Raw genomic sequence first — 57,671 nt, forward strand, 5'->3', positions numbered from 1 at the left:
CAACGACCTCAAGGTATTCGAGTATGTGATGACCTGCCTTGATGAACTCAGTCGGCCCGACGCCGATATCGAGCAACTACTACCATGGCAATTTGCTAAGCGCTAGGTGAGATTGCCGGACGGATACAGCGGACGTGTACATAAGCAGTTTATAAAGACAGTGACGAGCAATGAACGGAATTATACGACTTGTTGTGATAGGGTTTATTTACTAACAAAAACTAAGGGCTTCTACTAATAAATACTAATGAGAAAGAGCTGAAGCTTGAATTGCGCGAGATAAGCCAAAGTGGGCGAATGAAGCTATTAAAGATAGTGCTACTTAACATATCCTTGTGGACGGCAACGTTTGTCGGTTATGGCTATTTACCTGAGCTTTTTTCTCTTGATTCGAGAGCTTCCTCAAAAATTATCGCTCTTATTTGTATGATGCCTGTTTTTGCTTTGGTGTATTCAATATTTATAGGCGTAAAAGAGCAACGAATTCTTTACGCTGATAGTGATGGAATAAGGTATGGAAGTCATATATCAGGCTTTGTTTACAAGCCATGGAAAGATGTTATCCAGCTCCAATTAGGTAAAAGTCCGAAGTTGATCGCGAGAGGTGACGTAGGTAGTAAAAATGAGGTTGAAATACCTCTCCATGGGTTTGGAATGACAAAGGCTGACCGCGATTTATTGATGTTGATAGCTGAAACTCATTTATCTGTAAATTTGCCCGAAGCTTTTCAATCCCGATAAGCAGTTTTCTTTATTCTTCAGCTATTCAATTGCTTAGAATTAAAATTAGTTACTGAGTCGCTAGTAGCGATTATCAGATAGCCTGCCTTGGATGTTCCGTGTCTGACTAAGGTTAGCAGTAGGAAATCACATCAACGAGCGTCCGCTCCTTGTCTAAGTGCGCCAATCAACCTGACTGCCATACTTATGTTTCCTATTAAACAGGAGACAACTCATGGCAATTCAAATCCATACACCTTGGAACAAAGATCGCATTATCGGGCAGAAAAAGCCTCTCCAGATATCACATATATGGGGTATCCGAATTCGTTTAGAGCTTGAAGGGCGGACGCGTGATCTCGCACTATTCAATCTTGGTCTTGATAGCAAGCTGCGAGGTTGTGACCTCGTTAAACTCAAAGTCTCAGATGTCGTTTGCGGACGTTCAGTGCTAAGGCGCACGCATGTCGTTCAGCAAAAAACAGGTAGTCCTGTCCAATTTGAGATAACACCGAACACCGGAGAGACGATTTTGCTTGGGTAAAGAAAGCAGGATTAAAAGCATCTGACTATCTTTTTAAGTCTCGTATACATGGTGCTGAGCACATATCAACCAGACAATATAATCGCATTTTTCACGGATGGATCGAAAAACTTGGACTAGATACATCGCTCTACAGTACCCACTCAATGCGCAGAACTAAACCCTATCTGATTTATAAGAAGACTAAAAACCTTCGGGTAGTGCAACTCTTGCTTGGCCACAAGAAGTTAGAAAGCACTGTCCGTTACTTGGGCATCGAGGTAGACGACGCTCTAGAAATATCGGAATCTATTGAGGTTTAGGCTTTACGGGGCTGCATGTGCAGCCCCTCTGTACGTAAAGAGGGCACCAAACAAAAATCGTAATCTAAACATACGTACTCATTTTAAATAAAGAGTGTGATATCTTAATCTCATCCCTGTGACATTTAGGGAAGAATTCAAAATGTTTTTTTAGGAGTTATTATGGAAGATAACGCTGATTTACAAGTGTTGTTCAAAGGCTACTTTCGAGCCAACGCAGACGCAGTTGAAGCTATATGGCGAGACGGCAAGATTATTCCAGACGCAAATGTTTTGCTCAACCTTTATCGATATTCCGACGAGGCTCGTGATGCACTTCTTAATCTACTAGAAAATCATCGTTCACGAGTCTGGTTACCCCACCAAGCTGCTCAGGAATATTTTCAGAACCGACCCGCTGTAATTAACGAACAATCTAAAAACTATGATCTGACATTAAACGATATTAGCGATCTATATAACTCATTTAACCAGAAAAACCGTCACCCTTTCTTACCCTCAGGGTTATTGGCTGAGGTTGAAGAGTTGTTTCAAAAGCTGAACACGCACCTAGAAAATACCAAAGAATCACACTTAAAACGACTGAACGATGACGAGATACAAAGGAAAATAACTGAGATTATTGAACAAAGAGTCGGTCAACCCTTTCCTAGTGATGAATTGAATAAGCTTTTTGACGAGGGTAAGAATCGGTATCAAAGCAAAATTCCCCCCGGCTATGAAGATGCTCAAAAGAATGACAATGAGAAGGACTTGGTTGGTCAGCAACGTCGTTATGGCGATCTAATCATGTGGAAACAAATCATTGATTATGCGAAAGAAAATGAAACCCCTGTTATTCTTGTAACTGAAGATACTAAAGAGGATTGGTGGTTGAAATCAGCAGGAAGAATTTTATCTGCACGACCCGAATTGTTCAAAGAATTTTTTGAGGAAACGGGACAAGAAATACAGATTTATCGTATGGAAAGCTTTCTTCATAACGCGTCTAATTATTTATCTGAAAGTGTGAGTGAGGAAGTCATTGAAGAAATCAAGCTCATACAAAGCGAGCCAGCCTTTTATGAAGCGATTCAGCGCTCGCCTTCTTTTTATGATTTAGCAGAATATATTTCCACAAACTTTAAGAAAGGTGATCATCTACCGGGTGAAAGAATAATAGCTGATGCTATTAATTGGAACCGCTCTGGTGTCAGAGAAAACCTCGTGAGGCTAGACACGATGCGCTATGTGGAAATAGTGCACGGTAAGAAAACGAAATTAATTGAAAATTTGCCACCCGTATCACTAGATATGCGTGCCAAGCACAAAAAAAATGAGTAGGTTATACCCTACTTCACAAACTTTAAGACCCTATGGCGAAGGTCCGCTCTTTGTCTTCAGCAGACCTCCGCCTGCGCGGTGGTGACAATTTGGTAATCGCTCAAAAATGTCTGACGGCTTACATTTGCTAATGTCAGCTTGAGGTCGGCTGTCAACATTTAAAAAAAAGACAAAAAGTCCGACGAAGCAGATATTCGAACAAAAATAGATACAAATATTTGTCCTACATTTTACGTAGCATTGTGTAATCAATTAGGTTGTTGAACTTTTACATTACCTGAGCCAATTGAAAGCGTTCGTGGTCATAGCGATTCAGGGGCAAGAAGCCTAAAAGTTTTAGCAAATTAGGATAATGTCCCTGCAACTGATGTAAGGCACTTTTTAGTTGGTAGGGCACTTTAAAGCAAGTCGTTATTGCCGTCCCCATTCCTTTCCACCCATTTCTACCAACCGAGACGCGGCTCGTCGAAAGGAAAAGGCGAGATCATTGGCGGCCGATAATTGTGCCAGTGACACACCAATTAGACCCGTTGCCGACCACTCCACATGCTCCCCCTCTTTGTTGCGGATCATGGTCGTCGCAAAGGAACTCGAGTTTCCCCCCTTCTCACTGACAAACAGTTCTTCATCTCCATCTCTGCTTTCGACTTGCGCTTCAAAATCGACAAACAACTCATCGAGCGGGACTTGTGCCTCCAGCACCAAGCGAGTGCGAGATTCATAACACGCGTCAATGAGGGTCACGAACCGTCGCGCTTCGTTGAGGTGACTGGCGGTAAGTTGCGGTACGCAGTCCATGATGATGACCACAAATCGGTTACAGAGGGAAATATAATCGGCCGCGCCGAGCGGTTGGTAGCACAACTCGGAAAAGTTAAACCAGGCGCACCGATCATTTAATCGGGCGACCTGAACGGTGCGACCGAAGAGGACCTGAATGTCCTCGCCCTCCGTTGAGGATGCAGTGCCACCAAATATTTCTTCCAACTGCGCCTGCATGTTGTTTTTACTACTATTATCGCCATGAATATCCTTGTTTGACCAAAAATAAGATTGACCATCCGCTCGATTTTCGAGTCGATAATCCTTCTGGGAATCCTCCATGGAAATAATGTCGAATGTGTGTTTTAACATGTCTATAAATGGCAAAAAGAGGGATCGGTTAATGCCTCCCTCATACAGGGCATCGGGAGAGCGATTCGAGGTGGCCACCACCACGACATTGTAATCCAATAAGAATAAAAACAGTCGTTTCAAAATCATGGCATCAGCAACGTCTGTCACTTGAAATTCATCGAAACAGAGGAGTTGGGCTTCTTGTGCCAATTGTTGCGCGATGATGGGGATCGCATCACTCCTTGGATGCTTCTCTTTGTAGACAAAGATTCGATGATGGACGTCTAACATGAATTCATGGAAGTGGACGCGGCGTTTGGTAATTATTGCCTGTTTGTGGGTGTAGCTGTGGCTGTGGCTGTCATTATTACAGCAAGCATCATCAGAAACATTAACCGACGCGTAAAAGAGATCCATTAAAAAGCTTTTGCCAACCCCGACCGGTCCATGAATGTAAATGCCTCGCGGTGGTGGACCAAAAGACCACAAATGGAACTTCTTTTGAAGAAAGGACTGGGCGGATGCCAAGGGTCGCGCCAGTAACAATGGACCACTGCCTGCATAACTGCTCTCTGTCGAATAGTTGGTGCGCACGGGTACTGGTGGCAGCGAGGCAAGAGACTCATGCAGGGCATCCAATTTTGCCGCCAGAGCAACTTGCGCGTCATCTCGTTGCACCTCCCCCGCATCCACCTTGAGTTCATACGCCGCTGTCACGGGTCCTGTCGAGAAGCACCGCCGAGCGACGCGTTGTTGCGCTATAATGGTCTTCATCATCGTCTTCGTTTTCATCATGGAGCTGATGAGTTTATTAACATGATGAATGGTACGTTAGATCTCTGCAAAGGTATCAAGTAATTTGCTCACACACGCCGACCATCAAGTCGACAACCTGTTCAATACAAGGTTGTAAAAAAAGTGCGTTACCAACTGCTTTACTTTCACAAAATTCAAGTCACAAAATTCAAACCATAAAATGCAAAAAGCCAACTTATCAAAGCTGGCTTTAGGGGCGTACATTACAGTGTATGCTACGGTTTGCGCTAAGTTTGTGCTAAGACATCTGCAGAAGATAATTAACAGACTTAATAATCCTACTGCAGAGCCTTCACATAACTCTCTTTAAATTGGTGAGCCAGGTGGTAATGGCATCACGTCAAACGCCGCAGGCCATGTTCCACTGGCAAAGTAAGCATCAAAATATCCGTTTAATATTTCGTACTTATCGTCATCAGCTTCATCCTCTAACCACTCGTTAAACTCTAACAACGCTTCATCGGCCGCAAGTTTTACTTCAGGTGCCAATTTGTCGTTAGTCACAGCCTCCATGATGGCGTTAAGCGCGACTAACTGAAGGCGTTTTGCGATGGCACTGGTATCTTTATTCTTATACCAATGAACATTTAGAATTTGTTTTATTAGAAGATTAACGTCAACTTTTTTACGTCTGTCTTTAGAGCTTGTTACTTGCCACTGAAGGCGATTTAGGCGCTCGGGGTGTAACAATAGCGACAGTGAGAAGTTTGCCGCAGAGGCCGCAGCCGAGGCTGGGTCGAGCATTAATCCCATTTTACCCTTGAATTGTTCCCGAGTAATATCATCGCCGTAAGCTGTGGGAGGAATTAACGACAGCACACTTTCAGGCATGCTTAGGTAATCTGCCGTCGACGCTTTAATCAACTGCTGCATTGCACGCTGCTGCACCGCAGGTGCCACAAACTGTTGGCCTTGTGGGGTAACATAATCGCCCTTACGCTCGTATTCATAGTGCAAACCACCTACCTGTTTTACTACAGCTTCAAGCTGATAGCGATGAAGCAAGAAAATGGGTACTAAGCTGTCTTCTAGTGACGAAAGGCTGGCATTGGGCGCCAGCGTATTCATACCAAGATTGTTAAGCGCCACATCGCGTACTTTCGAAATTTCATCAAAGGCGTCGAGTGGATCTGAACCATTCTCCCACATATGTCCGTTTGCAGAGCCGTGTCTGGAACTTCTCGTATCTGAATCCGATTTAAAGGCAAGGCCGGCATTTCTTGCTTTAGTGATGACTTTCGCAAGAGCTTCCTTCTCTTCGTCTTCACTGGCAAATGTAGCGTAGCCATAGGTTACAGCGTGTTTGTCCCAGTCTCCTATTCCTTTGTCATACGCATTTTCTAAGCTTATCACCCCGTCTTTTAATGTAATTTGAGGGTGCGGATAATCCATCACCGAAGCACGATTGTTTTCACTGGCCGCAAAGTTGTGCGCAATGCCCAGCGTATGACCAACTTCATGGGCAGAAAGTTGCTTTATTCTGTCTAGCGCCATTTCTTGCTGCGCGCTAGTATCGGCTGTATTGCTGACACTGCCATCCGAAAATGGGCTGGTGAGGCCAAGGGCGATTAAATAGTCTTGGCGCACGCGTAATGAACCCAGCGTTACGTGACCTTTTATTATCTCTCCCGTTCTTGGGTCTACAACAGAAGAGCCGTAAGACCACCCTCTCGTTGCTCTGTGAACCCAGTTGATAACGTTGTAACGCACGTCCATAGGATCTGCGCCCTCGGGCAACACTTTCACTTGGAATGCGTCTTTAAACCCTGCCGCTTCAAACGCTTGGTTCCACCAGCTAGCGCCTTCTTTAAGCGACGACATTACTGGCTCAGGTATACCTGGGTCTAAATAATAAATAATAGGCTCTACCGCTTCGCTCATTGCAGCGTGAGGCGTCTTTTTCTCTAGCCGATGACGAGTAATAAAGCGCTGCTCTGTCGACTCAGTAATCGCCGTAGAATAGTCGTAATAATTGAATTTCCAGTAGCCTGAGTACGGATGATATACACGGGGTGTATAGCCCGCCTCTGGCAGCGCAACAAAGGAATGATGCAAGTGCACGCTTAAGCTTTCAGCGTCAGGCGTGACTTGCTGTACATAGCCACCTGGTTTGCTACCGCTAAACGTTACCAAGGCTTCAAGCTCAGTGTTTTTCTCAAATCCTTTGGTACGCGGAAGGTAAACACCACTTCGCATTTTGTCTACTTTATAGCTGCCTTGCTTACTGCGAGACATACGATTGCCAATGCCATGAACATCGCTTAATAGGTAATCGGTGTAGTCAACTAGGTTCGCACTGTCACTTTTTGCCACAATAGCAAAGCCTGCAATAACCGAGTCGGCAAAGGCTTCATCAATACTTTGCTTTTCTGCAACAGAGCCATGGCCGGCTCTAAACTTAGTATTGTGCTGTGTTAGCAATAGCTTATTGCCGAAACGCTCGAAAGAAATTAATCGAGTTCTACCAAGCTGCCCTCTATCCAGGCCAATATCGTTTGAGCCCACGCCGTATGGAAGGCTACTTTGAAACAGATACTGCTCATCAGATGCGGGTACTGCCAAAAACACCTTGTCGGCAGAGTCATCATAATACATGGGGATCAGGCCGTTTTTCTTCTTCATGCCATCAGTAAACTCACTGATGCTTGGCACTGCGGCTAAGGCAAGAGAAGATGACGTGATAAATAGCGCAAACAAAACGGTTATGAAAAGGCTGGTAGCACGTAGGTACTGTGTGTACCTACCAATCAAGGTAGAACGCTGCATTCGTTAATTCCTTCTGCGTACATGCGAAACAGTAAAGTATGAATTGTTTCAGTTAGCCTACCCCAAGTGACTGTATTTGCCTATGATTGCGTCGGTAAAAAATACATCAACAGAAAAAACTTGAATAGTTATCGTGAGTATTTCCTAATGTGTACTCGCTTACATTGTTTTCTATCTATCAATATTGAGGTTGGCTATTTTGAAGTTTTCGTCTCGCGCTACTGGTATCTCTGAGTTCTTGGCCATGGCCTATGGTGAAAAAGCATCGGCGCTTGTTAAAAGCGGCTTTGATGTTATTCGCCTGAATCTAGGAGAGCCTGACTTTGGTGCCCCAGACGCCGTAATAACAGCGATGAAAGACTCGTTAGACTCACCTGATTACCCTTACACATCAGCGCTGGGCACACCTGAACTTCGCGAGGCCATAGCAGGCTTTTACAAGCAAAAACACGATGTAAAAATTCCCTCATCACGCATTGTGGTTACCGCCGGAGCAAGTGCGGCGCTTTTGTTAGCCAGTGCTGCACTGGTAGAGCCTGGCGACAATGTGATTTTAGGCGACCCTTCATACCCGTGTAATCGCCGCTTTTTAAATGCCTTTGGTGCGGATGTCACTCTGGTTCCCACCTCTAGTGAGCATAACTTTCAGCTTACTGCTGACGAGGTTGAAAAGCACTGGAAGCCCAATACAAGAGGCGTACTCATTGCAACCCCAGCGAACCCAACGGGCACATGTATTGATACCGCTGAACTGTTGGCTATTGGTAAAATCTGTAAACAGCATGATGGCTTTTTAATTGTCGATGAAATTTATTTAGATTTGCTGTTAGACGCTTCTGTACAAAAAGATGCTGCGGCAAAAGATGAAACTGGGTCTGCGGCAACAACCGTTCTCGCGAATACGCTTTTACACGATAATATTATTGTGATTAATAGCTTTTCCAAATACTTCGGTATGACCGGCTGGCGTTTAGGCTGGTGCGTGGTGCCCGAGGAAATGGCAAGTGTTGTTGAGCGTTTAGCACAAAACCTCTTTATATGCCCTTCTACCCTTTCTCAAAAAGCAGCGCTTGCTTGCTTTACCCAGCAAGCTTTTAGCCAATGTGAAGAAAATAGGCAATTACTTATTAAACGGGCCACACTAGTATTTTCTGCATTGGAAAAAATGGGGCTACCTGTTGATGCAAAGCCCAACGGCGCTTTTTATGCGTATATCAATATTCAAAAAACCGGGCTTTCAGCCATTGAGTTTTGCGACACGTTATTGGATAAATACTATGTTGCCCTTACTCCAGGCAACGACTTTGGTGAACATAATGCTGACAATTACGTTCGTTTGTCATTTGCCACTAGTGAGAATGATTTACTAAAAGGACTGGAAAGACTATCTCAATTTGTGAATGAATTAGTAGGCTAACTGTTTCATGAATACACCAATATTATGCAAAAAAATAATAGCGAGCCCGCGAGATAGGTATATTTAGCTAATACAAGATTAGCTATCACTTGATTCGCTAACACAAAAAAAGCATATAAACGTAAATCAAAAACAGGATGCAAGTATGAGTATTGAACGAGATTTGGATGTGGTGATTTTCGGTGCCACTGGCTTCACAGGAAAATTAGTTGCAGAATACTTTCAATCGCAGTACGGCAACGACAGCAGCGTTAAATGGGCAATAGCAGGCCGTAACGAGCAAAAGCTTAACGATGTAAAACAAGAGCTAGGTATCAGTGACGCTGTTGAAATGATTGTTGCTGATGGCGATGACGACAGCGCGCTAGATACACTGACAAAACGAACTCATGTTGTACTGACTACCGTAGGGCCTTATCAAATTTACGGTGAAAAACTGCTTTCAGCTTGTGTTGACAACGGCACGGGGTATACCGATTTATGTGGTGAACCTGCGTGGATGCACCAGATGATCAATAAGTACAATGATAAAGCCAAAGAGACTGGTGCCAATATCGTCTTTTCGTGCGGCTTCGATTCTGTGCCTTTCGACTTAGGGGTGCACTATCTGCAACAACACGCAAAGAAACAAACCGGCGATGCCATTGAATATGTTAAAGGTCGCGTGCGTAAAATGCAGGGGACGTTTTCTGGCGGTACCGCAGCAAGCCTAAAAGCCACAATGGTAGCGGCGAAGAAAGACAAGTCGATAATGGCGGCATTAATTAATCCGTTTTCACTGGCGGATACAAACGTAGCGACAGAACAGCCAGATGGCAACAAACCCTATTTTGATGAGCAATTAGGAACATGGGTTGCCCCTTTCATTATGGCTGCCATTAATACTAAAAACGTGCATCGTGCTAATTACCTAAGTAACTATGCCTACGGTAAAGCATTCAAATATGATGAAATGCTGATGACCGGCCCTGGTGAAAAAGGTGAAGCCATGGCAAAACATGTGGCTAATGATAAGTCGTTAGCCAGTGATGATGGCCCTAAGCCCGGCGAAGGACCAAGTAAAGAAGAGCGCGAAAATGGGTTTTATGATGTCATGTTTGTTGGCAATGCGACAAATGGCGATATGCTGGCAGTATCAGTAAAAGGTGACAAAGACCCGGGCTACGGCTCTACCAGTAAAATGATTGCAGAATCTGCGCTGTGTCTTTGCAAAGACGTCAGTTTATCTGGCGGTTTTTACACGCCTGCATCTGCGCTAGGCGATAGATTAATTAGCAGATTAGAGGCCAATGCTGGCCTGACGTTTACCATAGAAAAATAAGCTTGAGAAAATAGGCTTGAGAAATTAAGCGTAAGAAAGTAAACCTGCAAATTTGGCGAACTGATTTTGTTATCCCAGAGCACACGCTGCTTTGAGAACCAGTTTTGACATTTAGGTGAATAATAACGAACCCGTGAAAAGGCACTTTCCTTTTCACGGGTTTATTTTTTGTCAATGCTGGGGGCAGTTATAACGTGGAGCTGTAACGTCGAGCTATAACGGTGCTTTTATAGCGAAGAATTCATACCGGAGAATTCCTACTAACTTCACCGAGCACCTGTCGCCTTAGCGTTGCCTTTGGTAATGACAATGCGCGGGGCATCCCATAAAGACGGTAATAAAATTAAGGACACGGGCACAGCACTCACCACAATAAATGCTTGCAGTTTATCTATACCGCCAGAGCCAATCATAATGAGAATGGCGGCCATAAGCCCCATTGCAATACCCCAAAACACTCTCACAAACGTTGCCGGTTGGTCGGAGTCTGACATAGACACTGATAACACGTACGTCATGGAGTCGCCTGTTGTGGCTACAAACGTCATGGTAAGCAATAGAAACAAGAATGAAACAATGGCGCCCATGGGCAGAGCCTGAGTGACCGCAAGCAGGGCCGCTGGTAAATTAAAGCCTTCAAACGCAGCTGAAATAGTCCCTGGGGCGCCAAGCTCTAGTGACAGCCCAGTTCCACCTACAATAGTAAACCAAAACATGGTGATTAGCGGCGCAATAATAGACAGCATAATGACAATTGCGCGAATAGAGCGGCCTTTGCTGATACGAGCTATAAAAATTGCCATCATAGGCCCGTAGCCAATAAACCATCCCCAAAAGAATACTGTCCACCAGCCTAACCAACCCGCCTCGCCAAACATACCCGCATTTCCCCGGTATAACGCCATTTGGAAAAAGTGCGTAATGTGTGTGCCCAACGCCTCAAAGAAATGGCTAATGACAAACATTGCACTGGTGGTCACCATTAAAAACGCCAGCAAGCAAACTGCGAGGATCATATTCAATCGGCTAAGCAGCTGAATACCTTTGGTCACCCCGGTGATGGCCGAGGCAACATATACAATGGTGAGTACGCTAATAACTGCCGTTTGAGTTGTGGCATTGTCGGCGATACCCAACAACGTATTGAGCCCGTAACTTACCTGTAAACCCAGAAATCCTATAGGCCCCACCGTGCCTGCAACAACTGCAATAATACATACCGCGTCGGTAATAGTACCAATAGGGCCTTGTATAGCGCGGCGCTTAAAAATAGGGTAAAGCAACGTTCGAGGCGCTAATGGCAAGCCCTTCTCGTAGTGATAATACATAAGCATTATCACCGTCAGGCTACCTAAAATAGCCCAGGCCAAAAAACCCCAGTGAAGATAAGATTGTGCGAGGGCGTACACCGTCGCCTCGCCAGTACCTGCTTCAACGTCACCAAATACCGGCGGCACACTTAAAAAATGTGCCATGGGCTCGCCAGCTGCCCAAAATACGCCACCGCCAGCGAGAAGCGTACACATGATCATTGAGCCCCATTGGAAGTTAGAGAACTCTGGTTTGTCTATATTCCCCATCACTGCCCTAGCGCCTGGCAAACATGCCATACCCAGGCTAATTAAAAATGTCGCCAATAACAGTACTTGCCAATACAAACCAAAATACCTTACCGACCAGGCGAAGCTGGTGTCTACCCAAGCAGCAAGCGCGTTCACATCAATTAACGCCATCAAGCAAAATACACTGATAAACCCAGCGGTAATGGCAAATAGCGGGGTGTTTATCTTACGTTCTGGGTTTGTGTCTTTTGTTGATATCATTTTGAAAGCAAAGGTTCCTTAAGGCATGTAGAGTCATCGACGTGATTAAATGTAAGCAAATGACTAATGTTGATGACTAATATAGATTGGTAAGTCGAAATAACCGTAACGTTATATTTAGATTATCATATGGAGTACATTATCTGATTAGCGGGTTGATTGCTATTTCCAGCCTTGGCGCCACATTGTCGTGTCTTTTAAATCTCGCCAGTTTATCGGGTATTCTGTTTTTGACATCACCGACTCAAGAACACAAGAGACAACAACACCCTCTTCGTCGAATGTCACGTCAGTCACTAAAAAATGCTTTTCTTTGTTTTTAGGCGACGTGGATGTCCACTTACTGCGCAGAAGTTTTTTTGGGTTTATCTGATGTTTAGACATAAACAAGGCTCTTTAACTATCTTTTTATAATGACTAATGAAGGCGACTACACTACTCAATCGCAACCGTAATTTTGCAATCAATATACTTGAGCATTTTATTCACTGCGTAGGGAATGGAAATTTCTGTAAGCGGCGCATTTGTAGATTTGGCTTTTACCAATAGATCGCACGCATCATAATTGATCTGCTGGCGTATGACATAATCGTTAAGCTCGTCAAAAAAGCGCTCCTCTAGAGGCACGAGCCCAATAAAAAAATCAGTACTGTCGTCTTTATAAAACCACGCCCCTGTAATCTCTTTTTTCAGTGTGTATGCCTGCATGATATCTAAACGCGAAAACCGAAAATAGGCTTCTGTACTTTCAGCACGCTCATTCATTTGGCTTTTAGTGGGTTCGCTCACAGAGTTCCTATTGATTTTTTATGATAGTTAACGTCGCGGTGAAGTTTATCTATTTTTACGTTTGGTCTATTACGTTTGGTCTACTACGTTTGGTCTACTACATACGGCCGATTAGTCTACGCTAAAGCAAGGCGTAGCGTTGATCCACATCAACGCATCTTTTCTGGTGATAAGCCACACTTCAATCATCTACACCTTTTCGTGTTAATGAGAATGCATACGTTAGAAAACACCACCGCTTTTCAAACCACCATTATCCCTATGGTGCATGGACTATACAAGCTCACATTGAAGCCAACGGTAAACCTGGCCATACAGACAAAACCTGTTTTTGGCGCAAACGTTACCTTTCATAGCGATATTATCGAGCATCCTAGCTTTGTTGCTAGCCCTCGGTGTGTTATCGGTTGGCTTGATGTTGGTGGGTTATCTTATTTGAGTATTGAAGAAGGCATACAGGTGGCTGCGGATACTAGTGCCGCACCACCCTTTTTGCCTTCTCAATTTCTGCATTGTGATAGGGGTATTTTAAGAGTGAATATGACCACCCGCTTTTACCCCATTGCTAAAAACGCACCAGACGCTCACGAACACGGCGCGTTTTTCTTTACGCCAGTGTGAGGAGAGTCTCTCAACGGGAGCTCTACTTGATCGTTTATACTAACACCACTATTTAAGTGGCTATTGAGAATCGCAATCGAGCCTACCGGGCACATCATCTAACGCGTAATCCCATGATTGTGTTATCAGCACCGGCTGTAAAGTTTTGTTTGTTTCTGAAGGAACCCAACGATGCCCGCTAATCGCTTTTTTAGTTTCAGCAACGAAGGTATTATCGGGTAAAAAGTTGATGGTTTTTAGGTCTTCAGGCTCTCCTTCGCTGTTAATAATAAATTGAATTTTTGCACACCCGTTCATTTTCCTTTTAGCTGCAGCTATTGGGTATGAAGGGTAAGATTTTTCACTTAAAACCCAGTATTCTTTAACTGATTCATCGCTTTTTGTTAAGTCGATGGGGTCGAGTTTTACGATATTAGTCTCTGTAGAATTAGGCTCTGTAGATGAACAGCCCAGCAGTAGTGTTGTAATTGTAAATAACAGTGTTTTTTTCATATTCTTCCTTAAACGTTATATCAAAAGCTTTATTATTGGTTCGATGATTGCGACCAATATTTTTATATCTATCATTCATTACCGTTCATCAATGGCGGCGTCGCGAATGGCGTTTGCCAAGCCGGAATATCGCTTGTCTACTCTCGATACCATGTCACTAAAGGTAGGACTATTGGCGATTATCAAACATCCCTTTTTAGCTCGTGTAAGCCCGGTGTATACCAGGCCACGGTGAAACAACCCTGCAGCCTTTTCTGTTTCAGGCTTTGGAAGCAGCAGCACCACGTGAGAAAACTCAGAACCTTGCGACTTATGAATGGTCATTGCGTAAACGGTTTCAAACTGGGGCACGCGAGATAAGGAAATATGCCTTAGCTCATCATTCTCAGCTTCAAACCACGCCAGTAACTTTCCACTACTGTCTGGCCAAATAATACCGACCTCACCATTAGATAGGCGCTGAGGATGATTATTTTTAACTATCATGATGGGCTGGCCTTGATAGAAGTTGCCTTCTCGCCGTGTAATTTTGTGTTTAATTGCATCAAAAACCAATGAATTTAAACGCTCAACTCCCATGTTGCCTTTGCGAACCGGCGTTAACCACCTGACTTGGTTTAGTCGACGCAGCGCATCGCATGCATTGGTGGCATCAAAAATAGACATAAAACTTTGAACGGCCATTTTGCGCAGCTTTTTGTCGCTTACCCAATCTTCTGGCCATAAATGAACACCATCGTTCAGTACTGGTCTATCAGCCATTGATTCTGCGTTATTTGCATTATTTACCGCGTTATTTAGCGCGCTCAAGGCACCCTGCGTTTCGCCTTTTTGAATGGCGGTTGCCACTGCCGCCACTTGCCCTTTAAATCGTTGTGGTGCTCGCAGCGTATGTACCCACGTTTTCGCATCTTCATCTACGGGTAATAAAGGTAAATGAGGGCATAGGGTAGCGATATGCTGACGCAGCGCAGTGGGCACTGCCCCAAGCATTTTGTCGTCTAAATTAACTAAGTCGTCATTCGTTTCTACCAATTGCTCTAACACGTTCCCTAGCTCTACAGCGGGCAACTGCTCAGCATCGCCAATAAAATACAGGCGGGCATGCTCAGGTAGCGCTCTCATTATTCGCGTCATTAGGGCAAGGTCTACCATACTGGCCTCATCCACAATTAATACATCAAGTGAAAGCTGATTTTGCCTGTTGTATTTTGTTGATACCGTGTGTTCTCGCAGCCCTAACAACCGGTGAATAGTTACTGCTTGTGTGGGAACGCGGTCTAACACACCGTCATCTATTTTTCCCCTCAAGCCAGCAATACTGTCGCTAATTGATTCCGTCATACGCTGCTGCGCTTTTCCTGTAGGCGCCGCCAACACTATGTTGATGTTGTCCTCGCAGGCTTGAAGGGCTAGCAACAAACGCAGTACGGTGTAGGTTTTTCCTGTTCCTGGGCCACCGTTAATTACGCTAAACTTTTGTACAATACTTTTTGCAACAGCTACCTGCTGCCAGTCTTGCTCGCTGCTAAGCGCTAGCTCTTGGCTAGGCTCTTGTGAAGCCGCACTTGATGGCGCTTTGACAAACATGGCGGGCCACAAGGCTTTTACCTTTGAATATGCCTCATCAGATAAGGGAGTAAAGGCAGTTCTAGCAACCACGCCCTGCGCTACTTCTTGTTCAAACTCATAATATCTGCGGCTGTAAAACATACCGTTGTTATAAACAAACAGCTGACCAATGCGTTCGTCACTTAACGCTTTTTTCACCACACCGATAAGTGGTGTAAGTTCATCAAACGTGTACCCTCTCTTTTGCGTATCGGTTTGGCCATTGTCACGTAATGGTGAATTATGAGTGCTATTACTCACACTTGTATTTTCACTCGCATCTTCACTAAACAAGGTTTTGCCCGCTACATCGCTAAGCATCACACAGCTGTGACCATGGCGCTGCATAAACGACAACAAAACCAAAAGATGCAGCCACGTTGTATTTTCTTGCTCACTAAGCACCGACGTGGGTGTAAATTCAGAAGCAATAAATTTATCGATGGCCTCAATACCAAATAGCTGTTCAAACAATGCATTTTTATTCATTTTCATTGCTGCTATGTCGTCTGTATCAGCACTGTCTTTTTGGTCTATGTTATCTGTGCTTATTGTGGCTGAGCTTAGTATGGTTGATTGGGCCTCATCACCACTACCCGTATTTTTTTCACTCATGGTTTGCGTCGCTCTTTTTAATAGGCACCTTCATCAATCAAACCCAAAACTTTGCTGATGACCTGCTTCGCCGTTCTCTGGGTTTTCTTTCAGTGTTTTTTTCGGCTTATGCTCCGGCGAATGCTCCGGCTTGTGCTCAACAGTATGCTCCGGTGTATGTTCTGGCTTGCTTCCAGTAACGGGCTCACTGCTATTATCTGTTTGAACCATAACCGCATCGTCGCCGTCAAATATGCTGTCTAGAGAATGCAGCACCTCTTGAGTGATAGACGTAAAGAACACCCCTTCCCCTTCTTGGTTCTCTGGGTGCATACCACGCAGATACAAGTAATATACTCCCCCAAAATGGCGTTCTGGTTGGTAATCTGCAAGTGTATTGTTTAAATACCGATGTAGCGCAAGGCAATAAATAAGATACTGCAGATCATAAAGATGATGCTGATTATTTTCAAACAATGCACTGGGGCTGTAGCTTGCGATGTCATCGCCTAACCACGTAGATTTATAGTCGGCCACGTAGTATTTGCCTTCATGTTCAAACAATAAATCGATAAAGCCGTGCATCATTCCCGCAAGGTTGGCTGTCATGAGGTGAGGCACTGTCAACGCCTGAGCGTTGTATTCAATGGCCACCTTTGCCCTGTGAGCACGTAAAACCTCGCTTAGCTCCGCCCATTTACTGTCTTTCATGGGGAAATAAAATTCAGCCTCTCTTAGAGTTTGGTTTAGCGTTAAGTCGCTTAATGTAAGGCTTTTGTTGGGATAAAGCGGTGTTTGCAATACTTCCTCTAGCCAGTCGTACAGTGAACTTACCTTGTCCTCCTCTAGCCCAAAACGACTGACCAACTCAGGCCCATGTTCATCCCACGTAGGCGCACTAAAGTCATTAAGCTCTAACAAATCATGTAAAAGATTACCGGCGCTTGCGCCTTTAGTTAGCGTAAAGCGCAAGCGGTGCGCCTCTTCAATATTCGTGGTAGTAGGTTTATCCGCCGCTTCATTAGTAAATCTGTCGCCAAAGCTAGATAGCCCATCTATTGAGAACTCTTCGTCACGAACAGTTTGTAGTACAGGTACCGTGTGCTCTTTTTGATTGGCAACCGGTATGTTTCCTTGCGTTGTCAGCCTACTTAGGGCTGAAAATGAATATAATCGCCAATCTTCACTGTGGGTGCCTGTAAATTGAAGTGCATAGAGTGTTTGGCTGGTTTCATCAAGGGTGAAACTGGTGTATTTAAGGTCAAATTCATCGGCGCTGATGTGGCACGTATACGCATCAAATTCCCCGCTCACATTATCGAGCACGCCTTGCCAATCACTGACGCTATCGGCGTTATCGGCGTTATCGGCGTTATCGGCGTTATCGGCGTTATCGGTACTGACTCCTAGCGCTCGCGCAAGTGCACTTTTTTCATTACCATCAAGGGGAATAACTCCCATATAACAGCGATGAGCGGCGCGAGTAACCGCTACGTAGGCCAGTCGCATATCTTCTGCGGCTCCTTCAGCACGCACTCTTGCGATAGCTTGCTTTGTTTGCCCTAACTGCAGCTGTAACCCTTGTTTATCTTCATCATAGTAAGTCAGTATTTGCGACATCGACTTGCCGTTTTTTGCTGGATCCTTGTAGCCCGTGGCAAATGGAATAAACACAATCGGATACTCTAGCCCCTTAGAGCCATGCTGCGTCACTAAACGGATAAGCTGATTGTCACTCTCCAAACGCAGTGTCATCTCTTCATCTGACTCACTCTGGTGTATTTGTTTATGCAGCCAGTCGAGCAGTTGCTCGGGCCTTTGGTTGGTTGTGCTTGCCTTTTCAAGGACTTCAGCAAGGTGTTGATAATTGGTTAGCGCTCGCTCTACTTCCCCGCCGTATGGCGTGTAGCTTTCTTGCATTAAGTATAGCAATACACTCATACAGCCTTTTTGCAGCCACAATTCACGCAGTAACAGTACCCGCTCGAAGGCAGTGTCCCACAGCGCATCATCTTCGTGATACAGCAAATCAACCAGTACCTCAGGGCTATAGCCCCACAAGGGCGATGCTAAACTTGCCGCTACTTTGCTGCTGTCGCTGGCATGCCAAATGCCATTTAACAAGCGCAAAATGTCTTTGGCTTCTGGCGTGAGGAATAAATTACTTCGATCGCTTAAGTAAACACAGGCCAAACCTTGCTGTTGCAGCACATACTTTATTGCATTGGCTTCAGTTCTGTCTTTTACCAAAATGGCAATGTCGGCGGGTGTGACAGGGGCGGCCGGTGTGACATGGGCGACGGGGTTACTGTCGTTGGTGCCGGACGAGTTCGCATCGTCAGCACTTTTGTCATTACCGCTTTTATCATTAACGCTTTCTGGCTTTGAATTTTCAAAACCGGCTTCATTTAGAAGACGATAGATTTCTTGTGCAATCCACAGCGCCATTTTACGGCGCATTGTGTTGGTATCTTGCTTATCGTCTAAGCACATACTCACGTAATTCATTGCACTGCGCTGTTCACATGGATCGCTTAACGGATGCTTCGCTGCAGCGGCCTTTTTGGTAAACTCTACCTGCGTGTAATCAATATTAAAACCGAAAACATTACCAGAATGAGCTGCCGACAGCGGCGCACCATAAAACACGCGATTGTACGCACTGACCATGCCTTTAACAGAACGCCAGTTCGTGTTCATAACCCACCGGAAATCTGCTTGTTTACCTGCTTTTAAATAGGTGAATATATCCCCGCCTCTAAAGCGATAAATAGCCTGTTTGGGATCGCCAATCATCAAGAGCGCGCTTGTTTTGGTGCTAGCCTCTGTGGTGCTAGTCTCTGTGGTGCTAGTCTCCGTGGTGTTGGTATCTGTGGTGTTGGTATCTGTGGTGTTAGTATCTGTGGTGCTAGTGCTTAAAGCGTTAGCATCAGGTTCGCGAGGATACACTGCGTCTAAAATAGCGTATTGTTTGGCATCGGTATCTTGGAATTCATCGATTAATGCTACAGGGAATTTTTTGCGAAGCTCTGCGGCTAGCGTATTGTCAGGTTTTGCCACCTCATCAGCCAGCATATTAATGAGGTCGTCGAAATCAATGATCCCACGCTGCTTTTTCTGTTTTATCACTCGCTGTTTTATAAAGGAAATGGCGTCATTGACTAACGCAAAAACAGGCAGCTGAGCCAACGTGTTATCTCTTTCCTCAATCTCGACTTCTATCGCTTTGGTAAAGTCTTTAATGGGACTTAGCAGTTCTTTGACGCCAGAGGTATTGCGAGAGTAACGCCTTTTATCTAGAAATGCTTTGGCCTCGCTAGGCGCATCGGTGTACTGCCCCTGCCTCAACCACGATTTCAATGCCTCAAGCTCGCCAGGGCGTACCTTTTGGTGGGCAGCGCTCTTAATAAGCTGTTCGTGTAGCAGCGATTCATTGGCTTCTATGCCACTTAAGAAGGCCGCAAATTGAGTCTGTTGGGTATCAGGGTTACTCTCTAAATTATATTTAAATGACTCCTCTACCGCATGTTCATCAAGCACATTAGGGGTTAACGTACTGCGGATGCTTGCATTAAATTCACCTAGCAAACGCTCAGGCACATGCCACCCTTTTGATGCCAACAGCAAGAAATCGTCTTCGGTAAAACCGTCATGACCACCACTGACTTTTCTTATCCAGTCTTCACTGGCCTGCAAGTATAGGTCGCTGGTATCTTTACTTAAATTCAGTGACATCGCAAAGCCACTATTAAAGGCAAGTTGCCCTATTACATGCTGGCAGAACCCATGTATTGTAAAAACCGATGCCTCATCAAGCTCTAGCTGCGCGGCTCTGAGTAAGCTCAAGCTTTCTTCAAGATTGCAGTGAGTCAGTAAATGACTAAAGACCGGATCTATGTCTTCTGGAACAGCGCCTTCATTGTCTATTGCCTGTTGCCAAAAACTAGCAGCTTCACGCAGCGTAGCCGCTACACGACCTTTAATTTCCTCAGTGGCGGCCTTGGTAAATGTCATTACCAAAATCTCTTTTACCGTTAGCTTCTTTTCAAGCAGTAGGCGCAGATACAACCGCGTAATATTGTACGTTTTCCCCGTTCCTGCACTTGCCTCAATAAGATGCCTGCCGTTGAGGGGCATGCTAGGCACATCGAGCAATCGAGATGCCACAGTACTGTTTGAAAGAGTACTGTTTGAAAGAGTACTGTTTGAAAGAGTGCTACTTGAAACATCACTCATAGCTGTTCCTCCGCCGCACAATTCGCCACCATGGAAAACAAAATAAAGCCTTCGACATGAGGAAAGCTCTGCCATGAAATTCCATCGGGAAAAAGCCATTTCAGATACGGGTTATTGGCCATGTCTGCACTAAATTGCCCCGAGGACTGCAGCCAGTTTTTAAGTACACGTTCGGCCTCTATGCTATTGAACAGATCGCTACTGCGCTCGACGATTTGTTGTGCCTTTTCTGATACGACATTAGGCGCAGTTTCGCTGTCTTTTGTATCATCCGAGCTATTATAATCCGAGCTTTTATCATAAGAGCCCTGTTCTTCAAAGCGATATGCAAAAGCAGTAGAGCTTGATTGCTGTAACGTAGCCATAATATCGTCATAATGTTCAGGCTTTATCTCACCCACTATCGCCTTACTGTCAGAATTTCGCTTACCTGGGACTAGGTCTGAGTATAAGCTGCGGTAAAGAGGCGTTGGCGCGGTGAGTATTGCCATGTATAGCTGTTCAATAAATAACAATATGTTTTCAGCAGTGGCAGCGTCGAAAGACGCGAAGCGACGTTTCATCAACTTTGTTTCGCCTTTTTCCCAATCGCAATAATAAATATCCAGCGGATAGCCATGATGAGAGCTGGTTTCACTGTCGGCGCAAAAAACGAGTTGAGACATAAAGTACGACAGTGCTCTTATGTCGTTAATTTTTCCGGCGCTTCGTAGCACTAAACTATCAGCAGCTTCAAAAGCGCTGGCAGTGAAGGTGATGTGCTTACCAACGAAACTGACGTTTTTTGCCGCAGCATCATGAGGGCCCATTGCCTGGGTTAATGCTAGCGCTCCGTCTTTCCACATTTGTAGCTCTTCTTTTGCCACAGGGTTATTCGGAATATCACCTCGCAAAGAAGCAAATTCAACCACCTGCTCTGAAGATAGTTCATGATGCGAGCTTTCCTGTTGCCCTGATGGCACTGAGAAAATAGCGCCTAGAACTTGATAGCGCACAAGCGCATTGGTTTCAAACGGCTCGCTGTTATCTAGCAAGGTGAAAGACTGGGATAGGTTTACCCCTAAGCGCTGCAGCGAAAAGTATTCCAAAGGATCTTTAAATGCCCTTGCCACCTGCATGGTTGAAAGCCGTGTTTCATCTGCACTTTTACTGTTTTCGTTAGCGCTATGCCTATCGCCGGTCTGGGCATTCGCTTTTGTTTCTAAAGAAGCGCTTTGAACTGAATCTAATTGTTGAGCCTCAGCCTGTGACTGTGAAGATTTAGTTGCCTGTGTCTGTGAAGCATTGGTTTTTTGCAATGCGTCTGCTAAGCGAAGCCAACCCGTCTCATAGCTTGGAAGCTGACCGGTAAATGCCGCCTCGCTAAAGGGATGCAGTGGCGCGTGCTTCACAAAGTGCGACGTATCAAGCTGATAGCCTGTTGCTAGCATATCGAGAAATTCTGCTAGCACCAAACTTGGCTGACGTTCACTGTTATTTTTTACATCGTTACCTTGGTAACTTAAATACAGGCTCTCTCGGGTAGAAATGATTGCCTCTAAAAAAAGATACCTGTCTTCTAGTCTTCGTGACCTATCGCCTGTTCGTCTTTTCGGTCCCGCCATAAGGTCAAGACCAAGCGGCGTTGCTTTTCTTGGAAACTCGCTATCGTTTAACCCTAAAATACATACCTTCTTAAACGGAATGCTGCGCATGGGTAACATAGAACATACGGTTACTTGTCCCGTCATGAAGTGGTTTCCGGCATCAGGAGAGGAGAAGCGGCTTAACAATAGCTCCCGAATTTGACATAAGCTTAGCTCATGTTCGTAGTCTGCTTCATTGCATCGCGCATATAAGTCAGCGGCAACTTTAGCGATTAAGTCCCAGCTTTGTTCCTGATCTTTGGTAGACACAAAGCACGCATCACGCAGCTGTAACAAATCGTGCGCCCAAGCTTTCGGCGAGCGCGGTGTAGTGAGTTCGTTTGCAAACCGTCCCAGTAAATCAATAACCTGTACCAGCTTGCCTAAAATAAGCGCGCTTTGCCCTTCTACGTCGGGTATGGTCAGCGACCCATCAACAATCATTTCGCTATCTGATGCTAGCATGCCCATTAATAAGCGACGAATTCCCCACCACCAGCTGTAGGTGTTTTCCTTTGTTACGCCCTCTGAGACAGACGCCTTATGCTGGGCATTTAGCCCCCAATGAATATGAGCTTGCTCAAGCCATACCATCATCTGATCGATATCAGCCTGCGTAACATTAAAGCGCTTTTGCACAGAATCGAGCTGTAGATAATCCATTATATCTGCTACGCCAAAGCGGCTATCTGGCAATTCTAGCAGCGCCATAAAAGCGGCAATCAATGGCTCGGTATCCATTGGGCTTCTGTCGGCGATTGAACATGGCAAACGGGTGGTGCCATTGGTGTACTGGTTTTTAGTGCCTACTCGGTGAAAAACGGCGTCGACGAAAGGAGCATAATTTTCAATAGCAGGGCACATCACCAGAATATCTGAAGGGGTGCGGGTGGTATCTTGTGACAACCAATGTAATAGATGATCATGCAGCACCTGCACCTCACGCAGCGCAGAGTGAGTGCACATAATAGTGACACTGTCGTCTTGCTCTGCTTCTTGAGGGTCGTTTACATGAATAGGGCTTGCAGGCAGGGCCTGTAATATATCGCTATGAATACGCTTTAGTAAATTGCGCTGTGCAAGTCCCCTACCTAAGCTTTTCGTGCTTTGGGGCTTTTCTGCTAAGCTAGTGCCTTCAAGAATCGTCTCTTCAAAGTTTGTTTCTTCACTGCTTATTTCTTCGCTGCTTGTTTCTTCACTGTTTGTGAATTGAGCAAGGGCGTCGTCAAGAGCGTCAATCACAGGAGCATCAATCTCGGGGGCATCAAAAGCACTAATTTCAAAGGTGTCTAACTCGGTCAGTAAGTTAAACAACTCTCTCCCTTGTTTTCCCAAGTTCCCTAACAACGAATTACTCTGCTCGTTCTCCATCCACTTATTGACGCCTTCCATGCGCAGCTGTTTTGCAAGTTCGCTGTCGCTTTTAGCATCTCCCCAATAATTAACACTGGGATTTAAATGAAAAATATGAATATCGATGTGTTCGGCCAGCGCATCAAAAAATGCAATGAGTTGGGGCGCCATGGTATTAATAGCAAAAACCACTATGCGAGAGGGAAGATTCGTTGGCAACTGGCCTTTACTCAGTGCTTCTATAGTCATCTTGTGAAGCCGAGCAGGATGCAAAGGCTGCTCTTTTGTCAGAATACGCCAAATTTCGCTCTGCCACGACTCCATATCATCAAACACTACCTTCTCATTATTTTCCCAGGCAAAGAGCCAGTCTGGTCGATAAAGTAAGTACTGCTCATACACATCGGCAAGGGCCGTAGCCAGCTGTAAACGCTGAACGCCCTGCTCTTGCTCACTGCCCGCACTTAACCAATAGCGGCGCACTTGTTCAAACGCACTAGTGTTCATCAGGGCATCGTCTTGCAGAATATTATCTATACGCCACGTAAGTACCTCTCGTCGATAAGGAGACTGGCGAGGTACCTTTTCACTGCCTAACACCACCCGGGCTGTATTCCACATAAACCTTACAGGCAAAGGGAAATCAAGATTCATTGCAATTCCCTGCTCTCGAGCCAGCTGCATGCTTACCCAATGCTGCATACCAGGACTTTCAACAAGGATAGTTTCAGGGGAGAATACTGAGGAGGGTTGTTGCTCAAGTAACGAGGTAAGCAGAAAACTAAGATGCTCTAATTTGTTTGATGGATATAGCGCAAGCAATCTAAAAATCCTTTATTTGACTGGCAGTTAGCCTATCTTATACATACAAGGGCATGTTGACCTTTAATAGAGAAATAGTGTATCGCAATTAACTGCAGTGTTAAGTGTTTTATTTCTTATTGTGAGGGCGGCGTTAAAGGGGAAAAACAGGAAAAAAGAGAAAAAAACCCATACAGACCTCAGGACACGAAAATTCTGTATGGGTAAGGTTTACGGGCTGCGCAATTGCCGCTCAAATGCGTGTTGCCTGGCACTCATTTAAACGATGTGCTATTGCACAACTCAGTTAACGTTATTAGCAAAGCAGGTAAGATGCCAATTTTAAAAATCAATATAATCAATAGGTTAAATTAAAACCTATTCCATCAACCTTAGACTTTAGATTAATTTTGGTGCAGCCGCACCAATGTGTGACACGCTTCAATACTCTTAAACTGCGCAAATTCCAAGCAGCAGCATCATGCTTCATTCAAATAATTATTTATCCACACGCTGGCTTCCAGTACACTTTGCGCCATCGTATACAGATTAAAATTAGGTTATCAGGAGCCACAATGTTAAATGCACAGCAGCTAGCAACAATGCTTTCGCTTCAAGACAAGATGAATGCAAAAGTGAACCCAGACTGGCTAAATGCGGGTTACGGTTACCTGCGCGCCGCCATGGTTGAGTCGGTTGAAGCCATAGAGCATCACGGCTGGAAATGGTGGAAAGCACAACACAAAGACTTACCACAGCTGCAGATGGAACTTGTAGACATTTGGCACTTCGCATTAAGTGCGTGCATTATCGATGCTAATGGTGACGTTGACGCTTCTGCAAAAAGTATTGCAGCAGAACTTGCGAGTGGTCAAACAGTAGTAGTCTTTGACAATCAAAACTACGATGCAACCCAACAGTCTTTGCTTGATAACTTAGAACTAATGACGGGTTTGTGTGCAGCGAAGCGCTTTAGTGTTCCTTTATTTATGCATATTGTTAAACAATGTGACATGTCTGTTGACGAGTTATACCGTCAGTACGTTGGCAAGAATGTACTTAACTTTTTCCGTCAGGATAATGGCTATAAAGAAGGAACATATGTTAAACAATGGAGTGGTCGTGAAGACAATGAACATCTTGTTGAAGTCATGAATGCATTAGATTTGTCGAAGCCTGAGTTCAGTGACTTGGTTTACCAAGGGCTGCAAGCGCGCTATCAGAGCAAGTAATGCGTGAATAACTCGTAACCAACAAAAAAGCGCCTTTTAAATGGCGCCATTTTTTGTTTTTTGGAAATGTTACCAACAACTCTTCGTTAACAAGTAATATCAACTAGGTAGATAACACACTCCAACAGAGGCTGCTTAGGCGTCAACCCACACAAGCTTTTTGGTATAATCACCTTGAATAATATCAACGAATCGCTCTTCTAATACGTGACGTTTTACCTTAAGCGTCGGCGTAAGCAAATCGTTTTCAATACTCCACTCATTGCTCATAATCACTACCCTATCCATCACTTGGTGACTCTCAAGCTTCGCGTTTATCGCCTCGAAGGTTTTCTTAAGACTGGCCTCTACTGCCGACTTGTCTTTTTTCTGCGCGCCTTCACTTAGCACCAGCAGTGCTACTGGTTGAGGTAAGTTTGTACCTGTTACACAAACCTGCTCAACAATGGGGTTTTCCATAAACTTGGCTTCAATTGGCGCCGGAGTAACATACTTACCCTTCGCCGTTTTGAAAATATCTTTTAGTCGACCGGTTATTTTAACGTAACCGTCGCTATCAATGACACCCTTATCTCCGGTACACAAATAGCCGTCTTCGGTGAATACCTCAGCGGTTTTGTCTGGCTCTAGGTAATACTCAATCATATTACAAGGTGACAATACCTGTATTTCGCCCTCGTCAGAGGTGCGAATATCCACACCGTCGTAAGGCTTGCCGATACAGCCAATTTTATCGTGCCTAAAGGGTACACTGCCGGTTCCATAGGCGCTATTTTCAGTCATTCCCCACCCTTCGGAAATATTGATACCTATTTTAGCGAACCACTCAATAACAGCAGGCGCTAGCGGTGCTGAGCCGCTTGCCCATAGTCTCGCATTGTTTATACCCAAACCGTTGCGTATTTTCTTTGCCACAACCTTGTTCAAGATGGGGATCTTTAACAAAGTGTCTAACTTTTTCTGTGGCATTTTAGCCAGCACGCCCATTTGGAACTTCGTCCATAAACGAGGTACAGAAATAAATAGCGTAGGCTGACAATGGGTTACATCGCGCTGAAACGTGGCTAAATCTTCAACAAAATGAATTTTTCCACCACTGTAATAACTCGATAACTCCACGAGAACACGCTCAGTAATGTGAGCTAGAGGTAGATAGCTTAAGGTGCGATCGTTCTCGTCAATACCAAGTTGGTCCAACGAACGTCTGGCCGCCCAACATGCGGTGTTGTAGCTATGTACAACCCCTTTTGGCTGCCCTGTGCTACCCGAGGTATAAATGATGGTCATCACATCGTCCATATCGTGGACGGGTGACGTTCTCAGTGGTTCACAGTCAATAAACTCATCCCACTGCTGTGAAGCCGTAATATTCGGATAAGGAAAAGCGACAGTTTTATAGGATGTTGGAATAGACGCTACTTGTTGCTCGGTATTGTCTAGCTTGCCCACAAATAAAAGCTGAACATCGGCGTGCTGTAATACGTATTGAACTGTGTCTGGGCCAGCGGTTGAGAAAATAGGCACGGACACATGTCCTGCCATCATAATACCTAAATCGGTAATGAACCACTCCGCACAATTTTTAGAAAAAATTCCAATGCGGCTTCCCGCGGGTAGCGACATTTCACAAAGGCGGGTTGCCACTTTTCTCGCGAGATTGGCAACTTGGCTCCACGTATAATCGTGGTACTCACCTTTGATGGGCTGAGTAAGAAACACCTCGTCTCCACGGGACTTTTCCCAGTGGTACAACATGCTTAATGGCGATTTAATTACTTCCGTGCTGTTTGCGTTTGCTGTCATATCTAGCGGCATAGGTCACTCATTTGTTGTTATAATGTAGCTCATTTTTACAATGATTTCACAGTAGTATAATAAGCCTTATTTTTAATTGAATGACAAGCTTTTTAAACAGGCGTTTACATTGCACCCCACGTAGAACGGGTGATACAGACCACAATTTAGTTTTTTTATAGTAGCGTCTGCGGTTTTATTATGAGGCGGCTGGCATAAAAAATACGCTTAGTCAGCGCATTACCCCCAATTTTTGGTGAGAAATGACGTTATTTCATTTGCTGCCGCGGGCTTAGCGTAGTGATAACCTTGATGAAGTACGCACCCTTTATCTAGAAGTGAAACCGCTTGTTCGTGGGTTTCTACCCCCTCTGCCACGCAGCTCATGTTCAAGCTGTTTGCCAGCGATATAGTGGTAGCAACCAGCGCCTCGTTGGCGTTACCAGGCGCCATTTCATTAACGAAACTTTTATCAATTTTAAGCACCGATAACGGGTAGCGCTTCAAGTAGCTTAGCGATGAATAGCCGGTACCAAAATCATCAAGGGCTAAGATAAACCCTGCGTCAACAAATCGTTGAATTTGGTGCAATGCATTATCCGTGTCGTCCATCAATACACCTTCCGTTATCTCAAAACGAAAGGCTTCTTTTGGCAAGCCAAATTGCTCTAGTAAACTAAAGACGCTGTGCAAATCAAACTCAGTTTTAAAGTGCAGCGCTGAAAGGTTAATAGACACAAAGCCTGTAAAGCCATCCTCATACCAGGTCGATAGGTCCTCAGCGGCGCGATACATGGCTTTGCGAGTAACTTCGATGATATATCTCAGTTCCTCTAGGATGGGAATAAACTGATCGGGGTACAAAGGCTGATCGTCTAAGGTGCCGCGAAGGAGTAATTCAACACCCACAGTTTGCTTTGTTTGAGCATTAATAATGGGCTGATAGTGATTAAAGAAACTGCCCTCTGAATACGCACGCTTAACTTTGTTCTCAACGGTTAAGCGGGTTTTCGCCTTTTCATTCATATCATTTGTAAAATAGGCAAACCCATTAAGCGTGTCTTTTTTAGCGGTGTACATGGCCACATCGGCTTGCTTAATAAGCTCGGCAGGCTCTGGCGCATCATCTGGGTAAAATGCAACGCCTATACTGCAGGATACTCTTAACACTTCGCTAGACAATGATATAGGCGTTTCTACAGCATCTATAACTTGTCCAACGAACGAACTTAAATCATCATTATCTTCAACTTCTTCGATAACGATAACAAACTCGTCCCCTCCCAAACGGGCCACAGTGCCCGTATCGGCCACTAAATTGCGCATTCTATTCGCGACAATGCGAAGCAGCTTGTCGCCGTAGTCATGACCCAGTGAATCGTTAATACCTTTAAATCTATCGAGGTCAACAAACATCACCGAAACTCGATGACCATGGTGTCTGGCAAGCGCAATGGCATGCTCTAAACGATCGAGTAGCAGTGTCCGGTTAACTAACCCAGTAAGGCTGTCGTAGGTGGCAATCTTGAGTAATTTGCGCTCAGCCTGTTTTTGCTCAGAGATATCTGAAATTACAATAAGGTAGTGCTCAGGGATGTGCCCATTACCACTGATCGCCGTAATATCGATAAGTACGTCGTAGCGTTTACCATCGGCACCATCAATTACCCCCTCGTCTTTCCAAAAGTCACCGCCCTGCATGTCGGTCAACCTGTCGGAAAGCTGTCTACTAAGACCGGGATAGCGCAAGTAAAGTCGCTCTAGCTGCTTTGGCAACGGCTCTTTTTGATTAAAGCCGAATACATGCTCAAAGGCTGGGTTTGCTGCCACTAGCTTTTTGTTTTCGTCAAAAATAATAACCCAATCGCGGGTTTGTTTGAACGCGTCGCTGAATAACGATACTTGCTGCTGTGCTTTTCTCAGCTTGGTCAACGACTTGTGTCGAGAATAAAGATAGGTAATAAGCAAGCAAAGCAATAATGCACCGTAAACGGCGTACGCTAAAGGTGAACGATATGGCGCATAGGGCACAAACAGTGATATTTGCGCAGCTCGATAGCTCGATTCGAAACTGCCAGGTGTGGGAACCACAGAAAAAGTGTATTTCCCAGGCTCTAGGTTCGCGAAGGTTATTTTCGCGTCTTCTGTGACTCCTTCTGAAACGAGTTTATTCCCATCGAGTAGCTTATAATAATACTTGGTCTCGCCAATACCTGATGTAGTGAGTGAAGAAAAATAAACAGTCAGGCCAAAGTCGTCGTGGGCGAGGTCGAAATGCTGACCATTTAGATTTTTCAGCCCTTGAGGGAGTGCCCGTTTTCCAACTGAAACTCCAGTAATGGCGGTTTGCTTAGCCACCAATGTCTGGCCTTCATCAGAGACGTCTAACTGCTCCGGTGAAAAGACAACCACACCGCTGGTAGAGCCATAAGCTAACCGGCCGTCACTGAGGGTAATAGAAGCACCTTGGTTAAACTCCGATACCGAAAGTTCACGGCCATAAATGAAATTCTGAACCGCACTTGCCCGAGGATCATAGCGATGTAACCCCTGGTGTGAACTAAACCAGATATTACCCGCACTGTCTTTTTGCAGGCCATAAACAATGTTGGTCACCAGAAGGTTTGACTCATCCAGCGTGTATAAAGGTTCAAACGTATCGGCGTCTAACCCAACTAGCCCTCTACCGTTATGCGCCAACCATAGTACGCCCGTGTCATCTATCACCCAAGAACTCACTGATTGATTGCTCAGTCGCTCGCCCTCAGCAAAACGATACACAAGGCGATGATCATACGTTGTGAGGTCTAATAACCATACGCCCCCTTCCGTACTAAGAAACATGGCGTTGTGATATTCAGATTCACCAAGAAAGGATGTATCGAATTTTACATCGAAAATACTTGGGTCGAGTGGCAGCGGCGTTAATATTTCAGACGTAAAGTCATAGGTGTAAAAGTCACGGGGCCCGCTGAAAAACATAACGCCATTTGAGGTAATTGCAGGGTTCGAATCCCACGCATTGAAGACACTGGCATCGCCTCCCCCTTTTACCGATGGCACCGAAACGCTGCCAGTTTTCGGGTCAAACACCCGAATACCCTCATACTTTTCCAGAACCAACTTGTTGTCTGGGGCTTTTATAATTCGGTCGACGGAATTGGTTCCTAACAGCGAGTCTTCAACCTCCTCTTTGAAAAAGTGCGACGAGGTTTTCGTGGCAAAGTCGTACCGACTCATCCCGTTAGCGGTTCCAATCCATAATTGGCCGGGAGATGTCTCAGCAAAGGACCACACCACGTTATCGCTCAACCTATCCACACCGGATCTTCGTTCGTTTTGAATAGTGTAAATATCTGAACTTTGTATTCCAAAGTGCAACGCACCGGCAAAAACGGTGCCTAGCCAAAGATTACCTTTTTCAGTCTTCGCAATGGCAGAAATCTTTTTGTCCGACAGTTCAGAGCGGCCGTTATTCGGCTGAAGTATGTGTTCGTAAACCCACTTATCTTGTGTTTTTTTAAGTTCAAACAGCCCTTTGTTTGTCCCCATCCAAAACGCGTCGGCTTCAGACTGAACCATTGTCCAGACATTGGGACCTGTGAGTACCTTCTCAAAGCCGCTCTGCTTGTTGTCTAGCACCTGAGCAATAAAACTGTCTTGCTCTGAGTTAAATACTCCGTTTACCGTGGCTATCCAAATTCGATCGCTTTCATCCTGCATCAAAAATTTTGCGTTTTGATTATCTTCATTTGGCTCGGTACCGTCTAAGTAATCAAGGGGCTGCAGCTGTTTTGATTCGTCCAGGGTGTTACGGGTAAAAACACCTAAGGTGGTTGCTACAATCAGTATGTCTTCAACCATCATTGCATATCGAATGGAATGAGAATCGTCTAACATCTTATCGGTTAGCGATGCTAGCTCTCCTATTTCTCCGGTTGATACATTCAGTCGCTGTACTTTTTCAGATAAGGCAAGGATGAGGTTTGAGTCATCCTGCCAAGAGAAAGACTCGGCATGCTGATTATATTCACTGTAATACTTGTAAGGTGTTGCGGGGAGTTGTGATATTGCCTGTGTTTCTAGGTCCACACGGTATATTCCGCGCCCATAAACACTCACAAATAAGGCTTTGTCTTTTTGAACAGTCAACTTCCAAATGGAGCTGTTAGAAAATAGACTGTCGCTATTATCGATAATAGTCGTTTGAACACCATCCCAGCGCACCACACCGCCGTCAGTCGCTATCCAAACAAACCCCTCTTTATCAATAACGATGTCATTGACAACATCTTGAGGTAGCCCATTTTTAGTCGACAGTGGTTGGAAGACCGGGTTTTGGATCCTAGGCTCGGCGAAAGACAAAAAGCTGACAAGCAATAAACAAAATGTAGCGAAAATGTGTCGATGCATACCCAGTGTCGTTGAAGTAATTAAATTCCCGCATGCAGTGTATCAGAATGATAGATGGATGGGCAGCCTATATAATCAACACGTTATACACCTTGTTATGAAATTAAGTACTTGTTTAATCAAACACTTGCAAAACCAGCTACCGCGATTTTGCAAAGCCGTTCCCTATTCTTGCTGCACAGGCACTCGACCAACGGGAATGACATTTCGTCGAATACTTGGCTGAGGCGCTAAACGGTATAAATCGCCGTTCTCGCCCACATAGGTTTTCATGATACCTACAGACTTCGCCACCTCAGCATGCGCCATTAAATGACTGTGTTCACCGTGCACCGGAATGGCTATTTTTGGCTGCACCCAGTTGTACATAAGCTTAAGTTCTTCTGCACAAGGGTGTCCACTTGCGTGAATGGGCAGGGTGCTATCTTCGCTGTGAATTGTCCCAATGCCCTTCCCTTTAAACGCAGTATTTAAACGAGCGACGGTTTCTTCGTTGCCTGGAATAACGATGCTCGAAAATATAACGGTATCGCCCTTCTCAAGCTGAAGGTGAGGATGTGTGTCATGGGCAAAGCGAGCGAGAGCAGCATTTTTCTCGCCTTGGCTTCCCGTTGCAACCACAAGCACTTCTTTAGGCGGCAAATAGCCTAAATGATGCGCGTCGGCAATCGGCAAATCATCAGGCCAAATCCCCTGTTGGCGGGCGATACCATACATATTCAACAATGAGCGCCCGTAAAGGCCCATATACCGACCGGTTTTTTGTGCAATCTTTGCCAAAGTAATAAGCCGAGCAATATTACTTGCAAAGCAGCCTACAACTACGCGACCTTTTAGCGGCAATATGGTGCTTAACAACCCGTCGTAGCAATTGCGCTCGGAAATGGAGAAACCAGGCTTATTCGCATTGGTGGAGTCTCCCACGAGGGCAAGAATATCTTCATTCGCTAGTTGTTTGTAGAGCTTTGGCTCGAAGGGTTTACCGGTCACCGGCGATGCGTCTATTTTCCAATCTGCAGTATGTAATATTGCGCCCGCAGGGGTATCAATTTTTAGTGCAAATGGCTCAGGTAACGAATGGGTTATTTCTAGCCACTTAACAGAGAACACGCCAATGGTTACCGTGTCGCCCGCCGACACTTCAATAATGGGTATCTTATTCGCAAGCTTGCTTCTAGACAGCTTTCTGCGAAGTACTTCGGCGGTAAACGACGTGGTGTAAATGGGCTTTTGAAAACGCTGCCAAAGGTAAGGAATTGCGCCAACATGATCTTCATGAGCATGGGTGATAACGATGCCAGCAAGCGCATCTTTTTGATTTGCAATAAAGGATGGGTCTGGTGCAACCACTCTGTGCGTTGTTTTTGACGCTCGCGCGTTTTGCTTATCACTGTGCCTATAGGGAGCGGTGAGAGGCTCGTCAAACGATACACCGCAATCTACCATTAGCCACTGTCCATTGTGACCGTACAAATTTAGATTCATTCCTATTTCGCCCGTTCCTCCTAAAGGAGCAAACCATAAATCATCAATACCTGGCTCTAACAAGTGTTGTACCTCTACAATAATGCAATCAATAGGAAGTTGTGACAGCGACATGCCATGTTTGACTTTGGCCTCACTGTGCGAGGCCATAACATGTAAACGATAAATCGAACGGGAGGATCACCCTACAAAGATTCTGCAAACTCCTGTGGAGACATCACTTCACCTTCTTCTGCCGGCACAGGGCACACAATAACCATTAAGTTGTCTTGGGTCATTCCAGGCACCCATTTTGTCAAAAATTCATCAGTAGTCAGTTCCATCGCCTCACAATGGTCCCAGTCATCCGTTGCCCAAAGAAGGGCTAATTCAGCATCAGGCCATACCGGCACGCCGTCGTCTTCATCGGTGGTTAGCATGACGCAACCGTGCTCATCTTTAAGAATAAACAACTTCTGCTGTGATTTAATTTCGGCAATACTTGCCTCTAAACGTTGAAACGCGTTTTTTTCTAACATTGGGTGTAATGATGACATATTTTTCTCGCTACTTATTTCGGGGCGATAGAAGATACGCTGGTTATAATATCAGCCAGTCCTATTCGTCTTATTTGTTTCATAGTGTGAAGGTAAACCTTCAATGAAACATCGTCGATGGGCTCAATTAGCGTTAACGGTGCCCTATCTCTTAATTGTGATTCTACATTTACCGGTAATACCGCAATTCCCCCTTCAGTGCATAAATTATTAAGCGCCAATGAAAGGGAGTTTGTTCGTAATTTTGCATCTCGCAGCTGCGGATAAGCGGTGAGCAACCAATCTCTTGCCTTTGCGCCCCAGTCTATCGCCACAAATTCCTCGGCGTTTATCTGGGAAGAAGGCTCGCCAACTCGATATAGACCGAGGGGCTGCTCAAACAAAATTACACTGTTAACATCTTCCGATTTAAGCGGCTCTGTTGAAAAAGCGAGGTCGGTAACCCGCTCGTGAAGCTGACGGGATAACGCATCTAGCGTGAGTATGTCTGCTTTTACGGAGAAGTCAGGAAAATGTTTGTGAAGATGAGTGAGGGTTTGCGGTAAAAACAAGTCGCTTGCTAATTGCGTGGCGCCGCACACCGCATATTCAGAACTCTGCACCTGCAGCTCTTGCTTTGCATCATTTAACGTAGCGCAAAGCTGTCGAGCAAAAGGCAGCAACTTTTCCCCCGACTGGGTTAGCTGAATGCTGTTTCGCTGACGAATGAAAAGCGTAGTGTGAAAATATTCTTCTAAGAGTTTGATTCTGGCGCTTACTGCAGACTGAGTAAGGTAGAGGTTTTCGGCAGCTTTGCCAAAATGGCGTGTTTTAGTCACCTCAATAAAAGTGGTGAGAAAGCGAATATCCATGCTTGCAGTACAACCAGCGTAATATAAAACCAAATTTGACTAAATGATACGTTAATTGAGGCGAAAAGCACAGTATCGCGCTACCAATTGATAGCGCGATATTATCTATTTAAATGATGAAGGAGATCAGTGTTGTGTTTCGTCGTGCGAACGGCGCTGCTTGTTACGTCGCAACATGGCGCGCTTTTGCATAGCCTTCACACTTTTCTCTCGTAAAGTATTGGGCTTTTTAGAATGAAACTCACCTTCGTCTGCCGCATTCCATTCATCACTTTGAAAACGATAGTCTTTGCTCATTAGTGTCTCTAGGTTGTAATCACCCTATGATTATTGCCGCGGAGATTTTAATTGGAAACGAAATTTTATTATCGTAGCGATAATAAATATTGTTTCTTAAAATGCCGGCTTAACACCATGCCTAATTGTTCAACATTTTGCGTAGTGCCTAGCGTTAAAACCGGTAAAAAAGCCAATCAGAAAATCAATTTAACATCTAAAATTCATACATTTAAAAACAATAAAGCCAATTTTTTACACCTAGCTTTTGCAAAACGAAACTCACATTATCGGCAGTTTTTTAATTTTCACATAAGCATCACTTTTTTTTATTGATAGGAAAAAAATCTTTTGCTTTATCTCAGCAAAAACATGTTTTAAAAGTGCGCTGTGGAATTAACAACGTTGGAACTATTATCATGAGCACAGCGATTCGTCCTTCAAGCAAACCCTTTGTAGATCGTCGAAAGTTTCCTTATGGCTTTAAAAAATCAGGAGACTTTAGTATTTCCGAGGCAAATATTCTCACCACCTACGGCAGTACTCTGCTTGGCCTAGAAAGCGGTGACTTGAAACCCGAAACAACAGACGAAAAGCATTTCGTTAAGTTTGTAAACGGTAAAGCTCAAGCATCCGGCAGTATCGAAAAAACGTGGGCGAAGTATGTTCAGCTAGCAAGAGGAAGAAAGCAGTTTTTTACGTTGCATAGTAGTGCTAGTAATCAAGCGGATTATGATGAATCCTACTCTGACGACGAGTTCGATGTAGCCTAACCCTCAACATAACGTATTAAAAAAGCTCGCAAATTTGCGGGCTTTTTCGTTTGGGTAAAATGATCTCAATCAAGAAGTCAGCAGAACAAATTACAAACATGATGTTTTATAGATAGAAGTGACTACACTTATTACAGAGAAAATAATGCATGCTTAACGTAACGGCAGCCCATTTTTTCTTATCAGCCGAGCAAAGGAGGCGCAAAGATGATTATAAGTTCAAAACAACTCACCCAATATTCTATACATGCCACAGATGACAAGATTGGCGGCGTAAAAGATATCCTCTTTGACGATGAAACCTATACAACACGCTACTTAGTAGCAGATACCAACACTTGGTTACCGTTGAGCAGAAAGGTAGTGATATCTCCAGTATCAGTATCTCAGGTTGATGTTGAAGAGGAAAGCGTACACGTAGACATGACCGTCGACACCCTTAAAAATAGTCCATCGATTGACGAACACAAGCCGGTTTCACGAGAATATGAGGAGCATTTGTTCAAGTATTTTGGCTATGGCTATTACTGGATTGGTCCCGGAGCATGGGGGGAATACGCACACCCTAACGAATTAGTGACTTCGCCAACCGATGAAGAGGCAGAGAGCGCGCTTCCATCAAACTCAACTAATCATTTACGGGCATGCGGCGAAATTGATGGTTATGAAGTTGCGACTACCGACGATAAGGTAGGTCATATTAGTGATTTTCTGATCGATACGAAAACATGGCAATTGGTTATGCTAGTGGTGGATACCAACAACTGGCTGCCAGGCGGCAAACATTTGGCATTGTTACCTAGCGATATTAAAGAAATTGACTGGGCGGCACACCATGTGGCGGTAAACTTAAGTCATGACGATTTAGTACAACGTCCTGAAGTGGATAATGACAAGTTAGGTGATGGGCATTACATTGCTGCACTTATCGCACAGATTGCTGAGACTTAATACGGGGATAAAAAACTGCGTCCGCCTATTAGCGGACGCAGCGTGGGCTTACAGCAAAAATCGATACGCGCTAATTCTATTCACAGAAAAATTCATACATAAGCGCAATTAAACGCTTTACTCTTTCATCAGATAATCGATAGAAAATAGTTTGACCTTCCCTTCTCGTTGCCACCATATTGGACTCGCGCAACAACGCTAAGTGCTGCGATATAACAGGCTGTGAAACGCTAACAACCTGCAATAATTCAGACACAGACTTCTCTTGCTTGAGGAGAGAACAAAGGATCATGAGCCTAGTCTTGTTCGCAAATTGCTTTAGAAAAAATTCCGCTTCGGCAGAATGTTCCATCATCTCGCTTGGGCTTAACACAACTTCTTCAGACATAAGGGCTTCCTAATGACATTAACTTTACCCATGAATCTACCGCTTTATTATACTAAAGTATAAGCTTTTTTGATAAAACAGTTAAAATAGACGCTAAAATGACGATATTATCTTGTCTTAAAGTAATCGTAACCATACATTAGTTTATATTTATATTAATTTTTGGGAAGTAAAATGCTGATTGACGTAAAAACACGTTTAGAAAATATTGATGTGGATATTCGAATTGTCTCGGCAAAAGAGGCAGCAGACGAAATGAAAACTAACCAAGGGCTGTTAGTCGATGTTAGAGAACCAGCGGAAGTGGCAGAAAACCATGTAGACGCCTCACTTCATATTCCGCGAGGCATATTAGAAATGAAAATGCTAGAGCTTGAAAAAGATGCAGCAAAACCCATCTACCTGCATTGTGCATCAGGGGCACGAGCTAAGCTTTCAGCTGAACAACTCATTAAAATGGGCTACGAAAACGTATCTGTTATTACCTGTTCATTAGCGACCATCAAACAAGTTCACCGCACATAAATGCAAAGAACTGTATATACTCGAGTTTATTGTTTATATAAGAGCGGTTGAAGTATGCTGAAGTCGACATTAGAGCAATGGAGAATGTTTAAAGCCGTGGTGGATGCTGGCGGCTTTAATCAAGCGTCTTTGGTGGTACATAAAAGCCAATCCAGTGTCCATCATGCTGTTCAAAAGCTAGAAAATGCCATAGGCGTGGTGCTATTTGAAAACAGTGGTCGCAAGGTCAAACTCTCCCCCCAGGGAGAGGTAATGTACCGCAGGGCCACTTTTCTTCTTGATGAAGCTCAGAAACTAGAGTCTATTGCTTATAGCCTTCGCTCAGGCACCGAAACCACGTTGCGAGTAGCGGTAGATATCATTTTTCCCTCACACCTTCTTTATAATGTGCTTAATAAAGTTTCTGAGGAATTCCCTCTTTTGCGCGTGGAGTTGGAAGAGACGGTGCTTAGCGGCAGTAATACCTTACTTTCAAGCGGAAATGTAGACATCGGCATTTCTCCTTTCTTATACCCCAGTGGTTTCAGTGAGGACCTTTGCGAAATAGAATTCGCGGCGGTGGCACATAAAGACCATCCCCTACATCAACTCAACCGCACCTTAACCCTCGAAGATTTGAAATCTCACAGGCAAATTGTAGTTCGCGATTCATCAGCAGAACGCAAAGTAGACGCAGGTTGGCTTGGCGCTGAGCAGCGCTGGACCGTAAGCCATATAAGAACGTCGGTTGATATTATTGCTCAAGGGCTTGGGTTTGCATGGCTACCAATAGCTATTATAAAAAATGAGCTCGAAAGCGGGTTATTAAAGCCGTTACCACTTAATAACAATGCAGCGTTAAGAAAGGCACTGCTTTATCTATCTTTTGAAGATGGTGACGCACTTGGTCCTGCCGCAAGAGCCTTCATTGGCGAACTTCGCTATCAGACCATGCAGCTGCCCACCTCTGATTTTATGGATTGGGATTGTATAGAGACCGATACGTAGCTATGGCGTGTTGATCTTTGCTGTACATTTTTGCAGCGGTCTGTGAGCTATTCAAACAAGGCGAATGGTTGAAGATCTAGCGGGCTAAATCGAAACCATTCAACGCAGGGTAAATAGCTCACAGGCGCTGCCCGAAGGGGGGCGTTATGGAAGCATTTTACTCTTTGTCGCCGCTTTTTTTATTTGGGCCCTTTGACTTAGCCCACTAGGTCTATAGGACTGTTTCGAGATTAAAATGCTTCCATTTAGCCCAAAACTCGTAAAACAAAGATCAACACGCCCTTATACAAAGCGGGTAATATTTGCAAACCACCGAGTAATATTGTCATGCTATTGGTGAAAATCACATTTCTCAGCAGCTGTGTTGCCTGTTTTAATAGGCATGTTTTGCCAGTAACGAACTTAAAAATCGTCGATTTTCAGATAATAATTAGGCGATATGTAAATAATAGCTAACCATACAATGGGCAACAAGTAAGATGAGTTGTGCCATTTGACCTGTTTAAAGAGCGGGTGGTTGTTGCACAAACGCCCTTGCCTATATGCTCTTTGCCCTATATTGGCCCTGTATTAAAACGATATTAGTACTCCGGCAGTTACACCACTCACAACAGCTCTTATACCTTTCTTACAACCGCACCTAAAAAACAGATAAAGAGGGTCTCGAGTAAAACCACTGCAAAGGGAATGATTTTTGCAAAACTCCCTTTCAAAATAGTGCTTGTGCCATGACAAATAAAAACCGAGCCAAAACACCAACATGCCTTCGGGTAAAGGTTATAAGATGACGGAAATACCGATGCGTGTTTTATGTTCACATTTCAGGGCATTAAATAAAATTACAATGCAGAGGTCACATCTTCCATACTTAATGGTAGACTTTTGTCTTAATGCGAAATTATATAATTGATATTGTTCCAGTTTTCACATCTATGGAATAAAAAAAGAGGGAATCTCACGTGCTTACCGTATTACTTGTCGACGACGACGCCGAATTTACAGAAGTAGCTTGTACCATTATTGAGTTTTTGGGCCACGAAGTGCTCACGGCGGCTACGCTTCAAGAAGCAAGAAACTGGCTAGAAAAAGAAACGTTCGACCATATCCTACTCGACTTCATGTTGCCAGACGGCAGCGGAGCGCACTTGTTCGACGAATTAGACGAATTAGAAAAGCGCCCTCGTGTGACACTCATTACCGGTCACCCATCAGTTAAAAGCGTTATTAAAGGATTGTGCGGACCAAATATTGACTATCTTGTTAAACCGATTCAGCGAGAAGACATAGAAGCGGTATTAACAAAAAAATCTGAAAAAGCCGCACCGAAAAAAGCAAAAATTGAAAAGCACTTCGATCTTCTTATCGGTGAATCGCCGGCAATGAAAGATCTTTACAAGCTGATATCACGAGTGAGTAAAACCAGTGCAAACGTCATGCTGCTAGGTGAAAGTGGTGTGGGTAAAGAAGTGGTCGCTGCGGCAATTCACAAAGCATCTGACAGTGAGGGTGCCTACGTGGCAACTAACTGTGGTGCATTTTCAAAAGAGTTAATTGCCAGTGAGCTATTTGGCCACGAGAAAGGCGCTTTTACTGGCGCTGTGGGTCGCAAAGAAGGTGTATTTGAACAAGCAGAGAGCGGCACGCTGTTTTTAGATGAAATTACCGAAATGCCAATCGATATGCAGCCTAATTTACTGCGTGTTTTAGAAAACAAAGTGGTGATACGCGTGGGGGGTACCAAAACCATTCCCGTCAATTGCCGCGTTGTATCAGCCACTAACAGAACCATGGAAGAGATTGCGCAAAGCAAGGTGTTGCGAGAAGACATCTACTTCAGACTAGCCGTATTCCCCATTACCATTCCACCGCTTCGCGAAAGAAAAGAAGATATTGCTCTTCTTGCAAAGACTTTCATTGAAGAGTTTAACAAAGACAATGATGCCAAATTTAAATGGGACGATACCCAGCTTGATACTCTGCAGGCCTACGATTGGCCGGGCAACGTGCGAGAGCTTCGTCACTTTGTTCACCGCGCGGCAATAATGAGCGATCCAGAAAGTAATGTATTGGAGTTGCCGAAAACTATTGAATCTCCTTTTGCACAAAAGCAAAGCACAACCCCCTCTTTGCAAGCAGGCCGAACTATTGAAGATGTAGAAAAAGAGCTTATCTACGCCACGCTTGAAAAAGTGAATGGCAATAAGACAATGGCAGCTGAAATGCTAGGCATCAGCACCAAAACGCTATACAACCGACTGCATGCCTACGGCGATTTGACTAAAGACGAGCAGTAAAAGGCCAAATAGAATGACTGACGAAGAATTTTCGACCATGAGCGTTTTTGTACACGACGCTCGTAAACCGCTAAATCGCATTTCGATGCAGGCGGAGTTAGTGAAAATGGCGCTCAATGGCGATATCCCACCTCAAAAAGCTCTTGAGGCACTAGACAAGATAATTGCAAGCGCAAAAGACTGTAGCAATACGCTAGCTGAAATGACCTTAAAGATGGGTGAGTCTGCATCGGATGGGTCTGATGATTAACAAAATTCTATCGTCTCTCTATAGCTGGATATTGATGGTAGTGTTGGTGATAACGGTTATAACCGCGAATTCATTTTACGTTGTAGACACGTTGGATGAGTTATCTGCACTTGAAGCAAAATTATTCAGTACAAATCGTATTATTAGCGCCGTCAACAAACTTCATGTAGTGTTACTTCGTGCAGAATCAGGGCAAAGAGGCTATTTACTCACCGGTGATGAAGCCTATTTGATGGAGTACACCGAAACGCTTAATACGTTTTCATCTGTAGCTGAAGAGGTTGAGGTCAGCGCGTTTGCCTCAGACACCCCTGAACAGACTGACCGAATAAGTGAATTGCTTGTTTTAACCAAACAAAAAATCAATAGCATGGTCGAGATTGTAGAGCTAGCTCGTTCAGACCAGCGCGCTCAGGCCATTGACCTTTTGCTTTCTGACCGCGGTTTACTTTTGTACAATCAATTTGAGCGTATTTTTGAAGAAGTAGACAGTTCTGAGCGAGATATCCAAGGGACTCACTTGGCTAGCTTAATGAAACTGCGTCGCGACTCCGTCAACACGTTAATTATTTCATCAGCCACTACCCTGCTTCTTATTATAACTATCTTCCTGCTGCTTAAAGTTAATGCCAGAGAAAACGAAAAGCACCAGTCTGATCTTGAAGGGATTAACGAAGAATTAGAAGCTAAAATAGCAGCGCGCACTCAAGAGTTAAGTGTATATTCTGATGAACTTGCGAGAAGCAATAGGGAATTAGAAGACTTTGCTTTTGTTGCCTCGCATGACCTTCAAGAACCTTTAAGAAAGATTCGCGCTTTCGGCAATAGAATAGAATCTGGCTATGGCGATGTTATTGATGAGCGAGGCAAAGACTTTCTCGCAAGAATGCTTAACGCTGCTGAGCGTATGTCTATGCTCATTTCAGATTTGCTTTCATTCTCTCGCGTGTCCACCCGCGGTAAAGATTTTGTAGACGTAGAGCTCAACGCTATTTTTTCTGGAGTGTTGAGCGATCTTGAAATCGCAATTGAAGAAAAGTCTGCACAAGTTAACGTGGAGGATATGCCGGGTATTCGCGGTGATAAATCGCAGTTAGAGCAACTATTTCTGAACCTTATCTCTAATGCCCTAAAATTTCAGCCAGCCGACGTGGCACCAGTAATAGACATAGCCTGTAACGAGCTTACCAGTGATGAACAAAGCACATTACTGAAGTCTGATGAGTATCAGTGGATTAAAATTACCGTTACTGACAATGGTATTGGCTTTGAGCAATCTTTTGCCGAAAAAATATTTGCACCATTTCAACGATTGCACGGTAGAAGTGAGTATAAGGGCACAGGGATTGGACTTGCGGTGTGCCGACGGATTGTAGAAAGACATAACGGAACCATAGCCGCCACCAGTGAACCCGGTAAAGGTGCTAAGTTCGATATAATATTACCCCTAGACAGCGAGCCTTTCGGCTCAGATAACGAAAACGGAGAGTCTTCGCATGACGCGTAAACAAGCCCAATCAATCAACATTTTAATGGCCGATGATGACGAGGATGATCGTTTACTCACCGTTGATGCACTTAAAGAATCTCGTGTGTTAAACACACTTTTTTGTGTTGAAGATGGCGTAGAGCTTCTTGAATTCTTGCGCCATGAAGGCAAGTACGCCGATGCCGAAAAGTATCCGCGCCCAAGTCTGATTTTGCTCGATTTGAATATGCCTCGTAAAGATGGCCGTGAAGCACTTCAAGAACTAAAGAACGACCCTAAACTGCGCAGTATTCCCGTGGTTATTTTAACCACCTCGAAAGAAGAGGAAGACATGTTGCGTGGCTACGACCTAGGTTGTGCCTCGTATATTACCAAGCCAGTGAATTTTGAGGGTTTGGTTGACCTAATGCGAGCACTTGGTCGCTATTGGATTGAATTCGTAGAACTACCACACGAGTAGCGGAGTACTAGATGGCAGAGGTAATAAAAATTCTATTGATTGAGGATGATGAAGATGACTACTTCCTTACCTCTGACTATCTAGAGCGGTGCGAGTCTCCACAGTTCAGGCTTACATGGGTAACTGACAGCGACGCTGCGTTAGAAGCGCTGAAAGAGGGCTCATTCGATTTGTGCTTGCTCGACTTTTTATTGGGCGCAGAGAATGCGCTCGATGTGTTGAGTATTCTAAAAGCAAACCAGGTTAACGTACCCGTTGTTATATTGACGGGCCAATCTGACACTATGGTTGATGAAATGGTAATGCGTGCGGGGGCCGCGGATTATTTACAAAAGTCTGAAATTGAGTCCCCCCGCTTTATGCGCACTATTCGCTATGCGCTTGTTCGAAGAGACATTGAAAACGAGCGGATAGAACGCAATAAAGTAGAGCAAAAAAACAAAGCAAAAGACAAATTCCTTGCCCACTTAGGTCACGAATTAAGAACGCCACTTACCTCAATATTAGGTTACACAGAGCTATTGATTGACGACGCTAGAAATAGTCCGTTCCAGCAAGAGTTATCAATTATTCACTCGAACGGTAAACACCTCTTGAGCCTGCTTAACGACTTGCTCGATATGTCTCGCATTATGGCAAACAAACTGGAGTTAAATGTAAAGCGAGTCAACTTAGCGGCATTTCTCACCGATATACACTCCTTGATGCAGATGAATGCGAAAGACAAAGGACTCAGTCTCAATGTGGTTGCTAAAACCAAGATGCCAGAGTTTATCCAGACAGATCCAACACGCCTTCGCCAAATATTGATCAATTTAATTACCAATGCGGTGAAGTTTACAGATAACGGCACCATTACACTTACCATTGAAATTGAAAAGCCCGATGTGGACGACAAGGATGTGGAAGGGCAGTCTGTTCAGCCAGATAGCGTATTGCGATTTACCGTGGACGATACCGGTATTGGTATGGCGCCTGATAAACTTGAAAATATCTTCCACCCTTTTGAACAAATTGAAGATGTGATGCGAGCTAATCATGGTGGTGCTGGCCTTGGGCTCGCAATTTGTAAAGAGTTAGTCTGTAAACTCGACGGTGATATTTCAGTGACATCTCGCATGGGAGAAGGCAGCAGCTTTAGTTTTTATATTCACCCAGGGGATATAACTACTCAGCCATTAGAGGAACTTGCCTTAGGTCAACTTTCAATTGTTGAGCCAGCTAACTTAAATTTAAAGTTGACTGGGAAAGTGCTTATTGTGGACGACCTTAGAGAAATAAGGCGTCTTACTGGTCACTTAGTCAGTCAATCTAAGGCCGATGTTAGCTATGCGGAAAATGGTGTTAAGGCCCTTGAAGCAGTGTTACAGGCTGACGAGCAGAACGCCCCTTTCAACTTGGTACTCATGGACATCCATATGCCAGTAATGAATGGTATTGAAGCCCTTCATGCCATAAGGCGACATGGTAAAAACCTCCCTGTTGTTGCAGTTACCGCGGCGAGTCGAAAAGGACTTAAAGAGTCGCTAATACGCGAAGGCTTTAACGATGTTATCGGCAAGCCTATTGATAGATTTACACTGGCCAGCTTGCTGTCACTTTACTTACCTGCAGACAACCCTATTACGTTTTCTAATGTTGAAGCTCAAGTATCGAACATGCCGACTACAAAACCTTTTGCCCCTGAGTCGGCATCGTCACATCAGCGTAGCAGCAACTTAGATATTCCAGAACTATTGAAAGCGCGAACCTCTTTTGTTTCACAGCAAACTGCAGAGCAGACAGCGGATGAGGTGACAAAGGATGAGGTGACAGAAAAAGACACGGCAGAAAGTAGTACAAAGAAAGTATTAGTTGTCGAGGATGACGAAGACGCCGCAGAGTTGCTGCAATTGTTTCTAACGCATCTTGGGTGCGATGTTGTAAAAAGCCTGTGTGGAAATGATGCTTTGCAAGCGATGAGTGAACAGCAATTTGACCATGTTCTTATGGACTTAACATTGCCCGACTATGATGGTTACGAGCTAGCAAAAGAATTAAAAGCGCAGCAGCGTAACTGCATACTGACTATTGTTAGCGGGCATCAAGCAGATAAAGATATTATGTCAACAATTGGCATCGATAGCGCCTTGCTCAAGCCGGTGACGAAAGATGACTTAGAGAGTGTTATTGCTTGAGCCGCTAATTCAATATAACGACTGATCTATCCACAAAAGGCCTACGCACGAGGGGCCTACTCCCGAAAGCCCTACTCAAGAAAGGCCTAGCCACGGATTAGCTAAGCCGAAATGACTACTTAACCTAGAACTACTTAGCCTAGAGTTACTCAGTCTCGACATGCTTTTCTGCGTAACTTTTATCCGCGAAATTATTACAGGGTGTTCACAATACTGTGTGCATCTTTCCTGCCTCTTTACAGAAGCGCTTGCATCAACACTTACTTTATTCATATATATCAATGTATTACTATATTTTCACACAATGGTACAGCCATTGCTTTAGTAATAGGGAAAGATGCATTTAGTAAAATCAAGGAGAATACTATGGCTACACAAACAGCTAAAAATACATCGGCAAAAGCAAATACTTCTAATGAGCAAGGTCACCCAGTTACGGATCAACTGAAAGAGTCTCTTCATCAGTCTGTAGACAAGCTTGCAGATAACGCGAGTGTTGCTGAAGAAAATATTCGTCGTACCGCTACGTCGTCGGCTGAGAATATGTCAGAGCGTAAACGTCTTGCTGAGCAGAAATGGCAGGCATCGTCAGTACGTAACTATGCCGTTGAAAATCCAGTGGCAACAGCCGGGCTTGCGTTTGCAGCGGGCATGCTAGTTACTTCATTATTCCGTAAGAAGTAATAATGGCGACAATACCTGATTTTCATAGCGCTCATTTTACAATGAGCGCAGAAAATCCGTTTCGCCTGACTCCACCATCGGAACAGGTGCTCTACCTTATTGATGGAGACAATGCTGTGATAGCGGTTAACGCTGATGGCAGCGTTAGTACTGGATTTAGCGACGCTTCCCACAAAGATAAAAAAAATTTAGATGAACAACAAACTCCCTACCCTGATCCATCCTATGAAACGGTTATTGACGCACTTAAAAATGCGGCGAAACAGCGAACCAAACAGGGTACGGCCTATTTAAGCTTGCTAAATAGCGAAATGATGCTCATCAAAAAATCGCTGTTTATTTCAGTTTTTGCAGCGCTTGCCGCTTTTGTTATTGGCATTGTGTGCTGGCTGCTCGTAAACGTAGCGATTGGCGGCGCGTTATACTCATTCGGTATCAGTATTATTTTTATCGCTACTATCTTGTTGTGTTTTAACCTTGGGCTCTGCATGTTGTTTTGCCGAATTGCGAAAAAATCGTTGCACTTCGCTAGCTTTGAACGGCTTATCGCATTATTTAAGCGCTCTCTCTAAGCACGCTTTTTAATGAAAACATCTAACCCAACATCTAATCCAAAATCTTGCAAGAATTACGCTATAGTTTAAAGGACATCCAAAATGGTAGACGTATTGTTAAATAAATTTTTGTTGAAGAATAACATGACTGACATTGCACAAAAGGAACGGGACTTTTATGCGCAGCGTCATCATGCTCACCTTGCCGAAAAAACAGCAAAGCAACAATGCCGATACTTAGTGGGCAAACCAGAAATATTGTTAGGTATTGTAGGGTTAGGTGCCTATAAAGGTATGTCTGATGCAAAACCAAAAGTGAAGAGTAACCGTAAAACTGCACTCATTACGATAGGCAGAACTGCTTTGCTATCGCTGTTTAAATTATAATTGTGTGACGAAAGGAAGTAGTAAATGCGCCGTAAGTTGGAAAAAAACGCTCTAAAAAGCAGCCACGTAAAATTGAGACCTACTCACTTACTCTTAGGCGTGGGCATTGCAGTCACCGCTTTACTAACAGGCTGCTCGTCAGTACCTGTTGCCACGCCAACGCCTTATAAATCGGCAAATTCTGAACAAAGTTACGGCTATTCAAGCGAGAAGCTGGGCAATGGTGAATACCGTATTTTATTTAAGGCATCGGACAGAACACCTGCTGATAAAGTGCAGCAGTATGCGCTGCGTCGAGCGGCAGAAATAGCAAAACAAAATAACTTCGGTTATGTTGCAGTAACAAAAACCAACATCACTAAAAAGCGTGTTCTTGCTCGCGAGGTTATCATGAGCGACGATGAGCCCGTGGTTTTTCCGTCAGATAAACAGTGCACCATGTCAGGCTGTTCAGATGTTGCGCAACCATCTACTGTGCCCAATCCAAGTGATATTGAAAAAACGGCAATGAAAGATATATACTTTTCAATCGTTACCTCAATGTCAAATGACGAGCAGAGTTTAGGTGCAAACGCATTTTCGGTATCTGAACTTCTTGCAACGCCACTTGATGAAGAAAATAAAGGTTACTAATACGTAGCCTTAAAAGAATTCATTCGATGCATTGTTAGTCAGGTTTCAGCGCATCGGATGCCTCCCCTTCATTGAACGCGTTTAAGATTAACCCTGCGTTAATCAGTTTTTAATCCTCTGAAAAAGTACACGTCATACGTTGTGTATATCCTTTAGCTATCGCATTGCAATAAGTTCGATATTGCACATGCTTCTAGCAAAATTATTGTTATTAAATTTAGGATGTATGCTATGAAAAATGTAAAAGCAACTCGCTCAAAAATTACCGCTGCTATCGCCTCAATCCTGTTAGCGTCTGCATGCAGTGCTGTACCCGATACTCAATCTACCCAAAGTGGGGCGCAAGCAAAGGCTTCGCTTACTGCAGAAGCACTAGACAACTCGTTACTGTATTCAAACACCTGCATTACGGAAAGAGAGGTCATTGCTGCACAAAAAATGTGGGGGAACGGCATTGTCAGAATCGGCTCAGTGTTTACTAATGGCGGCGACTATTCTGATGAAGCTGCTGATTTTATCCAAGATATGTATGGGTACGATCTGAGTAGTGTACTGTTTAAACCAACGTTGGCAGCCGATGATCAGTTTCGTTCAAGTTTCGATGCCGCTCTTTCCTATTTTGTGGGCGGTAACGATGCCTACGATGAAGATAAGGGCTTCGCAATAAAACCGTATACCAACGTGAAATTTGATAATGTAGGCATTATCAACAATAGCTGCAAAATGGCGGTTGCCATGGGCAATTACTTTTTCACAGATACCAATGGCGGCGAAACGAAAGTGGAATATACCTTTGCCTATGTTAAAGACAGTGATGGAAACTTACGTATCGTTGCTCACCAATCGTCGTTACCTTACAACCCCACTGCCAGCTAGCCTGCCTAAGCCGTTTCTTAACATGGGCTTTTCAAATGAGCCTTGTGAGTTGAGCTTGGCGAATACGGTATGCGCATAGGGCTTGGCGAATAGCGCTTGGCAGTTTTCATTAAAGCACCCGATATAAATTTTTGCTTATTTTATCATTCATAGAATTAATCAATCTTAATAACGGGTCATCACTTCTTTCTATTGTTAAACAGAGTAGACTAGCGGCACTATAATAATAAGTTGTTGTTTTAAGGGGCGTATGCGTGCAGGCATCTGTACTTACTGAGGTATTACTACCTCTAGCGTTGGCGTTTGTGATGTTCGGTATGGGCTTAACGCTAACCATTTCTGATTTTGAACGGTTACTTAAAGCGCCTAAAGCTATTTTGACCGGATTCTTGGGTCAAATCGTTTTGTTGCCCCTACTCACTTTTGCTATTTGTTTCGCGTTTGAACTGCCGCCCTATATTGCTGTGGGCATCATGATTTTGGCAGCATGCCCTGGAGGAACAACGAGTAACTTAATAAGTCATATTGCGAAAGCTAATCTGGCGCTGTCTGTAAGTTTAACCGCTATCTCCACTATTGCCTGTGTTTTTACCACGCCTTTCATTATTCAGTTCGCTATCGACTACTTTGTAAAAGAGAATGCGCCTGCTTTCTCTGTTGTTGAAACCGTGTTGGGACTTATTGGCGTGTCTATTTTACCCGTAGTGATAGGCATGATCATTCGACGTCTTTTCACAGGCTTTGCGACAAAGACGGAAACTTTTTTTCGTCAGTTTTCAATGTATTTTATGTTGGCAATGATTGTGGGCGTACTCGTGTCGGAGCGCGATAACTTAGCGACTTCATTTGAAAGCGCATTTTTAGTATGTCTCAGCCTTAATCTTAGCTCTGTGTTGATGGGATTAATACTAGCAAAAATATCCGCAGCTTCTTTTAAAGATTCCCTAACCCTTGCCATTGAGATAGGTGTTCAGAACGCGGCTCTCGCTATGTTGATTTGTATCACATTTTTAAAAGCGCCTGACTATGCGATCGCGCCAGGCGTGTACGGTATTGCAATGTATATAGGCCCTGCTTTGCTTGCTATTTGGGCAAAACGTAAGAGAATGAAATAAACAGCATCATCGGTAATTTGCTTTTTGAATACCGCTTTTAGAATGCCGCTTTTTAAATGCTGCTATCAGCGTTGACTTCCCTGTCGCGAATGCTTGCAGTACACACATAGGCTTGTTTGCTTTACTCACCGCTTTCGTTACTATCAAGATGGAGCGTGTTCGCTCGCTCTATCCACTCTAAATCTTTTGTTTGCTCATCTAGGGTTCCCTTAGCATCTTCAAGGAAGATTTGGCAGAAATAGCCAACGGCGGGTAGCTTTTCCTTATAGCGCTTTAGCTGCACTTCCATTTCTTGCATCGCGTTGGAGAACTCAGAATTCGACTTGGATAGCTCGTAGTCACATTTCAAATAAGCACAGAGCACATCAGCAGCCTTCGCAAGCGTCACATGGACATCTTCCTTGTCTTGCTCAATTAGCGATTGATATCGCTGCTGGAGTGCTTCAGGTAAAGTCTTTATTAGCATAGCTTCAAAACGACGTTCTAACTTTTTAATTGCCGCAGTGGTTTCAGGATCGTGGTATTTAACCGGACTTGGGATATCGCTCATCCCCGCTATTTCACTTCCCTCGTGAAAAATAGCCATTGCCGCCACACGATCTGGGTCCACATCTTCGTTAAATACATCACATGCAATGGCGCCTAGCATATGCGCTACCACCGACGCCTCATAGATATGAGTCGATAGCATTTCATCTTGGAACTGCGCCATTAGCGGCCAGCGCTTGACGTTGCGCGCACGCTGCATAAGCCCAATAAATGCCGAATGTGTATTTGCCATAAACGCCGTCTCCTGTTTTAACGAATGGTGCTATCTGAATAACTTCAAATAAATAATTGTGCAGATGACCATTTATCATCTGCTCAATTCTGATAACTAAACTCTATCGCCTTGTTACCTATGTGCGCAACGCAAATTGCATAGTCCTTATTACATAGAGCTTATTACTAAGCCCCAATTGCATAGCTTCAATTACATAGCCGAGCAATTTAATAAGAATGTAAAAAATGCAATTTACCTGTAACTATTGTCTATACACTGTGAACTTCACACCAAGCAAAAGTGCAGAAAATAAAATTACTTTAATATTTTCAATGATTTGCAATGTAGGCACGAAGATAGCATTAACTTATGTAACAATAGCTTAGATATAGCAGAAGCTTAATCATAGCAACAGCTATAGCTAACGTAACGGAAGCAACAAGAGGGAATAAGTCATGTTAGGTTGGGCAATCACATTTTTTATTATCGCCATTATTGCAGCAGTTTTTGGCTTTGGAGGCATCGCTGGGGCAGCAACAGGAATTGCACAGATATTATTCTTTGTATTTGTCGCCTTTCTTGTCATATCACTTCTAGTGAATGCCTTACGCGGTAAAGCACCGAAAGCGTAAACAACATATTATATAAAGTAGTAATTGAAAAGGAGTAAGGACATGAGTTCATTCAAGAATTTATTAAAAGTAGTAGCAGCATCAGCATTTGTACTTTCACTAGCAGCATGTAGTGAAAACGACGCGGAGAGCGCAGGCGAAGAACTTGACGAAATGGTCACAGACGCTGGCAATGCGCTTGAAGATGGCGGCGACAAAATTGGCGATATGGCCAATGATGCAGGTAATGCCGTAGAAGATGCATGTGAAGACGTTAAAGAAGGCGTTGAAGCAGAAGACGACGACTGTTAATTTGCAAGTGTTATGTAAATGCGTAGTAGTGTAGCTAGATTACAAACCTGGCTACACACTAACACTACAGAATCAAAAAGGGCCGGTTTTTACCGGCCCTTCTTATGTTTGCGTGTGCTAAGCGTTGGTTGTCTTGTCTCTGATTAACCTGGTCTTTGCTTAACTTAGTATTTATTTGAACAGGCTTTGTTTGTCCTTGGTCTTTGTTTAAACTGAGCTTATTTAAACTAAGCTTGGCTGACGCAAAGAGAACGACGTTAAGAAACCTCTATACCGCCGAGCTCCCTTGCCAAGTCATCGAGTATCGACAGGGTTTCATCAAACTCACCCACAATATAGGTGTACTTCACACTAACATGATGATCGGTTTGACCAAACTTAGCCCGTAACCCGTCTGCATCAACATGTTTTACAGTATTGAGAAATCGATACGCTGACATCTCTGTATCAAATTGAAACTCTACACTATTTTCCATCTATGCCAACATACTCGGATTGTTATCGATAATGGTAACTACACGCTGTAAAAGACCGCTTTCGTCTTCTTTCACTTCACCATGTTGCAACCAATCGCTCAATATTTCTTGGGCCTCTGGGGCTTCACCTTGCTCAAGTTTTGCCGTCATCATTTGAAGCTGCACACTCGAACGTACCGATACATCAGATTGCGGACTAGGCATGCCGCTTGCCACCTCTAACGCTACCGTCAACCACGCTCTATCGTGCCTCGGCGCATTTGATGCACTAGCGTTAGTCAGCAAATTTGACCAGCGTTTACCCAAGGTTTCTAAAAGTTCCTCCCTAGCCTCAGGTTCATCATTTTGCAGCAACCGAATAATGGCATGAGCTCGCGCCTCTATCACTTTTGTGTCATGTTCACGCTGCATAGACTCTCTTTGCTTAAAGAGCGTCTCAAGCTTGCGCTCTAACTTGACTCGCTGTGGTTTTGGCAGTGCTAACATGGCTTCTTGAATAGGCTGAACTGCACTTTGAAAAGTACTGTCATCACCTTCTACAGAGATAGACGCGATAGAAGACAACAGCTTTTCAGCTTGCTCAGTATACTCACTAGTTTGCGCTTTACGCTGAGTTTTCAAACGTTCGAAAATAGCATCATTACTGGCTTTAAATTCTGCCCACAATCGGCTTTCTTCGCGCTTACCAGCATGTCCAATACGCTTCCATTCTTGCTGTAGTTGCTGCGCAGACTCTGCTGCATCGCTAATATCATCAGAATCTTGTAGCGCATTAACCTTATCCACTAGCCTTTGCTTAAGCGCCTGGTTGTCACTTTGCCAGGCATAAACGCGCTTTTGAAGGGGGGAAAACACAGCCTTCCACTCGACTTTGAGTTGCTCGTAAGCTTGCTTTTCAACTTGACCGCAAGCTCGCCACTGCTTAGCAAGCCTATCGAGGGTCTTGCTTAATTCAGTAGGCTCAATGTCTTCGGGTACGGACGCTACTTTTTCAATAATCGAACGACGCAGTTCTAACGCTGCAGCTCGTTCGGCATCTAATCTAGCGTAATGCTCTCTACAAGGCTCGAACGCCTTTTCTAGTGCATTATCAAAATCCTGCTGCAGCGCTGCATTTTCTTGCTCATTGTCACCTGCAGATGGTGTATTCAGCGATAACCATTGGCTGCGTAAATACTTTATCGACTCACTGCGCTGTTTTATGTTCTCTGCTGGCGTAGCGGCCAGTTCTTTGGCCTGTTCAACTAAAGCTGGTTTTCGCGGCGCGGCGATATAGCTCTGCCAGCCTTCTAGCCTGGCTATGTCGTCAGCCGTCTTCTGAAAACGCTTATCGATGTCTTTCTTTAAACTTTCAGGCAGCGAAGCAACATTATCAGACAGCTTCTTAAACTTAGCCATCGCCGCACGAAACTTACCCTGTGAAACTAGATTATCAACAATGCTTATTTGCTTTCTAACGTGTCTCAGTTCGTCTTGGTGCTTTGACTTAGCGGCTTTTTCATCGGCTCTCACTTGCTTAGTTGCTACCTTAAAACGCTGTAAAAGCGCCTTAGGCTGCGCAATAAGTTCGCGACTGATAGCTGAGTATTCCTCTATCGCCGTATCAAATTCGCTGCGTAAGTCGCGCTTTTGTTCATCACTCACATCAGCACTGTTTAATTTTTGCGCCACGTCTTCAACGACGTTCAGTCTAGACAATAACTTTTGACCGTACTGCTGCTGCATAGAGAAAGCTTCAAGCTTTGTATTTAGTCCATCGACAGCTAATTGAATCTCGTCGACTCGCTTGTCATTGCTGCCAAGCTGCCCCAACTGTTCCAGCGTAGCCTCAACACCTCTTACACTTTCATTTACCGTTGCAACATCGGCTAACGTGGCATCACACAAGCGCGTGTTGAATAACCAACCTACTTGTTCTTTCGCATGGGTTAGCTGCTGTTCGCAAAGGGCTTGTGTATTCGCAAGTACCGCCGACTTTTGCTTCTCTTCCCACGCAGGACGGATCCTGTCTACATAGCGCGTAACTTGCTCAGTTATTTTGCTACGCTTTTCTTCGAACTCTTGTTTATCGTCAGTTGAAAGAATGCCCGCTTGTGCAAACAAGCCTTCCAGCTCACTGTGGTAACTTGATTGCAAATCTACAACCTGTTCAACATCGGCCTTATCAAGTAGCGCACGGTATTTAGATAAGCACAGCGTAAGTTGCTTTTTAAGTTCTACAGGCTTTTGCTCTGCCGCCCTTATTTCATCGATTCGGCTATTGATTGCATCAAGCGTAGAGGAATCGCTCAGTTTCTTTGCCCATTTTTGCAGTGTATTGGTCTGAGACTGACTACTAATAAGCTGACGTTGTAATTGGCCATTATTTGCGTGTAAAAAAACGTGTTGCGTAAACGAAGGCTTATCGACTTTGGCTAATAGCGCAAAGGCCAACTCAGTATTGCCTAGCAGTTCAGGCTCACGCTGGACTACATCAATGATTACATCCGCACTTGCCGTTTCTTGCAAAAACGAAGACTTTTCCTCTGCGCTGAGGGCTGCACTTCCTTTGCCTGATATCGCTTCATTCACACAGTGCTGGGCCGCTTTTTTTACTTTTGTAGACTTGGCAATTTGTGCCATCTTTTGCCATAGCACAAAGCTATTTAGCTTTGCCAATGCCGCAAGACTAACGTCTGCGTTATCATCGTTAAAAGCCAGCTCATGTAATATGGTTTTGTCTTGAGGTTTTTCCGGTGAGAGTTTTTCAATGGCTTCCAGTCTTTTTTCTGGCTTTTGACTGGTATGAGAAGGAGCAAATATACGACTAAATATCATCCTGTTTGAACCGCGCTATCGTGTTGTTATCATTTTGGTGGTCCGATAGAGAGCGTTTGAAATCGGCTTTGCTTTTATGCACAATTTCGCCACCCTCACCTACTGTCATGTGCTCAGACGATTTTTCAATTTTCGCCTGATACAACATCACTGCCTGCATTGTGCTGGCTTTTTGCTCTTCGTTAAGTGGCGTTCCATCAACCCACTTTCCGGTCTCTACGGCTTGACGCAAGCGTTCGTAAACCTCTGGCGTCATGCTACTAACTAGTGCATCTATATTCATTTATGAGAAACGCTTTATCATTACAATTCGAGCTCGGTTTACGAGGTACCAAACGAAACCTACAATAGCGCCTAAAATAGCGAGGTTGTGCTGCAAATCACCCGGTCTAGTTCCCCCCCAATACATAAAACCAAAACTTGCCACAAATATCAGCATAGCCAGCAGTGATTGATTTTGAATGCTTTGAAGTTTTTGAAAACGGTTAAGGCTTTGCTTACGCTCAACATCTTCAGACGTTGCATCGCCAATTTTAAATCCGCAGTGTGGACACTCTTTTGCCTTGTCAGATGTTTTTTTCTTGCACGACGGGCAGTCAACTAATGCCATGTATTGCTCCTGTTTATTCGCTGCGAGTAAGAAACGAAAACAATACGCCAGCGCGTACTATTATCTCGCGGACGAGTATCATACTGAAGTTGATTACAACAATGAAGTCGGATCATACACTTCGCAAACAAAAATGCGTGTAAGGGCTATTCTAAGAATAACGCCGAAACACGCATTTTATTACTGTTTAGAAGCTGATTAAGACTACTTGTTTGTCTTAATCTTAATTCATTTATCGCGGTTATTTTTGGTTCTTGACCAATAATCGTTCACTGTCTCTTTCATCTCCTTACTAAGCAATAATATGCCAAATAAGTTAGGTAGCGTCATAACCACAATCGCTACCGCAGAGAGCGCCCATACCAATGTGGTATCTGAGAACGCAGCCCACACAAAGCCAGCGACATAAATGACTCGATAAGGCATAACAGAACGGGGACCGAGAAGGTATGTCATCGCACGATCACCATAATACGACCATGCAATTGCCGTTGAGAATGCAAATAAAAGCAAACCTACCGACACGATGTATTGCCCGAAATCACCGAAGAAGCCTCGGGTAAACGCAATGGTAGTCAGTGCAGCAGAGTGAACCAAGGACTTACCGCTTACCTCTAGGTTCTCTTTTAGCGGTTTACCATCTTCGATTTTCAACGTACCGGTAAATAAATCTTCACTGCCTACCGAGTACTTCACGTCTTCTGCTACTGAACGAGAGTTTAAAAGGGTAAAGTCGCCGCTGACTGCCGTGCCATTGACTACGGTGATCGCACCTGTAAATGGTTTAATTTCGTTACCTTCAACCCCGTTTAAAAAGCCGTATAGCGTTTCGACATCTTTTGATTCACTATCGTCATATTCGCCTGCTACAAAGAACATGTCTGAACGGTCGAATACATTTTCATGCTTCTCTTTCCACACGCCAGAAGAAAGAATAACTAAGCCGGTAATAGTACAAATTAGAATAGTATCGATAAACGGCTCTAATAAAGACACCATGCCTTCTGATGCAGGCTCTTTGGTTTTAGCAGCCGCGTGGGCGATAGGCGCAGAACCCTGACCCGCTTCGTTTGAAAACAAACCTCGGTTTACACCACGGTTGAATGCGTAGGCAAGTGAGGCACCTAAGAATCCACCTGCTGCGGCAGACCCGGTAAACGCATCGCTGATTACCGATAAGAACGAGGGAATGATATTCTCAAGGTTGGCAAAAATAACTGCCATAGCGCCAATGAGATAGATGACCGCCATTGCAGGAACAACGCGGGCGGTGAATGCCGCAATACGTTGAATGCCACCTAGAATAACCAGCGCAAGCAAAATACCCAGTACGCTACCTACAAGCCAAGGTTCAAAACCAAAGGTGGCTTCGATGCTTTGTGCAATACCGTTACTTTGTGGAAGGTTACCCGTTCCAAACGAGCTGACTACAGTGGCAATCGCAAATGCGACGGCTAACCACTTCATGTTTAAGCGACGGTCCATGTAGTACATAGGTCCACCGGCCATCGTGCCGTCTTCTGTCTTAACTCGGTACTTGTGCGACAAGGTCACTTCGACGAACTTTGTCGTCATACCTAAAAAGGCCGTAACCCACATCCAAAATAGCGCCGCCGGGCCGCCGAGAAAAATAGCGAAAGCAACACCAGAAATGTTACCTGTTCCAACGGTCCCTGAAAGTGCCGTGGTTAACGCTCTAAAGTGTGTGGTATCGCCAGGATCGCTCTCTTTATCAAACTTACCAGTAATAACCTGCCATGCATGTTTGAAGAATCGAATTTGCGGAAACTTCAAGTAAACTGTGAAGAATAAGCCCACACCAAGAAGCACAAAAGGAAACCAACTCGCGCCCCCCAAGAAGCTATCAAGCGTAATAAGTAAACCGTATAACCCTTCCAAGGTATTTCCCCTTTTTTATTATTTCGTTTTGTTGTTTTTATCAAAAGACCCCATTAGCTGAGGCCTTTATTGTTAGAAGCGGGCGCTTCTTTTTATTTATCGTTATTGAGTTTTTTTACAACAGCATTTACAGCTACAAGAATATCTTCGCCAAGCTGTCGGCATCGCTGAACAGACCAACCATAAACATCGTCAGGTACGTTTGCGTTATCTTTAAACGGCATTTCAACGGTATACGCCATGCAAGTGAATTTTTCGCCCACTGCATTCGACGCCACCGTTAAATTTGCTTTACCCGGCGCGTCTTTGTCGTAGCCGAATTCATCTTGAAACTCTGGTGTTGCATTAAGTAGAGCCGATTTAAATGTATCTTCTGACGCTTTTATCTCGTCGTTATAACTCGGGTTTCCTTCGCCGCCTGCAACAAAATTGTACGGCAGTGCTTCATCACCGTGCAAATCGAGGTACATATCCACGCCTGCATTTTCCATCGCCCTCAATACAAACAATACTTCAGGACTTTTTTCAGGTGTCGGTGTTGCCCATTCTCGGTTTAAGTTGGTGCCCACAGCGTTTGTACGCAAATGCCCTCTGGCACTGCCGTCTGGGTTCATGTTTGGTACGACATAGAACACGGCGTTATCTAGCAACTGTCGAGCCAAACCGTCTTGTTCGTCCAGCAACCGATAAATAATGCCCTCTGCGCACCATTCGGCCATGGTTTCACCAGGATGCTGGCGGGCTGTTATCCATACTTTTTTCTTATTAGGTGTTTCTTCGCCA

At 44.3% G+C, this 57,671-nt stretch carries 46 protein-coding genes and 1 pseudogene (1 of these 47 running past the window's edge); 24 read left to right on the top strand and 23 right to left on the bottom strand.

The window, feature by feature from the left end; genetic code table 11:
• Positions 1-297 precede the first annotated feature (297 nt).
• The 3 genes and pseudogenes from GTQ48_RS10620 (at position 298) to GTQ48_RS10630 (ending at position 2,889) form a co-directional block, all read left to right on the top strand.
• Complete coding sequence (locus tag GTQ48_RS10620) at positions 298-741, top strand: hypothetical protein (RefSeq protein WP_163106682.1); 444 nt, start codon at positions 298-300, stop codon at positions 739-741.
• Positions 742-955: 214 nt separating this feature from the next.
• Positions 956-1,566: pseudogene (locus GTQ48_RS10625) on the top strand (tyrosine-type recombinase/integrase).
• A gap of 162 nt (positions 1,567-1,728) precedes the next feature.
• Positions 1,729-2,889, top strand: coding sequence for a PIN domain-containing protein (locus GTQ48_RS10630; protein WP_163106683.1), 1,161 nt, complete (start codon positions 1,729-1,731; stop codon positions 2,887-2,889).
• 411 nt (positions 2,890-3,300) lie between these two features.
• Here GTQ48_RS10630 and zapE read toward each other — a convergent pair whose 3' ends face one another.
• The gene (gene zapE, locus GTQ48_RS10635) at positions 3,301-4,782 is read right to left on the bottom strand and encodes a cell division protein ZapE (protein ID WP_239060081.1); all 1,482 of its coding nucleotides are present in this window, start codon (positions 4,780-4,782) and stop codon (positions 3,301-3,303) included.
• Positions 4,783-5,127: 345 nt separating this feature from the next.
• A complete protein-coding gene (locus GTQ48_RS10640; protein WP_163106684.1) occupies positions 5,128-7,587 on the bottom strand; it encodes a zinc-dependent metalloprotease in 2,460 nt (819 codons plus the stop codon).
• 199 nt (positions 7,588-7,786) lie between these two features.
• On the opposite strand from GTQ48_RS10640, the gene GTQ48_RS10645 reads away from it, so the two are divergent.
• Together GTQ48_RS10645 and GTQ48_RS10650 are read left to right on the top strand one after the other, a co-directional pair.
• Positions 7,787-9,004, top strand: coding sequence for an aminotransferase class I/II-fold pyridoxal phosphate-dependent enzyme (locus GTQ48_RS10645; RefSeq protein WP_163106685.1), 1,218 nt, complete (start codon positions 7,787-7,789; stop codon positions 9,002-9,004).
• 145 nt (positions 9,005-9,149) lie between these two features.
• Positions 9,150-10,325, top strand: coding sequence for a saccharopine dehydrogenase family protein (locus tag GTQ48_RS10650; RefSeq protein WP_163106686.1), 1,176 nt, complete (start codon positions 9,150-9,152; stop codon positions 10,323-10,325).
• 266 nt (positions 10,326-10,591) lie between these two features.
• Here GTQ48_RS10650 and GTQ48_RS10655 read toward each other — a convergent pair whose 3' ends face one another.
• The 3 genes from GTQ48_RS10655 to GTQ48_RS10665 all read right to left on the bottom strand — a co-directional run bounded on the left by GTQ48_RS10655 (position 10,592) and on the right by GTQ48_RS10665 (position 12,937).
• Positions 10,592-12,148, bottom strand: a complete 1,557-nt coding sequence (locus GTQ48_RS10655) for a BCCT family transporter (protein WP_163106687.1) — start codon at positions 12,146-12,148, stop codon at positions 10,592-10,594.
• Between the two features lie 162 nt (positions 12,149-12,310).
• Positions 12,311-12,532 carry a TIGR02450 family Trp-rich protein gene (locus tag GTQ48_RS10660; protein WP_163106688.1) on the bottom strand — a complete coding sequence of 74 codons (222 nt, stop codon included), beginning with the start codon at positions 12,530-12,532 and terminating at the stop codon, positions 12,311-12,313.
• A gap of 51 nt (positions 12,533-12,583) precedes the next feature.
• Positions 12,584-12,937 carry a hypothetical protein gene (locus tag GTQ48_RS10665; RefSeq protein WP_338023313.1) on the bottom strand — a complete coding sequence of 118 codons (354 nt, stop codon included), beginning with the start codon at positions 12,935-12,937 and terminating at the stop codon, positions 12,584-12,586.
• A gap of 213 nt (positions 12,938-13,150) precedes the next feature.
• Here GTQ48_RS10665 and GTQ48_RS10670 point away from each other — a divergent pair, with 213 nt between their 5' ends.
• A complete protein-coding gene (locus GTQ48_RS10670; RefSeq protein ID WP_163106689.1) occupies positions 13,151-13,558 on the top strand; it encodes a hypothetical protein in 408 nt (135 codons plus the stop codon).
• Positions 13,559-13,618: 60 nt separating this feature from the next.
• Here the strand turns inward: GTQ48_RS10670 and GTQ48_RS10675 are convergent, their stop codons facing one another.
• From GTQ48_RS10675 to recC, 4 genes are all read right to left on the bottom strand, one after another.
• On the bottom strand, positions 13,619-14,050 hold the full coding sequence (locus GTQ48_RS10675; protein WP_163106690.1) for an energy transducer TonB: 432 nt from the start codon (positions 14,048-14,050) through the stop codon (positions 13,619-13,621).
• A gap of 78 nt (positions 14,051-14,128) precedes the next feature.
• A complete protein-coding gene (gene recD, locus GTQ48_RS10680) occupies positions 14,129-16,276 on the bottom strand; it encodes an exodeoxyribonuclease V subunit alpha (RefSeq protein ID WP_338023314.1) in 2,148 nt (715 codons plus the stop codon).
• Positions 16,277-16,309: 33 nt separating this feature from the next.
• A complete protein-coding gene (locus tag GTQ48_RS10685; RefSeq protein ID WP_163106691.1) occupies positions 16,310-20,491 on the bottom strand; it encodes a UvrD-helicase domain-containing protein in 4,182 nt (1,393 codons plus the stop codon).
• Positions 20,488-24,291, bottom strand: a complete 3,804-nt coding sequence (recC, locus tag GTQ48_RS10690; protein ID WP_239060082.1) for an exodeoxyribonuclease V subunit gamma — start codon at positions 24,289-24,291, stop codon at positions 20,488-20,490. The genes GTQ48_RS10685 and recC overlap by 4 nt, the downstream gene beginning before the upstream one ends.
• 554 nt (positions 24,292-24,845) lie before the next feature.
• On the opposite strand from recC, the gene GTQ48_RS10695 reads away from it, so the two are divergent.
• The gene (locus tag GTQ48_RS10695) at positions 24,846-25,502 is read left to right on the top strand and encodes a dUTP diphosphatase (protein ID WP_163106692.1); all 657 of its coding nucleotides are present in this window, start codon (positions 24,846-24,848) and stop codon (positions 25,500-25,502) included.
• Between the two features lie 135 nt (positions 25,503-25,637).
• On the opposite strand, the gene GTQ48_RS10700 is transcribed toward GTQ48_RS10695, so the two are convergent.
• The 6 genes from GTQ48_RS10700 to GTQ48_RS17540 all read right to left on the bottom strand — a co-directional run bounded on the left by GTQ48_RS10700 (position 25,638) and on the right by GTQ48_RS17540 (position 34,878).
• Positions 25,638-27,317 (bottom strand): AMP-binding protein, encoded by a 1,680-nt coding sequence (locus GTQ48_RS10700; RefSeq protein WP_163106693.1) that lies wholly within the window; start codon positions 27,315-27,317, stop codon positions 25,638-25,640.
• Between the two features lie 219 nt (positions 27,318-27,536).
• Complete coding sequence (locus GTQ48_RS10705) at positions 27,537-31,709, bottom strand: EAL domain-containing protein (protein WP_163106694.1); 4,173 nt, start codon at positions 31,707-31,709, stop codon at positions 27,537-27,539.
• A 165-nt stretch (positions 31,710-31,874) separates the two neighbouring features.
• Positions 31,875-33,257, bottom strand: coding sequence for a ribonuclease J (locus GTQ48_RS10710; protein WP_163106814.1), 1,383 nt, complete (start codon positions 33,255-33,257; stop codon positions 31,875-31,877).
• Positions 33,258-33,379: 122 nt separating this feature from the next.
• Positions 33,380-33,730, bottom strand: coding sequence for a DUF2750 domain-containing protein (locus GTQ48_RS10715; protein ID WP_163106695.1), 351 nt, complete (start codon positions 33,728-33,730; stop codon positions 33,380-33,382).
• A gap of 14 nt (positions 33,731-33,744) precedes the next feature.
• A complete protein-coding gene (locus GTQ48_RS10720) occupies positions 33,745-34,581 on the bottom strand; it encodes a LysR family transcriptional regulator (protein WP_163106696.1) in 837 nt (278 codons plus the stop codon).
• Positions 34,582-34,707: 126 nt separating this feature from the next.
• Positions 34,708-34,878 (bottom strand): hypothetical protein, encoded by a 171-nt coding sequence (locus GTQ48_RS17540; RefSeq protein ID WP_200883172.1) that lies wholly within the window; start codon positions 34,876-34,878, stop codon positions 34,708-34,710.
• A gap of 398 nt (positions 34,879-35,276) precedes the next feature.
• Between GTQ48_RS17540 and GTQ48_RS10725 the strand changes: the two genes are divergently transcribed.
• Together GTQ48_RS10725 and GTQ48_RS10730 are read left to right on the top strand one after the other, a co-directional pair.
• Positions 35,277-35,630 (top strand): MaoP family protein, encoded by a 354-nt coding sequence (locus GTQ48_RS10725; protein WP_163106697.1) that lies wholly within the window; start codon positions 35,277-35,279, stop codon positions 35,628-35,630.
• A gap of 207 nt (positions 35,631-35,837) precedes the next feature.
• Positions 35,838-36,581, top strand: coding sequence for a PRC-barrel domain-containing protein (locus GTQ48_RS10730; RefSeq protein ID WP_163106698.1), 744 nt, complete (start codon positions 35,838-35,840; stop codon positions 36,579-36,581).
• A 76-nt stretch (positions 36,582-36,657) separates the two neighbouring features.
• On the opposite strand, the gene GTQ48_RS10735 is transcribed toward GTQ48_RS10730, so the two are convergent.
• Entirely contained in the window at positions 36,658-36,969 is a 312-nt protein-coding gene (locus GTQ48_RS10735) for an ArsR/SmtB family transcription factor (RefSeq protein WP_032096621.1), read from the bottom strand.
• Positions 36,970-37,143: 174 nt separating this feature from the next.
• Here GTQ48_RS10735 and GTQ48_RS10740 point away from each other — a divergent pair, with 174 nt between their 5' ends.
• From GTQ48_RS10740 to GTQ48_RS10805, 13 genes are all read left to right on the top strand, one after another.
• Positions 37,144-37,494 (top strand): rhodanese-like domain-containing protein, encoded by a 351-nt coding sequence (locus tag GTQ48_RS10740; RefSeq protein ID WP_163106699.1) that lies wholly within the window; start codon positions 37,144-37,146, stop codon positions 37,492-37,494.
• 54 nt (positions 37,495-37,548) lie between these two features.
• Entirely contained in the window at positions 37,549-38,481 is a 933-nt protein-coding gene (locus GTQ48_RS10745; RefSeq protein WP_163106700.1) for a LysR family transcriptional regulator, read from the top strand.
• Positions 38,482-39,440: 959 nt separating this feature from the next.
• The gene (locus GTQ48_RS10755) at positions 39,441-40,775 is read left to right on the top strand and encodes a sigma 54-interacting transcriptional regulator (RefSeq protein ID WP_163106701.1); all 1,335 of its coding nucleotides are present in this window, start codon (positions 39,441-39,443) and stop codon (positions 40,773-40,775) included.
• Between the two features lie 13 nt (positions 40,776-40,788).
• Positions 40,789-41,025: a hypothetical protein gene (locus tag GTQ48_RS10760; RefSeq protein ID WP_032096625.1), complete on the top strand. Its 237-nt coding sequence runs from the start codon at positions 40,789-40,791 to the stop codon at positions 41,023-41,025.
• Positions 41,018-42,532, top strand: a complete 1,515-nt coding sequence (locus GTQ48_RS10765) for a sensor histidine kinase (protein WP_163106702.1) — start codon at positions 41,018-41,020, stop codon at positions 42,530-42,532. The genes GTQ48_RS10760 and GTQ48_RS10765 overlap by 8 nt, the downstream gene beginning before the upstream one ends.
• The gene (locus GTQ48_RS10770) at positions 42,522-42,974 is read left to right on the top strand and encodes a response regulator (RefSeq protein WP_163106703.1); all 453 of its coding nucleotides are present in this window, start codon (positions 42,522-42,524) and stop codon (positions 42,972-42,974) included. Before GTQ48_RS10765 ends, GTQ48_RS10770 begins: the two co-directional genes overlap by 11 nt.
• A gap of 11 nt (positions 42,975-42,985) precedes the next feature.
• The gene (locus GTQ48_RS10775) at positions 42,986-45,151 is read left to right on the top strand and encodes a response regulator (RefSeq protein WP_163106704.1); all 2,166 of its coding nucleotides are present in this window, start codon (positions 42,986-42,988) and stop codon (positions 45,149-45,151) included.
• A gap of 366 nt (positions 45,152-45,517) precedes the next feature.
• A complete protein-coding gene (locus GTQ48_RS10780) occupies positions 45,518-45,835 on the top strand; it encodes a DUF883 domain-containing protein (protein ID WP_163106705.1) in 318 nt (105 codons plus the stop codon).
• A 2-nt stretch (positions 45,836-45,837) separates the two neighbouring features.
• Entirely contained in the window at positions 45,838-46,407 is a 570-nt protein-coding gene (locus GTQ48_RS10785) for a hypothetical protein (protein WP_163106706.1), read from the top strand.
• A gap of 126 nt (positions 46,408-46,533) precedes the next feature.
• The gene (locus GTQ48_RS10790) at positions 46,534-46,776 is read left to right on the top strand and encodes a hypothetical protein (protein ID WP_239060083.1); all 243 of its coding nucleotides are present in this window, start codon (positions 46,534-46,536) and stop codon (positions 46,774-46,776) included.
• A 24-nt stretch (positions 46,777-46,800) separates the two neighbouring features.
• Positions 46,801-47,409 (top strand): CC0125/CC1285 family lipoprotein, encoded by a 609-nt coding sequence (locus GTQ48_RS10795; protein ID WP_163106708.1) that lies wholly within the window; start codon positions 46,801-46,803, stop codon positions 47,407-47,409.
• 231 nt (positions 47,410-47,640) lie between these two features.
• Positions 47,641-48,285 carry a phosphoribosyl-AMP cyclohydrolase gene (locus GTQ48_RS10800; protein WP_163106709.1) on the top strand — a complete coding sequence of 215 codons (645 nt, stop codon included), beginning with the start codon at positions 47,641-47,643 and terminating at the stop codon, positions 48,283-48,285.
• Between the two features lie 254 nt (positions 48,286-48,539).
• Positions 48,540-49,400 carry a bile acid:sodium symporter gene (locus tag GTQ48_RS10805; protein ID WP_163106710.1) on the top strand — a complete coding sequence of 287 codons (861 nt, stop codon included), beginning with the start codon at positions 48,540-48,542 and terminating at the stop codon, positions 49,398-49,400.
• Positions 49,401-49,521: 121 nt separating this feature from the next.
• On the opposite strand, the gene yfbR is transcribed toward GTQ48_RS10805, so the two are convergent.
• The gene (yfbR, locus tag GTQ48_RS10810) at positions 49,522-50,181 is read right to left on the bottom strand and encodes a 5'-deoxynucleotidase (RefSeq protein ID WP_163106711.1); all 660 of its coding nucleotides are present in this window, start codon (positions 50,179-50,181) and stop codon (positions 49,522-49,524) included.
• A 437-nt stretch (positions 50,182-50,618) separates the two neighbouring features.
• On the opposite strand from yfbR, the gene GTQ48_RS10815 reads away from it, so the two are divergent.
• Positions 50,619-50,795, top strand: a complete 177-nt coding sequence (locus GTQ48_RS10815) for a DUF1328 domain-containing protein (protein ID WP_032096636.1) — start codon at positions 50,619-50,621, stop codon at positions 50,793-50,795.
• Positions 50,796-50,837: 42 nt separating this feature from the next.
• The gene (locus tag GTQ48_RS10820; RefSeq protein WP_032096637.1) at positions 50,838-51,086 is read left to right on the top strand and encodes a hypothetical protein; all 249 of its coding nucleotides are present in this window, start codon (positions 50,838-50,840) and stop codon (positions 51,084-51,086) included.
• A 257-nt stretch (positions 51,087-51,343) separates the two neighbouring features.
• Here GTQ48_RS10820 and GTQ48_RS10825 read toward each other — a convergent pair whose 3' ends face one another.
• The 6 genes from GTQ48_RS10825 to GTQ48_RS10850 form a co-directional block, all read right to left on the bottom strand.
• On the bottom strand, positions 51,344-51,562 hold the full coding sequence (locus tag GTQ48_RS10825; protein ID WP_163106712.1) for a hypothetical protein: 219 nt from the start codon (positions 51,560-51,562) through the stop codon (positions 51,344-51,346).
• On the bottom strand, positions 51,563-54,379 hold the full coding sequence (locus GTQ48_RS10830) for a DUF349 domain-containing protein (RefSeq protein WP_163106713.1): 2,817 nt from the start codon (positions 54,377-54,379) through the stop codon (positions 51,563-51,565).
• A complete protein-coding gene (locus GTQ48_RS10835) occupies positions 54,369-54,662 on the bottom strand; it encodes a YeaC family protein (protein WP_032096640.1) in 294 nt (97 codons plus the stop codon). The genes GTQ48_RS10830 and GTQ48_RS10835 overlap by 11 nt, the downstream gene beginning before the upstream one ends.
• Positions 54,663-54,989: a zinc ribbon domain-containing protein gene (locus GTQ48_RS10840; RefSeq protein ID WP_163106714.1), complete on the bottom strand. Its 327-nt coding sequence runs from the start codon at positions 54,987-54,989 to the stop codon at positions 54,663-54,665.
• 228 nt (positions 54,990-55,217) lie between these two features.
• Entirely contained in the window at positions 55,218-56,888 is a 1,671-nt protein-coding gene (locus tag GTQ48_RS10845) for an alanine/glycine:cation symporter family protein (protein WP_163106715.1), read from the bottom strand.
• A 92-nt stretch (positions 56,889-56,980) separates the two neighbouring features.
• Positions 56,981-57,671, bottom strand: the 3' portion of a protein-coding gene (locus GTQ48_RS10850; RefSeq protein WP_163106716.1) for a M14 family metallopeptidase. Its footprint extends 446 nt past the window's final position; only the last 691 of its 1,137 coding nucleotides appear in the window; its start codon lies beyond the right edge, outside the window; its stop codon occupies positions 56,981-56,983.

The sequence above is a fragment of the Alteromonas genovensis genome (genome assembly GCF_010500895.1).
Taxonomy (GTDB): Bacteria; Pseudomonadota; Gammaproteobacteria; order Enterobacterales; family Alteromonadaceae; genus Alteromonas; species Alteromonas genovensis.

Coding starts and splice junctions, on each gene's coding strand:
- GTQ48_RS10765 (WP_163106702.1), top strand. CDS start 41,018: ATGATTAACAAAATTCTATCGTCTCTCTATAGCTGGATATTGATGGTA.
- GTQ48_RS10720 (WP_163106696.1), bottom strand. CDS start 34,581: ATGGATATTCGCTTTCTCACCACTTTTATTGAGGTGACTAAAACACGC.
- GTQ48_RS10830 (WP_163106713.1), bottom strand. CDS start 54,379: ATGATATTTAGTCGTATATTTGCTCCTTCTCATACCAGTCAAAAGCCA.
- GTQ48_RS10775 (WP_163106704.1), top strand. CDS start 42,986: ATGGCAGAGGTAATAAAAATTCTATTGATTGAGGATGATGAAGATGAC.
- GTQ48_RS10760 (WP_032096625.1), top strand. CDS start 40,789: ATGACTGACGAAGAATTTTCGACCATGAGCGTTTTTGTACACGACGCT.
- GTQ48_RS10800 (WP_163106709.1), top strand. CDS start 47,641: ATGAAAAATGTAAAAGCAACTCGCTCAAAAATTACCGCTGCTATCGCC.
- GTQ48_RS10790 (WP_239060083.1), top strand. CDS start 46,534: ATGACTGACATTGCACAAAAGGAACGGGACTTTTATGCGCAGCGTCAT.
- GTQ48_RS10700 (WP_163106693.1), bottom strand. CDS start 27,317: ATGCCGCTAGATATGACAGCAAACGCAAACAGCACGGAAGTAATTAAA.
- GTQ48_RS10840 (WP_163106714.1), bottom strand. CDS start 54,989: ATGGCATTAGTTGACTGCCCGTCGTGCAAGAAAAAAACATCTGACAAG.
- GTQ48_RS10795 (WP_163106708.1), top strand. CDS start 46,801: ATGCGCCGTAAGTTGGAAAAAAACGCTCTAAAAAGCAGCCACGTAAAA.
- GTQ48_RS10705 (WP_163106694.1), bottom strand. CDS start 31,709: ATGCATCGACACATTTTCGCTACATTTTGTTTATTGCTTGTCAGCTTT.
- recD (WP_338023314.1), bottom strand. CDS start 16,276: ATGAGTGAAAAAAATACGGGTAGTGGTGATGAGGCCCAATCAACCATA.
- yfbR (WP_163106711.1), bottom strand. CDS start 50,181: ATGGCAAATACACATTCGGCATTTATTGGGCTTATGCAGCGTGCGCGC.
- GTQ48_RS10695 (WP_163106692.1), top strand. CDS start 24,846: ATGTTAAATGCACAGCAGCTAGCAACAATGCTTTCGCTTCAAGACAAG.
- GTQ48_RS10745 (WP_163106700.1), top strand. CDS start 37,549: ATGCTGAAGTCGACATTAGAGCAATGGAGAATGTTTAAAGCCGTGGTG.
- GTQ48_RS10675 (WP_163106690.1), bottom strand. CDS start 14,050: ATGAAAAAAACACTGTTATTTACAATTACAACACTACTGCTGGGCTGT.
- GTQ48_RS10740 (WP_163106699.1), top strand. CDS start 37,144: ATGCTGATTGACGTAAAAACACGTTTAGAAAATATTGATGTGGATATT.
- GTQ48_RS10670 (WP_163106689.1), top strand. CDS start 13,151: ATGCATACGTTAGAAAACACCACCGCTTTTCAAACCACCATTATCCCT.
- GTQ48_RS10685 (WP_163106691.1), bottom strand. CDS start 20,491: ATGAGTGATGTTTCAAGTAGCACTCTTTCAAACAGTACTCTTTCAAAC.
- GTQ48_RS10650 (WP_163106686.1), top strand. CDS start 9,150: ATGAGTATTGAACGAGATTTGGATGTGGTGATTTTCGGTGCCACTGGC.
- GTQ48_RS10735 (WP_032096621.1), bottom strand. CDS start 36,969: ATGTCTGAAGAAGTTGTGTTAAGCCCAAGCGAGATGATGGAACATTCT.
- GTQ48_RS10660 (WP_163106688.1), bottom strand. CDS start 12,532: ATGTCTAAACATCAGATAAACCCAAAAAAACTTCTGCGCAGTAAGTGG.
- GTQ48_RS10715 (WP_163106695.1), bottom strand. CDS start 33,730: ATGTCATCATTACACCCAATGTTAGAAAAAAACGCGTTTCAACGTTTA.
- GTQ48_RS10655 (WP_163106687.1), bottom strand. CDS start 12,148: ATGATATCAACAAAAGACACAAACCCAGAACGTAAGATAAACACCCCG.
- GTQ48_RS10825 (WP_163106712.1), bottom strand. CDS start 51,562: ATGGAAAATAGTGTAGAGTTTCAATTTGATACAGAGATGTCAGCGTAT.
- GTQ48_RS10620 (WP_163106682.1), top strand. CDS start 298: ATGAAGCTATTAAAGATAGTGCTACTTAACATATCCTTGTGGACGGCA.
- GTQ48_RS10725 (WP_163106697.1), top strand. CDS start 35,277: ATGAGCACAGCGATTCGTCCTTCAAGCAAACCCTTTGTAGATCGTCGA.
- GTQ48_RS10630 (WP_163106683.1), top strand. CDS start 1,729: ATGGAAGATAACGCTGATTTACAAGTGTTGTTCAAAGGCTACTTTCGA.
- GTQ48_RS10815 (WP_032096636.1), top strand. CDS start 50,619: ATGTTAGGTTGGGCAATCACATTTTTTATTATCGCCATTATTGCAGCA.
- GTQ48_RS10820 (WP_032096637.1), top strand. CDS start 50,838: ATGAGTTCATTCAAGAATTTATTAAAAGTAGTAGCAGCATCAGCATTT.
- GTQ48_RS10785 (WP_163106706.1), top strand. CDS start 45,838: ATGGCGACAATACCTGATTTTCATAGCGCTCATTTTACAATGAGCGCA.
- GTQ48_RS10780 (WP_163106705.1), top strand. CDS start 45,518: ATGGCTACACAAACAGCTAAAAATACATCGGCAAAAGCAAATACTTCT.
- GTQ48_RS10835 (WP_032096640.1), bottom strand. CDS start 54,662: ATGAATATAGATGCACTAGTTAGTAGCATGACGCCAGAGGTTTACGAA.
- zapE (WP_239060081.1), bottom strand. CDS start 4,782: ATGATGAAGACCATTATAGCGCAACAACGCGTCGCTCGGCGGTGCTTC.
- GTQ48_RS10770 (WP_163106703.1), top strand. CDS start 42,522: ATGACGCGTAAACAAGCCCAATCAATCAACATTTTAATGGCCGATGAT.
- GTQ48_RS17540 (WP_200883172.1), bottom strand. CDS start 34,878: ATGAGCAAAGACTATCGTTTTCAAAGTGATGAATGGAATGCGGCAGAC.
- GTQ48_RS10730 (WP_163106698.1), top strand. CDS start 35,838: ATGATTATAAGTTCAAAACAACTCACCCAATATTCTATACATGCCACA.
- GTQ48_RS10640 (WP_163106684.1), bottom strand. CDS start 7,587: ATGCAGCGTTCTACCTTGATTGGTAGGTACACACAGTACCTACGTGCT.